The organism is Actinomyces faecalis (genome assembly GCF_013184985.2).
In the GTDB taxonomy this organism is placed as follows: Bacteria; Actinomycetota; Actinomycetes; order Actinomycetales; family Actinomycetaceae; genus Actinomyces; species Actinomyces faecalis.
Window position 1 is genome coordinate 1,669,286 of record NZ_CP063418.1, and the last position, 56,887, is coordinate 1,726,172.

At 69.3% G+C, this 56,887-nt stretch carries 50 protein-coding genes and 1 riboswitch (1 of these 51 only partly in view); of the genes, 4 read left to right on the forward strand and 46 right to left on the reverse strand.

Going from position 1 to position 56,887, the window contains the following annotated elements:
* Positions 1 to 45 precede the first annotated feature (45 nt).
* The 27 genes from tyrS to HRL51_RS07305 all read right to left on the reverse strand — a co-directional run bounded on the left by tyrS (position 46) and on the right by HRL51_RS07305 (position 27,692).
* Positions 46 to 1,320, reverse strand: a complete 1,275-nt coding sequence (gene tyrS / locus HRL51_RS07175) for a tyrosine--tRNA ligase (protein ID WP_172120838.1) — start codon at positions 1,318 to 1,320, stop codon at positions 46 to 48.
* A 126-nt stretch (positions 1,321 to 1,446) separates the two neighbouring features.
* Positions 1,447 to 2,067 carry a DNA-3-methyladenine glycosylase gene (locus HRL51_RS07180; RefSeq protein WP_244960127.1) on the reverse strand — a complete coding sequence of 207 codons (621 nt, stop codon included), beginning with the start codon at positions 2,065 to 2,067 and terminating at the stop codon, positions 1,447 to 1,449.
* Positions 2,068 to 2,113: 46 nt separating this feature from the next.
* Positions 2,114 to 3,649, reverse strand: coding sequence for an argininosuccinate lyase (argH, locus tag HRL51_RS07185; protein WP_172190991.1), 1,536 nt, complete (start codon positions 3,647 to 3,649; stop codon positions 2,114 to 2,116).
* Between the two features lie 238 nt (positions 3,650 to 3,887).
* Positions 3,888 to 5,111, reverse strand: a complete 1,224-nt coding sequence (locus HRL51_RS07190; protein ID WP_172190993.1) for an argininosuccinate synthase — start codon at positions 5,109 to 5,111, stop codon at positions 3,888 to 3,890.
* A 95-nt stretch (positions 5,112 to 5,206) separates the two neighbouring features.
* Positions 5,207 to 5,782, reverse strand: coding sequence for an arginine repressor (locus HRL51_RS07195; protein ID WP_172190995.1), 576 nt, complete (start codon positions 5,780 to 5,782; stop codon positions 5,207 to 5,209).
* Positions 5,779 to 7,023, reverse strand: a complete 1,245-nt coding sequence (locus HRL51_RS07200; protein WP_172190997.1) for an acetylornithine transaminase — start codon at positions 7,021 to 7,023, stop codon at positions 5,779 to 5,781. The genes HRL51_RS07195 and HRL51_RS07200 overlap by 4 nt, the downstream gene beginning before the upstream one ends.
* Positions 7,020 to 7,994, reverse strand: a complete 975-nt coding sequence (argB, locus tag HRL51_RS07205; RefSeq protein ID WP_244960128.1) for an acetylglutamate kinase — start codon at positions 7,992 to 7,994, stop codon at positions 7,020 to 7,022. The genes HRL51_RS07200 and argB overlap by 4 nt, the downstream gene beginning before the upstream one ends.
* Positions 7,991 to 9,190: a bifunctional glutamate N-acetyltransferase/amino-acid acetyltransferase ArgJ gene (gene argJ, locus HRL51_RS07210; RefSeq protein ID WP_172120844.1), complete on the reverse strand. Its 1,200-nt coding sequence runs from the start codon at positions 9,188 to 9,190 to the stop codon at positions 7,991 to 7,993. The genes argB and argJ overlap by 4 nt, the downstream gene beginning before the upstream one ends.
* Positions 9,187 to 10,296, reverse strand: a complete 1,110-nt coding sequence (gene argC, locus HRL51_RS07215; RefSeq protein ID WP_172190999.1) for an N-acetyl-gamma-glutamyl-phosphate reductase — start codon at positions 10,294 to 10,296, stop codon at positions 9,187 to 9,189. The genes argJ and argC overlap by 4 nt, the downstream gene beginning before the upstream one ends.
* 92 nt (positions 10,297 to 10,388) lie before the next feature.
* Positions 10,389 to 10,892: a flavodoxin domain-containing protein gene (locus HRL51_RS07220; RefSeq protein WP_172120846.1), complete on the reverse strand. Its 504-nt coding sequence runs from the start codon at positions 10,890 to 10,892 to the stop codon at positions 10,389 to 10,391.
* Positions 10,893 to 11,039: 147 nt separating this feature from the next.
* Positions 11,040 to 13,697 (reverse strand): phenylalanine--tRNA ligase subunit beta, encoded by a 2,658-nt coding sequence (pheT, locus tag HRL51_RS07225; RefSeq protein WP_172191001.1) that lies wholly within the window; start codon positions 13,695 to 13,697, stop codon positions 11,040 to 11,042.
* Between the two features lies 1 nt (position 13,698).
* Positions 13,699 to 14,784, reverse strand: a complete 1,086-nt coding sequence (gene pheS / locus HRL51_RS07230; protein WP_172191003.1) for a phenylalanine--tRNA ligase subunit alpha — start codon at positions 14,782 to 14,784, stop codon at positions 13,699 to 13,701.
* A gap of 160 nt (positions 14,785 to 14,944) precedes the next feature.
* Positions 14,945 to 15,700, reverse strand: a complete 756-nt coding sequence (locus HRL51_RS07235) for a PIG-L deacetylase family protein (RefSeq protein WP_172191005.1) — start codon at positions 15,698 to 15,700, stop codon at positions 14,945 to 14,947.
* Positions 15,693 to 17,057, reverse strand: a complete 1,365-nt coding sequence (locus HRL51_RS07240; protein WP_172191007.1) for an ABC transporter substrate-binding protein — start codon at positions 17,055 to 17,057, stop codon at positions 15,693 to 15,695. Before HRL51_RS07240 ends, HRL51_RS07235 begins: the two co-directional genes overlap by 8 nt.
* Positions 17,058 to 17,171: 114 nt before the next feature.
* Complete coding sequence (locus HRL51_RS07245; protein ID WP_235954421.1) at positions 17,172 to 18,080, reverse strand: carbohydrate ABC transporter permease; 909 nt, start codon at positions 18,078 to 18,080, stop codon at positions 17,172 to 17,174.
* A complete protein-coding gene (locus tag HRL51_RS07250) occupies positions 18,067 to 18,969 on the reverse strand; it encodes a carbohydrate ABC transporter permease (RefSeq protein WP_244960129.1) in 903 nt (300 codons plus the stop codon). The genes HRL51_RS07245 and HRL51_RS07250 overlap by 14 nt, the downstream gene beginning before the upstream one ends.
* The gene (locus HRL51_RS07255) at positions 18,966 to 19,898 is read right to left on the reverse strand and encodes a TrmH family RNA methyltransferase (RefSeq protein ID WP_413228087.1); all 933 of its coding nucleotides are present in this window, start codon (positions 19,896 to 19,898) and stop codon (positions 18,966 to 18,968) included. Before HRL51_RS07255 ends, HRL51_RS07250 begins: the two co-directional genes overlap by 4 nt.
* Positions 19,899 to 19,993: 95 nt before the next feature.
* Positions 19,994 to 20,374 (reverse strand): 50S ribosomal protein L20, encoded by a 381-nt coding sequence (gene rplT / locus HRL51_RS07260; RefSeq protein WP_172120851.1) that lies wholly within the window; start codon positions 20,372 to 20,374, stop codon positions 19,994 to 19,996.
* A gap of 27 nt (positions 20,375 to 20,401) precedes the next feature.
* Positions 20,402 to 20,596: a 50S ribosomal protein L35 gene (gene rpmI, locus HRL51_RS07265; RefSeq protein ID WP_172120852.1), complete on the reverse strand. Its 195-nt coding sequence runs from the start codon at positions 20,594 to 20,596 to the stop codon at positions 20,402 to 20,404.
* 102 nt (positions 20,597 to 20,698) lie between these two features.
* On the reverse strand, positions 20,699 to 21,331 hold the full coding sequence (gene infC / locus HRL51_RS07270) for a translation initiation factor IF-3 (protein ID WP_172120996.1): 633 nt from the start codon (positions 21,329 to 21,331) through the stop codon (positions 20,699 to 20,701).
* A gap of 294 nt (positions 21,332 to 21,625) precedes the next feature.
* Positions 21,626 to 22,336 carry an SseB family protein gene (locus HRL51_RS07275; protein ID WP_172120997.1) on the reverse strand — a complete coding sequence of 237 codons (711 nt, stop codon included), beginning with the start codon at positions 22,334 to 22,336 and terminating at the stop codon, positions 21,626 to 21,628.
* A 50-nt stretch (positions 22,337 to 22,386) separates the two neighbouring features.
* Positions 22,387 to 23,130 carry a bifunctional 1-(5-phosphoribosyl)-5-((5-phosphoribosylamino)methylideneamino)imidazole-4-carboxamide isomerase/phosphoribosylanthranilate isomerase PriA gene (priA, locus tag HRL51_RS07280; RefSeq protein WP_172191009.1) on the reverse strand — a complete coding sequence of 248 codons (744 nt, stop codon included), beginning with the start codon at positions 23,128 to 23,130 and terminating at the stop codon, positions 22,387 to 22,389.
* 43 nt (positions 23,131 to 23,173) lie between these two features.
* Entirely contained in the window at positions 23,174 to 23,821 is a 648-nt protein-coding gene (gene hisH, locus HRL51_RS07285) for an imidazole glycerol phosphate synthase subunit HisH (protein WP_172191011.1), read from the reverse strand.
* 60 nt (positions 23,822 to 23,881) lie between these two features.
* On the reverse strand, positions 23,882 to 24,580 hold the full coding sequence (locus tag HRL51_RS07290; protein ID WP_172191013.1) for a hypothetical protein: 699 nt from the start codon (positions 24,578 to 24,580) through the stop codon (positions 23,882 to 23,884).
* A complete protein-coding gene (hisB, locus tag HRL51_RS07295) occupies positions 24,580 to 25,179 on the reverse strand; it encodes an imidazoleglycerol-phosphate dehydratase HisB (RefSeq protein WP_172191015.1) in 600 nt (199 codons plus the stop codon). The genes HRL51_RS07290 and hisB overlap by 1 nt, the downstream gene beginning before the upstream one ends.
* The gene (locus HRL51_RS07300) at positions 25,176 to 26,357 is read right to left on the reverse strand and encodes a histidinol-phosphate transaminase (RefSeq protein WP_172120857.1); all 1,182 of its coding nucleotides are present in this window, start codon (positions 26,355 to 26,357) and stop codon (positions 25,176 to 25,178) included. Before HRL51_RS07300 ends, hisB begins: the two co-directional genes overlap by 4 nt.
* A gap of 138 nt (positions 26,358 to 26,495) precedes the next feature.
* Positions 26,496 to 27,692, reverse strand: a complete 1,197-nt coding sequence (locus HRL51_RS07305) for a cobalamin-independent methionine synthase II family protein (RefSeq protein WP_172191017.1) — start codon at positions 27,690 to 27,692, stop codon at positions 26,496 to 26,498.
* A 205-nt stretch (positions 27,693 to 27,897) separates the two neighbouring features.
* A riboswitch (SAM riboswitch) is annotated at positions 27,898 to 27,992 on the reverse strand.
* Positions 27,993 to 28,122: 130 nt separating this feature from the next.
* Between HRL51_RS07305 and HRL51_RS07310 the strand changes: the two genes are divergently transcribed.
* Positions 28,123 to 30,378 (forward strand): RecQ family ATP-dependent DNA helicase, encoded by a 2,256-nt coding sequence (locus tag HRL51_RS07310; RefSeq protein ID WP_172191018.1) that lies wholly within the window; start codon positions 28,123 to 28,125, stop codon positions 30,376 to 30,378.
* Positions 30,379 to 30,453: 75 nt separating this feature from the next.
* Here the strand turns inward: HRL51_RS07310 and hisD are convergent, their stop codons facing one another.
* The 16 genes from hisD to HRL51_RS07390 all read right to left on the reverse strand — a co-directional run bounded on the left by hisD (position 30,454) and on the right by HRL51_RS07390 (position 51,553).
* The gene (gene hisD / locus HRL51_RS07315) at positions 30,454 to 31,818 is read right to left on the reverse strand and encodes a histidinol dehydrogenase (RefSeq protein WP_172191020.1); all 1,365 of its coding nucleotides are present in this window, start codon (positions 31,816 to 31,818) and stop codon (positions 30,454 to 30,456) included.
* Complete coding sequence (locus HRL51_RS07320; protein WP_172191022.1) at positions 31,812 to 34,187, reverse strand: glycoside hydrolase family 3 N-terminal domain-containing protein; 2,376 nt, start codon at positions 34,185 to 34,187, stop codon at positions 31,812 to 31,814. Before HRL51_RS07320 ends, hisD begins: the two co-directional genes overlap by 7 nt.
* 94 nt (positions 34,188 to 34,281) lie before the next feature.
* Positions 34,282 to 34,842: a hypothetical protein gene (locus tag HRL51_RS07325; protein ID WP_172120862.1), complete on the reverse strand. Its 561-nt coding sequence runs from the start codon at positions 34,840 to 34,842 to the stop codon at positions 34,282 to 34,284.
* On the reverse strand, positions 34,839 to 36,110 hold the full coding sequence (locus HRL51_RS07330; RefSeq protein WP_172191024.1) for a DUF58 domain-containing protein: 1,272 nt from the start codon (positions 36,108 to 36,110) through the stop codon (positions 34,839 to 34,841). Before HRL51_RS07330 ends, HRL51_RS07325 begins: the two co-directional genes overlap by 4 nt.
* Entirely contained in the window at positions 36,107 to 37,093 is a 987-nt protein-coding gene (locus HRL51_RS07335) for an AAA family ATPase (protein WP_172120864.1), read from the reverse strand. The genes HRL51_RS07330 and HRL51_RS07335 overlap by 4 nt, the downstream gene beginning before the upstream one ends.
* Positions 37,090 to 37,563, reverse strand: a complete 474-nt coding sequence (locus tag HRL51_RS07340; protein ID WP_172120865.1) for a hypothetical protein — start codon at positions 37,561 to 37,563, stop codon at positions 37,090 to 37,092. The genes HRL51_RS07335 and HRL51_RS07340 overlap by 4 nt, the downstream gene beginning before the upstream one ends.
* Positions 37,560 to 38,306, reverse strand: a complete 747-nt coding sequence (locus HRL51_RS07345) for a DUF4129 domain-containing protein (RefSeq protein ID WP_172120866.1) — start codon at positions 38,304 to 38,306, stop codon at positions 37,560 to 37,562. The genes HRL51_RS07340 and HRL51_RS07345 overlap by 4 nt, the downstream gene beginning before the upstream one ends.
* A gap of 129 nt (positions 38,307 to 38,435) precedes the next feature.
* Positions 38,436 to 40,718, reverse strand: coding sequence for an alpha-xylosidase (gene yicI / locus HRL51_RS07350; RefSeq protein ID WP_172120867.1), 2,283 nt, complete (start codon positions 40,716 to 40,718; stop codon positions 38,436 to 38,438).
* 63 nt (positions 40,719 to 40,781) lie between these two features.
* Positions 40,782 to 41,654, reverse strand: a complete 873-nt coding sequence (locus HRL51_RS07355; RefSeq protein ID WP_172120868.1) for a carbohydrate ABC transporter permease — start codon at positions 41,652 to 41,654, stop codon at positions 40,782 to 40,784.
* Between the two features lies 1 nt (position 41,655).
* The gene (locus tag HRL51_RS07360) at positions 41,656 to 42,591 is read right to left on the reverse strand and encodes a carbohydrate ABC transporter permease (RefSeq protein WP_244960131.1); all 936 of its coding nucleotides are present in this window, start codon (positions 42,589 to 42,591) and stop codon (positions 41,656 to 41,658) included.
* Between the two features lie 108 nt (positions 42,592 to 42,699).
* Entirely contained in the window at positions 42,700 to 44,013 is a 1,314-nt protein-coding gene (locus HRL51_RS07365; RefSeq protein WP_172191026.1) for an ABC transporter substrate-binding protein, read from the reverse strand.
* A gap of 89 nt (positions 44,014 to 44,102) precedes the next feature.
* On the reverse strand, positions 44,103 to 45,119 hold the full coding sequence (locus tag HRL51_RS07370; RefSeq protein WP_235954428.1) for a LacI family DNA-binding transcriptional regulator: 1,017 nt from the start codon (positions 45,117 to 45,119) through the stop codon (positions 44,103 to 44,105).
* 207 nt (positions 45,120 to 45,326) lie between these two features.
* Positions 45,327 to 46,277 carry an alpha/beta fold hydrolase gene (locus HRL51_RS07375; protein WP_172120871.1) on the reverse strand — a complete coding sequence of 317 codons (951 nt, stop codon included), beginning with the start codon at positions 46,275 to 46,277 and terminating at the stop codon, positions 45,327 to 45,329.
* A gap of 211 nt (positions 46,278 to 46,488) precedes the next feature.
* The gene (locus tag HRL51_RS07380; protein WP_172191028.1) at positions 46,489 to 47,967 is read right to left on the reverse strand and encodes an amino acid permease; all 1,479 of its coding nucleotides are present in this window, start codon (positions 47,965 to 47,967) and stop codon (positions 46,489 to 46,491) included.
* A gap of 33 nt (positions 47,968 to 48,000) precedes the next feature.
* Positions 48,001 to 48,465: a NanQ anomerase/TabA/YiaL family protein gene (locus tag HRL51_RS07385; protein WP_172120873.1), complete on the reverse strand. Its 465-nt coding sequence runs from the start codon at positions 48,463 to 48,465 to the stop codon at positions 48,001 to 48,003.
* Position 48,466: 1 nt separating this feature from the next.
* On the reverse strand, positions 48,467 to 51,553 hold the full coding sequence (locus tag HRL51_RS07390; RefSeq protein ID WP_172120874.1) for a glycoside hydrolase family 2 TIM barrel-domain containing protein: 3,087 nt from the start codon (positions 51,551 to 51,553) through the stop codon (positions 48,467 to 48,469).
* Between the two features lie 195 nt (positions 51,554 to 51,748).
* Here HRL51_RS07390 and HRL51_RS07395 point away from each other — a divergent pair, with 195 nt between their 5' ends.
* Complete coding sequence (locus HRL51_RS07395; protein WP_172191030.1) at positions 51,749 to 52,750, forward strand: LacI family DNA-binding transcriptional regulator; 1,002 nt, start codon at positions 51,749 to 51,751, stop codon at positions 52,748 to 52,750.
* A 14-nt stretch (positions 52,751 to 52,764) separates the two neighbouring features.
* Here HRL51_RS07395 and HRL51_RS07400 read toward each other — a convergent pair whose 3' ends face one another.
* Positions 52,765 to 53,808 (reverse strand): asparaginase, encoded by a 1,044-nt coding sequence (locus HRL51_RS07400; protein WP_172191032.1) that lies wholly within the window; start codon positions 53,806 to 53,808, stop codon positions 52,765 to 52,767.
* A 24-nt stretch (positions 53,809 to 53,832) separates the two neighbouring features.
* Positions 53,833 to 54,612, reverse strand: coding sequence for a hypothetical protein (locus HRL51_RS07405; RefSeq protein WP_172191034.1), 780 nt, complete (start codon positions 54,610 to 54,612; stop codon positions 53,833 to 53,835).
* A 165-nt stretch (positions 54,613 to 54,777) separates the two neighbouring features.
* On the opposite strand from HRL51_RS07405, the gene HRL51_RS11890 reads away from it, so the two are divergent.
* Positions 54,778 to 56,379 (forward strand): xylulokinase, encoded by a 1,602-nt coding sequence (locus tag HRL51_RS11890; RefSeq protein WP_172191036.1) that lies wholly within the window; start codon positions 54,778 to 54,780, stop codon positions 56,377 to 56,379.
* Between the two features lie 27 nt (positions 56,380 to 56,406).
* Here HRL51_RS11890 and HRL51_RS07415 read toward each other — a convergent pair whose 3' ends face one another.
* Entirely contained in the window at positions 56,407 to 56,715 is a 309-nt protein-coding gene (locus HRL51_RS07415; RefSeq protein WP_172191936.1) for a hypothetical protein, read from the reverse strand.
* A gap of 134 nt (positions 56,716 to 56,849) precedes the next feature.
* On the opposite strand from HRL51_RS07415, the gene HRL51_RS07420 reads away from it, so the two are divergent.
* A protein-coding gene (locus tag HRL51_RS07420; protein WP_172120879.1) for an RNA-binding S4 domain-containing protein crosses the window boundary here: on the forward strand, positions 56,850 to 56,887 show its 5' portion. Its footprint extends 202 nt past the window's final position; the window shows 38 of its 240 coding nt (coding positions 1-38); its start codon is at positions 56,850 to 56,852; its stop codon lies off the right edge, out of view.

The window sequence follows — 56,887 nt, forward strand, 5'->3', positions numbered from 1 at the left end:
ACCCTGCGCACACAGCACGGCCACCGCCACTCCCACCCAGCCTGGTCAGGCAGACGGAACCTCCTGACGCGCAACGGCGAGGTTACGACGCCCCTTACGAACCAGGACGACGCCTCCCGCGAGCAGGTCCTCCTGGGCCACCACACGGTCCTCGTCCTCCACCTTGACGTTGTTGAGGTACGCGCCCCCACCCGCGACGGTCTTCCGTGCGGCGCTCCTCCCCTTCTCCAGCCCGGTGGCCACCAGCAGGTCGACGATCGTCGAGCGCCCGACCTCCAGCTCCGCGGCCGGCAGGTCAGCCGTGGCGGACAGGACCGTCGCCTCATCCAGGTCACCGAGCTTGCCGCGTCCCCACAGCGCCTGGGTGGCAGCCTCGGCGCTCTCCACGGCGGCCGCCCCATGAACCCAGGTGGTAACCTCGCGTGCCAGCACCTTCTGGGCCTCGCGGGCCTTGGGGCTGTCCTGCGTGACCTGCTCCAGACGCTCGATCTCCTCGCGCGGGAGGAAGGTGAAGACCTTGAGGAACCGCACGACGTCGACGTCATCCACCCGCAGCCAGAACTGGTAGAAGGCGTAGGGGCTGAGCATCTGCGGGTTGAGCCAGACCGCGCCGCCCTCGGTCTTGCCGAACTTGGTGCCGTCAGCCTTCGTGATGAGTGGGTTGGTCATCACGTGTACCGACTCCCCCTCCACCTTGTGGATGAGGTCCATGCCGCCTACCAGGTTGCCCCACTGGTCGTTGCCCCCGACCTCGAGGGTGCACCCGTAGCGGCGGAAGAGCTCGAGGTAGTCGTTCGCCTGCAGGATCTGGTAGCTGAACTCGGTGAAGGAGATTCCTTCCTCACTGGCCAGACGGCGCGCCACGATGTCCTTGGACAGCATGGTGCCCATACGGAAGTGCTTGCCCAGGTCACGCAGGAAGTCGACCGCCGTCATCTGACCGGTCCAGTCCAGGTTGTTGACGATACGAGCCGGGTTGTCCCCGTCGAAGTCCAGCAGGTTCTCCAGCTGGGCCTGCAGGCCCTGGGCCCATCCCGCCACGACCTCCTTGGTGTTGAGGCTGCGCTCGCCCTTGGCCCGCGGGTCACCGATGAGACCGGTCGCTCCGCCCACCAGTGCCAGGGGGTGGTGGCCTGCCATCTGAAGGTGACGCATGACCTTGACCGCGACGAGGTGACCGTGGTGGAGGCTCGGCGCGGTGGGATCGAAACCGCAGTAGAAGGTGACGCTGCCCTTGGTGAGCGCCTCTCGCAGCGCGTCGATGTCGGTGTGCTGGGCGATCAGGCCCCGCCACTGCAGCTCATCGAGGATGTCGGTCACGATCGCGAACCTTCCAGGTCTTGTTCGAACACGGTCTCGCCCCTGCTCGGGTACGGTGCTGGGCCTGCCAGGTCTCAGCCCCGCTAGTCTGCCATGCCGTTTACCTTCCAGCCGCGCACGTCCGTCTCAGGAACGATGACGGGGCCGCGCCGGCCGGTAGGGCGAGACGCTCGGCTCGCCGTCCAGCCAGAAGCGCCACGGGAAGCGCTCCGCATCGCCGCCAGGACCACTGACCCCGGTACGCGGCCCCTGACGCAGGGCCTGCGGCGAGACGCCTCCCGGCCGTGCCAGCGCAAGCGAGAACCTGCTACCACACGGTCCCAGCCGTGCGCCGTCGTCGCCACGCCCCAGTCCCAGCGCCTGGGCAAGTCGTGCCGGGCCACGCGCTAGGTCACGGTCCTGCCGGGCCGCAGGGCGCCGGGAACGAGCCAGCTCATGGCCCTGGACGACCTCACCGGCACGCAGCAGCACCGCGCGACTGAGGCCCTGCGGCCCGCACACAAGGTTGACGCAGTAGTGCATGCCGTAGGTGAAGTAGACGTAGACCGCTCCGGCTGCCTCGAACATGGTCGCGTTACGCTGGGTCCTACCGCGATAGGCGTGGGATCCAGGGTCGGTCTCGCCCCGGTAGGCCTCGACCTCGGTCAGCCTCACGGCGACCGTCCCCTGCTGCGAGCGGACCGTGAGCACAGTCCCGAGCAGCTGCGGGGCGACGAGGACGCAGTCCTGCTCCAGCAGGTTCCTCACAGACGACGGCGTGATGACCCTGCTGCTGCTCGTCTCCCCCACCTGCTCAGGCCTCGTCGCCGGTCTCCTCGCTCTCCCACCGCCCCGAGCCCAGCGGCCCTGCCGGTCCGTCCAGGAGAGAGCCTTCCCAGGCAAAGACGCGGAGCTCTGCGCTGTGCTCGATCGCCCGCGCCAGCTGCTCGACGACCCGCACGGGGGCGGTCCCGCCGTGCCCGGACCGTGCCGCGACCGAGCCCTCGGCAGAGAGCACCTGACGCACCGCCGGCGTCAGACGCTCGTCGATGCGGGCGAAGTCGTCGTCCGACAGGTCCCACAGCTCGATGCCCCGCTCCTCGCACTCACGCACGCAGGCGCCCGAGATCTCGTGGGCCTGGCGGAAGGGTACCCCCTGCGTGACCAGCCACTCCGCCACGTCTGTGGCCAGGGAGAAGCCCTGGGGCGCCAGCTCGGCCATCCGGTCGTAGTGGAGGGTCATGGTCTCCACCATGCCGCTGACCGCGGGCAGGAGGACGGCCAGGGTGTCCACAGCGTCGAAGACCGGCTCCTTGTCCTCCTGCAGGTCGCGGTCATAGGCCAGTGGCAGGGCCTTGAGCGTGGCCAGCAGGCCCGTGAGGTCACCGATGAGCCGACCGGCCTTGCCTCGGGCCAGCTCAGCGACGTCCGGGTTCTTCTTCTGCGGCATGATCGAGGAGCCGGTGGAGTAGGAGTCGTCCAGGGTGACGAAGCCGAACTCCTTGGTGTTCCAGATGATGACCTCCTCGCTCAGGCGGGAGACGTCCACGGCCGTCATCGCCAGGACGAAGGAGAGCTCGGCGACGACGTCACGAGCTGCCGTACCGTCGATGGAGTTCTCCGCCGAGGAGTCAAAGCCGAGGTCAGCCGCTACGGCATCGGGATCCATCCCCAGGGTGTTGCCCGCCAGCGCCCCGGAGCCGTAGGGGCTGACGGCAGCGCGTGCGTCCCAGTCCTCCAGACGCTCGACGTCGCGCATCAGCGGCCAGGCGTGAGCCAGCAGCTGGTGGGCGACGAGAACCGGCTGCGCGTGCTGCATGTGGGTACGCCCCGGCATGATGGCCTCGCCTGCACGCGCTGCCTGGTTGACCAGGGCGTCGACGACGTCGAGCACGAGGCCGGCCACGTGCCGGGCCTGGTCACGCAGGTACATCCGGATGAGGGTCGCGATCTGGTCGTTACGCGAGCGGCCGGCGCGCAGGCGGCCGCCCAGGTCCTCCCCCGCGCGCTCCATGAGACCGCGCTCCAGAGCGGTGTGGACGTCCTCGTCCTCAGGGACGGGAGCGAAGGTGCCGGCGACGACGTCCTCCTCCAGCTGGTCCAGGGCGGCGAGCGTGCCAGCCAGCTGGGCCTCGTCCAGGAGCCCGGCGCTGGCCAGCGCGCGGGCGTGGGCACGCGATCCAGCGATGTCGTAGCGTGCCAGCCGCCAGTCAAAGTGGGTGGACACACTCAGCGCTGCCAGGGCCTGGGCCGGCCCACCGGAGAATCGCCCACCCCACAGGCTGATGCCTCCCGGGCTCGTCGAGGATGCGGCCGGTGCCGCGGGACCTGGCGTCGTCTGACTCGTCATAGGCCCATTGTGGGCCATCGGCACGGCTCGGGGCGACACCGCCCGGCCTCGACGCACCGGCCGCTCGTCGCAGCGGAGCGTCTCTCTCCTCGTCGTGGTCCTGGCCCACGGGTCTGCTTACCGAGAGCCTGAGGTCCTCAGCGCGTGACGACGGCGGTCGGTCGCCTCCAGACGAGAAGGTGACCGACCGCCGTCGTCCTGCGGCGCAGCAGTGTCCGCAAGCAGTCTCGGAGGGGCCTCAGAAGCCCACGCCGTTGCCCAGGCGCACGTCGCGCGCGGCCGCGAGCTTGGACTGCATGCCGTAGATCTCGATGAATCCGCGCGAGGAGGACTGGTCGAAGGTGTCGCCGGTCTCGTAGGTGGCGAGGTTGAAGTCGTACAGGCCGGTGTCGGTCTGACGACCGTTGACCACCGCGCGTCCGCCGTGCAGCACCATGCGGATGTCGCCGGTGACGTACTTCTGGGTGTCCTCGATGAAGGCGTCCATGGACCTCTTCAGCGGCGAGTACCACTGGGCCTCGTAGACGAGCTCGCCCCAGGTCTGCTCCATCTGCCTCTTGTAGCGGCGCTGCATACGCTCCAGGGTCACCGACTCCAGCGCCTGGTGCGCCTCGATGAGGGCCACCGCGCCGGGAGCCTCGTAGATCTCGCGCGACTTGATGCCCACCAGACGGTCCTCCACCATGTCGATACGACCCACTCCCTGGGCGCCGGCACGGCGGTTGAGCTCCTGGATCGCCTGGAGCGGGGTCACGGGCTTGCCGTCGACAGCGGTGGGAACACCCTGCTCGAAGTGGATGACGACCTCGTCAGGCAGCGGCGGGTAGGTCGGGTCGTCGGTGTAGACGTAGACGTCCTTGGTCGGGGCGTTCCACAGGTCCTCCAAGAAACCGGTCTCGATGGCGCGGCCCCACACGTTCTGGTCGATGGAGAAGGGGTTGTGCTTCGTGGTCTCGATCGGCAGGTTGTGCTTCTCGGCGTAGTCGATCGCCACGTCACGGGTCAGTGCGAGGTCACGGACCGGAGAGATGCAGTCCATGTCCGGGGCCATGGAGGTGATGGCGACCTCGAAGCGGACCTGGTCGTTGCCCTTGCCGGTGCAGCCGTGAGCCACGGTGGTGGCTCCGAACTGCCGGGCCGCCTTGACCAGGTGCTTGGCGATGACCGGGCGGGAGATCGCTGAGACCAGCGGGTACCTGCCCTCGTACAGGGCGTTGGCCTTGAGGGCCGGCATGCAGTACTCGTTGGCGAACTCGTCGCGAGCGTCCGCCACGTAGGCCTCCACGGCTCCGCAGTCCAGCGCACGCTGGCGGATGACCTCCAGGTCCTCACCGCCCTGGCCGACGTCGACGGCCACGGTGATGACCTCTCGGCCCGTCTGCTCGCCGATCCAGCCGATGGCGACGGAGGTGTCCAGCCCGCCGGAGTAGGCCAGGACCACGCGGTCCTTGGATGCGCTCATAGGTGTTGTTCCTTCATCGTGTTGGTACCGCAGGTACGTCCTGGGCAAGGGTGTCCATGGTGGTAGGGGGGGGAGCAGTGGCGCAGGCAGCACCCTCAGGCTCGTGAGGCAGGATCGGCCAGGGAGAGCAGGTGGCTGCCCACCTGCGTGGCCACCTCCTCGCTCCGAGTGATGACGAGGACGGTGTCGTCCCCTGCGATGCAGCCCAGGACCCCGGGCAGCATGGCGTCGTCGACGGCGGAGGCCAGCAGCTGCGCGGCGCCGGCCGGGGTTCGCAGCACCAGCTGCTGCCCAGCCCACTCGGCAGTGACCAGCAGGTCCGCGCACCAGCGTGCCAGGCGGGAGGTGGTGTGGTCCGCCAGGGTGTCAGCCCCGCCGTCTCCTGGCACCTCGGTACGGCCTGCCTGGACCTGGCCCGGCGCCCCCGCCTCCGGGATGGAGTAGACCTGGGAGCCTCCTGCGCCTCGGACCTTGGTCGCCCTCAGCTCAACCAGGTCGCGTGAGAGCGTCGCCTGGGTCGTGGTGACCCCGAGCTGCGCCAGTGCCTGACGCAGCTCGGCCTGGGAGCGGATCCGCTCCTTGACCAGGATCTGGGTGATGAGCGCGTGGCGCGCCGCCTTGGTCTGGGGGGCGGAGGACTGCGTCGGGCTGTCAGGGCTCTGGAGGCTCATGCGGCACCTGCCTGGGTCAGACGGCCGGCAAGCACCTGACCGAGCGTCTTCGTGAAGGAGTCGGCCTGCGCGTCACTCAGGACGAAAGGGGGTGCCAGCCGCAGGGTGTGCGGACGAGGCGCGTTGACGATGAAACCGGCCTCCAGCAGCTGGGAGGCGATCTCACCGGCGGGGCCGACGGCGTCGACCAGACCCACGCCGCGCAGCAGGCCGCGGCCACGGACCTCGCTCACGCCGTCGAGCGTGGACAGCTCCGCCGCCCACCGGTCTCCGAGCTCCCTCACCCGCGTCAGCAGGTCCTGGGAGCGGATCGTGTCGATGACAGCCAGCGCGGCGGCACAGGCCACCGGGTTGCCTCCGAAGGTCGTGCCGTGCTGGCCGGGCTGCAGAAGAGCCGCAGCCTGCCCGGTCGCGACGACGGCGCCGATCGGGACTCCCCCGCCCAGGCCCTTGGCCAGGGTGACGACGTCGGGAACCACCCCGGGTGCCAGGAGGTGGTGAGCCATCCACTCACCGCTTCGGCCCATACCGGTCTGGACCTCGTCGACGATCAGCAGCGCACCCGCGGCGCTGGTGAGCTCGCGCGCGGCCTGGAGGTATCCCTCGGGGATCTCACGCACCCCGGCCTCGCCCTGGACGGGCTCGATGACGAGCGCGGCGACGTCCGGGCCCATCGCCTCAGCCAGCGCCTCGACGTCGCCTGCCGGGACGAAGTGGACGCCCCCGGGAAGGGGCTCGAAGGGCTCACGGTAAGCAGCCTTGTGAGTCAGTGCGAGCGCCCCCATGGTGCGGCCGTGGAAGGACTGCTCCAGGGCGAGTACCCGCGGGCGGGCGCTCCCGCCGTGGCGGCGGGCGATCTTGAAGGCTGCCTCGTTGGCCTCGGCACCAGAGTTGGCAAGAAAGACACGGGTCTCCTCAGCCGCCCGCGTAGGGAAGACGATGCCCGCCAGCTCCTCGGCCAGGCGTACCTGAGCGGGAGAGGTGAAGATGTTGGACACGTGGCCCAACGTGGACAGCTGCTCGCTGACCGCGCTGACGACCGCGGGGTGGGCGTGCCCCAGGCAGTTGACAGCGATACCGGCCAGCAGGTCGGTGTACACCTTGCCGTCCGCGTCGGTGACCTGGGCACCGACGCCGTGGACAAGCACGCGCTGGGGAGTGCCAAAGGTGTTCATGACCGCGCCGGTGTAGCGCTGGGTCCAGTCCTGCTGGGTCACCGTGGGCTCCTGCACCTGGCTCATAGCGACAGCCCTCCCTTGGTACGCGAGACGGCGGAGTGCTCGGGACAGACGACGGTTCCTACGCCGTCGTCCGTGACGATCTCCAGGAGCATCGAGTGCGGCTGGCGGCCGTCGACGACGTGGGCCTGCCCCACGCCTCCGCGCACGGCCCTCAGACAGGCCTCCATCTTGGGGATCATCCCCGACTCCAGCTCGGGCAGAAGCGCCTCCAGCGCGTCCACACCGATGCGTGAGACCAGGGAGGATCGGTCCGGCCAGGCCGAGTACAGGCCCTCGACGTCAGTGAGCATGAGGAGCTTCTGGGCTCCCAGGGCGATCGCGATCGCCGCTGCCGCCGTGTCTGCGTTGACGTTGAGGACGGTGGTGGGATCCGTCACCAGCGGGGCGACCGAGGAGATGACCGGGATGCGCCCCTGGTCCAGCAGCTCGGTGACCGGCCCCGGGTCCACCTCGACGACGTCACCCACCAGCCCCACGTCCACGGCCTCACCGTCAACGGTGGCCAGGCGCTGACGCGCCCGCAGCAGGCCACCGTCCTCGCCGGAGATTCCCACGGCGTCGGAGTCGACCTCGTTGAGCAGGGAGACCAGCTCGCGCTGGACCGATCCGGTGAGCACCATGCGCACCACGTCCATGACCTCAGGCGTGGTCACCCGCAGGCCGCCACGGAACTCGGACTCGATCCCCAGACGCTCAAGCATGGCGTTGATCTGGGGCCCGCCACCGTGGACGACCACGGGGCGCAGGCCCACCTGGTGCAGGAAGAGGATGTCCTGGGCGAAGGCGCGCTTGAGGCTGTCGTCCACCATGGCGTTGCCGCCGTACTTGATGACGATCGTGGCCCCACGGTAGGCACGCAGCCAGGGCACGGCCTCCAGCAGGACCAAGGCCTTGTGGGTCGGTGTCAGGGAGTCGAGTGCTGATGCGGCGGCCGAGGCCGCGGGATCCTGGGACGGTTGGGAGGAGGTCATGTCGTGTAGTCCGCGTTGATGGTGACGTATCCGTGGGTGAGGTCATTGGTCCACACCGTCGCCTGGGCCGTGCCGGCGTTCAGGGCGATGTCGATGCGGGTCTCGCGTGGGGTCATGTCCACCAGTGAGCGGTCCTCGCCCAGCCTGCCGTGGCGAAAGATCGTGACGCCGTTGATGGTGACGTCGACCTCGTCAGGGTCGAAGGGGCAGACGTCCTCAGGCACGGTGCCCAGCTGGGACAGGACACGACCCCAGTTCGGGTCCGCTCCCGCCACCGCGCACCTGAGCAGGTTGGAGGAGGACACGGTCCGGGCCGCAGCCTCGGCGGCTGCCTCGCTGACGGCTCCGGTGACCGTGATCGCGATGTCGTGGGTGGCGCCCTCGGCGTCGGCCACGAGGCGTCGTCCGAGCCGGCCCAGGACCTCGGCGACGGCGTCGTCGAGCTCCTCCTGGCTCGGCAGCGCGCCCGAGGCCCCGGAGGCCAGGAGCAGGACGGTGTCGTTGGTGGACATACACCCGTCGGAGCTGATGCGGTTGACCGTGCGAGCGGCTGCCTGGGACAGGGCACGCTGGGCCTGCCCAGCCTGGACGACGGCGTCCGTGGTCATCACGCACAGCATCGTCGCCAGCCCTGGGGCCAGCATGCCCACGCCCTTGATCATGCCTCCCACGCTCCACGTCACGCCCTCGGTGGTGCGAGTGACCGCGTCCTCCTTGGAGACCGTGTCCGTGGTCATGATCGCCGTCGCGGCGTCATGACCGGCTGCGGGCGTCGCGGCCAGGGCCCGCGCCGCGCTGCCTGCGCCCTCCAGCAGCCTGTCCATGTCCAGCGGCTGGCCGATGACACCGGTGGAGCACACCAGGACCTCGCGGGCGCCCACCTCCTGGCCCGGGCCTGCGGTGCTCAGCAGGTAGGCGACCTGCTGAGCCGTGGCGGCGGCGTCGGCAGCCCCGCGCTCTCCCGTGCAGGCGTTAGCGCTTCCGGAGTTGAGGATGACGGCACGGGCACGGCCGTCGGCCACCGCCCGACGTGACCAGGTCACGGGCGCGGCGACCACCCGGTTGGAGGTGAAGACTCCGGCTGCCACGTCCAGCGGCCCGTCGTTGACCACGAGGGCGAGGTCGGGCCTGCCCGAGGCCTTGAGGCCGGCGCGCACGCCCGAGGCCCGGAATCCCTTGGCTGCGGTGACGCTCACGGTGCGACTCCTTCGACGACGACGCCAGTGGTCTGGCTGAGTCCCAGCGCCAGGTTGAGGGACTGCACGGCAGCGCTGGCCGTGCCCTTCCCGAGGTTGTCGATCGCGCACACCATCGTGGCCACGCCTGCGGCCCGGTCATAGGTGACCTGGACCGTGGCCAGGCCTGAGCCGAGGACGGCGCCGGTGGTGGGCCAGGTCCCCTCAGGCAGCAGGTGGATGAGAGCCTCTCCCTCGCCAGGAGCCCCATAGGCCTCCTGCCAGGCGGAGCGCAACACCTCCTGCGGGTGTTCACAGTCCAGGATGGCCTGCGTCACGGGGGCCGTGACCGTCGCCAGGACGCCGCGGCTCATCGGCACCAGGACCGGGGTGAAGGACAGCCGGGTCGAGCCAGCCGGCGCACCTGCCACCTCAAGGTTCTGGATGATCTCGGGGATGTGGCGGTGGGTGCCGCCGACAGCGTAGGGCTGTGCCGACCCCAGGGCCTCCGCCGCAGTCAGGTGCGGCTTGAGGGACTTTCCCGCTCCCGAGTAGCCCACGGCCAGGACCGCGGTGAGCTGGGAGGTGTCGATGAGCCCGGCGGCCACGCCTGGCTGGGCGGCCAGTGTCACGGCCGTGACGTTGCAGCCGGGAACGGCCACGCGCGCGGTGGCAGCCAGCTCGGCGCGCTGCGCCGCCGCGACGGTCTCACCGGTGTGGAGCAGCTCTGGCATGCCGTAGGTCCAGGAGCCAGCGTACTCGGTGCCGTAGAAGGCGTGCCAGGCGGCAGCGTCGGTCAGGCGGTGGTCCGCCCCGCAGTCGATGAGCAGCGTACGGGTACCGCGCTCGGCGTCCAGCGCCTCGATCTGGGCGGTGATCGCGCCGGAGGCGCCGTGGGGCAGCGCGAGGAAGACGACGTCGTGCTCGGCCAGGCGTGCGGCCTCGGTCGGCTCGACCACGCGCTGCGCGAGGGAGAGGAGGTGGGGGTGGTGCTCGCCCAGGAGCGTCCCGGCGGAGGAGGCGGCGGTCAGGGCGCCAATCTCAGTCTCGGGATGGGCGGCCAGGAGGCGAAGAACCTCTCCGCCGGCATATCCCGTCGCCCCGGCAACGGCTGCTGTCCACGTCATACAGAAACCATACGTTGCGATGCATACAAATACAAAGGCGACGGGAGGTTCAGCTCCCGTCGCCTTCCTCACACACCCGCCGGCGTACGGTGTCAGGCTTTGCCCTCGCCAGCCTTCAGGCTCGTCACGATCTCATCCGCCCACTGGCGCACGGCGTCGAAGTCGCGGTAGTCACCCTCGCTGGCACCACCCATGCGCGCGATCGTGCGCTCGCGAAGGGAGAGCTGAGCCGGGTCGAAACGGCCGGCGAAGGTCTTGTGGTCCTCAGGATCGATCGCCAGCAGCACCGGCCCGATCCGGTGCGGATCGGAGATCTCCCCCTGGAGCAGCCCGGACAAGCCCACAGAGAAGGCCCACACCGGGTGGCCCTTCAGCTCCTGACGGAAGCGCGTGGTGAAGTCCACGGCCTCAGGGGTCCAGTGCGTCATGTAGACAGCGCTTCCCAGGATGAAGGCGTCATAGTCGGACACGTCCGTGACGTCCTCAGGCTTGGCGAGGTCAACCACGAGGTCCGCCTCGCGCAGTCGCTCAGCAATAACCTCAGCCACGCTGTCAGTGGCGCCGTGACGGGAAGAGCATGTCAGGAGGATCTTCATACCTCCAGTATGGCGCGACCTGCCGGTTCAGGAGGCTTCAGGAGACCCTCAGACGCCAGCCGTGAGCACTTGCACACCGGCCTGGCGTGCCTGACCAGGCACGCCAGGCCGGTGGCTGAGGACTCTCGTCCGCTCGGGTCAGGTGGCTCAGGCGGAGCGCAGCTCGGCTCCCAGCCGCTTGGCGGCGCGCTTGACCACACGCTGACGCACGGAGGCGGTCTCCTCGGCGGTCAGGGTGTGGTCTCCACGAAGGCGCAGGGAGAAGGCCAGGGACTTGCGGTCCCGCCCCAGCTGCTCGCCGCGGAAGACGTCGAACAGGCGCACCTCCTCGGCCAGGTCACCGGCAGCCTCACGGATGACGGCCTCGACCTGGGCCGCGGTCACGGCCTCATCGACGACCAGGGCGATGTCCTCCTTGGCCGGGGGGAAGGTGGAGACGGCCGTGACCTGCAGTACACCTGCTGCCTCAGCCGCCTCCAGCAGCGGCTCCAGATCGATCTCGACGGCGCAGGAGCGAGCAGGCAGGCCCAGCTCCTTGACGGTGCGCGGGTGCAGCTCGCCAGCGTGAGCCACGACGGCACCGGGGAGGAGGTCCTTGCCCTTGCGGGTCGAGGCCAGGCGGACCTCCGCGGTCCGCCCCGGGTGCCAGGGAGCGTACGGCTGCTGTGGTGCACTGACCTCGACCGCCACGCCCAGCGTCGCCGCAACGGTGCGCACGACCTCGACGGCGTCGGCCCAGTCCCAGGCACGCGCCGCGCCCAGGACCCCGGCCCGCTCGCGCTCGCCGGCCAGCACCGCGCCCACGTGGGTGGGCTGGTCGGGGATACCGGCCTCCAGCGCAGCCAGCTCGTCGTCGGTGGGGCGGCGGTCCACGCCCACGACAGGCGCCGGTACCGTGCCCGCCGGCAGCGTGACGGTGCCGACCTCGTAGACAGCGACGTCGTTGAGCCCGCGCGAGACGTTGCGTCGGGCTACGTCAATGAGCGAGTCGAGCACGCTGGTACGCATGAGCGGGGCGTCCTCGGCCAGCGGGTTGGCCAGGCGCATCGCCTGCCGTCGCGGGTCGTCCTGGGCGATGCCCAGGCGGTCGTGGACGTCACCGATGAAGGGGTAGGACAGGACCTGGGTCAGTCCCGCCTCCGCCAGGGCCGCCACGACCTGCCGGCGGGCGCGCTGCCGCGGGGTCAGGCCGGTGCCGGCGGGGGCGGTGGGGACGATGACGGGGATGCTGTCATAGCCGTCCAGACGGGCGATCTCCTCAGCGAAGTGCGCAGCGCCCACCAGGTCCGGGCGCCAGGTCGGCGGGGTGACGGCGAGCAGCTCGTGGCCGGCGTCGTCAGTGCCGGCAGCCTCGACCGTGCAGCCGATCATCGTCAGCAGCTCGATGACCCTCTCGGTGCCGTAGCAGACCCCGGTCAGGCGCTGCGCGGCGTCGGCGCGGATGACGATCGGCTCGGGGGGCACGGTGCGGTCCACGTCGGTGGCGACCGGCTCGGCGGTGCCGCCGCCGTACTTGACCAGCAGGTCGACGGCGCGCTGGGCCGCCACCGGGGCCAGCGCGGTGTCCACACCACGCTCGTTGCGCTTGGAGGACTCGGTGGGCAGCTTGTGCCGGCGGGCTGAGCGGGCGACCGAGACGGAGTCGAAGTGTGCGGCCTCGATGAGCACGTCCGTCGTCCCGGCGTCCACCTCGGCAGCCGCTCCTCCGAAGACCCCGGCGAGCACCAGGGGACGCGAGCCCGCGCCCTGCGGCGAGTCGGCGATGACGAGGTCCTGCGGGTCCAGCTCGCGAGTGACCTCGTCAAGGAAGGTCAGGCTCTCCCCCGCCTCGGCACGGCGCACGACGATCGGGGCGTGCACCTTGGCCAGGTCGAAGGCGTGCAGCGGCTGGCCCAGGTCCAGCATGACGTAGTTGGTCACGTCCACCGCCAGGCTGATCGGGCGCATCCCGGCGGCGGTCAGGCGGTCGCGCATCCACTGCGGGCTCGGGGCGCTGGGGTCGATGCCACGCACCACGCGGGCCACGTAGCGGTCGGCCCCGGGCCGTCCGTGGATCGGGCGGGGGTCCTGGCGGATCTCGACGGCGAAGCCGTCCTGCCCTGCCTGCGCCACGCCGTGGGGGTACAGGCCCGGGTTGGTCCCGTCCGCGGGGTCCGTGAAGGCGGCTCCGGTGGAGTGGGAGTACTCGCGGGCCACCCCACGCATGGAGAAGCAGTAGCCGCGGTCCGGGGTGATGTTGATCTCCAGGACCTCCTCACCCAGACCGAGCAGCGGGATCGCGTCCGTTCCCGGCTCCGGCAGCTCCTCGCCGTCGTGCCCGTGGGCAGCCAACCACTCATCGAGCACGATGATGCCCGAGTGGTCCTCACCGATCCCCAGCTCGCGGGCCGAGCAGATCATGCCGTCCGAAATGTGGCCATAGGTCTTGCGGGCAGCGATGGCGAAGTCACCAGGCAGGACGGCCCCGGGCAGGGAGACGACGACACTGTCCCCCACCTCGAAGTTGTGCGCCCCGCACACGATGCCGCGGCTGGGCAGCTCCGAGGGCTCCTTACCGGTACCGGGAGCGTCGTTGTGCTGCGGTCCTACGTCCACGCGGCAGTAGTTGATGACCTTGCCGTTGGACTGCTCCTTGGCCTGGCGCGTGAGGACCCTGCCGACGACGAGAGGGCCGGTGACCGACGGCGGGACGATGCGCTCCTCCTCCAGCCCCACCTTGACCAGGTCAGCCGCCAGCCGGGCCGCAGTGGTGCCGGAGGGAACGTCCGCGTGCTCGCGAAGCCACTCGATCGGGACGTAGGGCATGTCAGTTCCCCTTTCCGGTGGTACCGAACTGCTGGGAGAAACGGGTGTCTCCCTCGACGATGTCGTGCATGTCTGCGATGCCGTGGCGCAGCATGAGCGTGCGCTCCAGCCCCATGCCGAAGGCGAAGCCTGTGTAGACCTCGGGGTCGATCCCGCAGGCGACGAGCACGTTGGGGTTGACCATGCCGCAGCCTCCCCACTCGATCCATCCCGGTCCGCCCTTCTTCTGCGGGAACCACAGGTCCATCTCCGCGCTGGGCTCGGTGAAGGGGAAGAAGGAGGGGCGCAGGCGGGTGCGGGCCTCAGGTCCGAACATCGCCCGGGCGAAGTGGTCCAGCGTGCCCTTCAGGTGCGCCATGGTCAGGCCCTTGTCGACCGCCAGTCCCTCGACCTGGTGGAAGACCGGGGTGTGGGTGGCGTCGAGCTCGTCGGAGCGGAAGACCTTGCCCGGGCAGGCCACGTACAGCGGCGGCTCCTGGGCGAGCATGACGTGGGCCTGGACCGGGGAGGTGTGGGTGCGCAGGACGAGGTTGGCCTTCTCCCCCTCGCCGGCTCCTACCGAGGGACCGTCGACGTAGAAGGTGTCCTGCATCTGGCGGGCCGGGTGGTCCGCGTCGAAGTTGAGCGCGTCGAAGTCGAACCACTCGTGCTCGGTCTCCGGCCCCTCCGCGATCGACCAGCCCATGGAGATGAAGAAGTCGGAGACCTCGTCCATGAGCACGTCCAGAGGATGGCGGGCGCCACGAGCCACCCGTGCGGTGGGAACAGTGACGTCAACAGCCTCAGTCGCGAGCATCTGCTCCTCGGCCTCAGCCTCCAGCACCTCCTGACGCTCAGCCAGAGCCTTGTGAAGCCTGCCCCGAGCGGCGCCCAGGAGCCTGCCCGCCGTCGGCTTGTCCGCCTTGTCCAGGGCTCCGATGCCGCGATTGGTGCGGGCCAGGACGGAGGAGTCCCCCGTGTAGGCCAGGCGCACCTCCTTGAGGGCAGGGAGGTCACCGGCTGCGGCGACCGCCGCCAGCCCTTCCTCCACGAGCGCGTTGATGCCTGCCTCGTCCAGGGGCGAGAGCGCCCCGGGTGCGTCAGTCATGGGGTGTGTGCCTTCCAGCTGGGACATAGCTTCCTGCCCCGACCGCGCAGGAGCGCGTGACCGAGCAGGAAGTGCTTCAGTGTCCCAGGGTAGTCGTCACCCCTAGGCCTCCAAACTCCGGTCCACGGGATGTGCCGCACTCGGCAGGCGGCCTGCCCGGCTAGTGCAGCACCCAGCGGAAGAAGGGCTCGGCCAGAGCCGGCTGCTCTAAGCCCGTACAAGCCCCGTCAGCGGGCCCGGTCGTCGCGGCGCCGGCGCCCCCTGCAGCAGCGGCCGCACGACGCACGTAGCCCTCGACGCCGTCCAGGTCCCGGAACTGACTGACATGGCTACGCACCGCCGCGACCTTGGCCTCCAGGTCGTCCGGCTCGACCACCACCAGGTGGTTGGTCTCCTTGTGTCCCTGGAACCACACCTCATCCACCTCATGCGGCTCCAGGCCTGCCGCAGCGAGCTCGCGGTAGTCGAAGCGGTTGCCGCTGGCTGGGTAGGCGGCGTCGACGACGGCACGTCCCACCGCACGATGGTCCGGGTGGCTGGCCGCTACCGAGGCGAAGTTGTACTCCGGGGACATCGAGAGCACCAGAGAGGGCCGCCAGCGGCGGATCGCCGCCACGACCTCTCGTACCAGCCCGCTTCCCTCAGCCACGTGCCCGTCAGCGAAGCCGTTGAGGAAGACCACCTCGCTGACCCCCAGGTAGGCCGCCGCAGCCTGCTGCTCGAGGCGACGTACCTGAGAGATCTGCTCCTGGCCCTCGGCCTCGTAGCCGCCGGCGTCCCCCGAGGTAGCCACGAGGAGGCTGATCTCAGCCCCTTCCCGCACGAGACGGTGGATCGTGGCTCCTGCTCCCACGTCAGCGTCGTCGGGGTGGGCATAGACGCCCAGGACCCGACGGTGCCCCAGGCGCTCAGCCATGGATCGCGGCGTTGCCCGCGTCCTGCGCAGCCTTGACGCCCTCAGCAACGTCGAGACGACCCAGGAAGACCTCCTTGAGAGACTCTCCCGTAGCCTCCATGCCTGCCTGGATCTTGGCACCGAAGGGGCCGGGAAGGGCGGTGTCGTCGATCTCCATCATGGCGGAGACGTCGACGCCCGCATCCTTCCAGTAGGTGCTCCAGGTGTCCTGCGCGCCGGTGTTACCGGGCAGGCCCACGCCGGTCCTGCCCAGCACACCGGAGCCCTCGGCACTGCCCAGCCACGCCAGCAGCCTGGTGACAGCCTCAGCCTGCTTGGAGTCGGCGCTGCCGGCGGCTGCCGTGTAGTTCGACACGCCTCCACGTCCCTGGGGCCCCTGCGGCAGGCTCACGATGCCCCACTCGAAGGAGGCTCCGTCCTTGATGTTGGCCAGGTTGTACGCACCGGACTGGAACAGCGCCATCTTGCCCTGGATGAACTGGTCGCGGGAGAAGTCGCCGTTGTCGTTGGTGTCCGCGGCCGAGGGCGCCACGTGGGAGGAGTTGATGAGGTCGACGAGGTAGCCGAAGGCCTGCACGCCCGCCTGCGAGGCGAAGGTGAACTGGCCCTCGGCGTCCTGGTAGGTCGCTCCGTTGGCACCGAGGTAGGGCAGGTAGATCGCCTGCAGGTCAAGAGCAGCGTTGTAGCCGAACTGGACGATGTTCGAGGCGTCAAAGTCCGCCTCAGCCGGAGTCCTTCCCGCAGTGTCCAGGGTGAGCCTGGTCGTGATCTCGCGCAGCGTGTCTGAGGAGGCCGTCGGGTCCCAGGCCAGGGAGGCCAGGTCCTCGACACTGACCCCGGCAGCGTCCAGCAGCGACTTGTTGTAGTAGACGGCGATGTTCGGGTCGGCCAGAGCCGGCACGCCCCACGCCTTCCCCTGCGAGGAGTACTGGGCGACGGCGGCCTGTGACCAGCCCTCGCGCTCTGAGGCGGGCACGGCCTCGTCGATGTTGACGAGCTTGCCTGCGGCGGCGTAGTCGACGAAGTTCGAGGAGTTGGTCCAGAACACGTCCGGGGCCGAGCCCGAGGCGATGTCGTTGCGCAGGTTGGTCCAGTAGTCCGCCCAGGCCACCTGCTCGATCTTGACCGAGATGCCGGTATCGGCAGTGAAGCCCTTGAGCGCCTCCTCGTAGGCAGCAGCAGCCTGCTCGTCCCACAGGCGGAAGGTGATCTCACCGGCCGAGCCAGCGCCTGAGCCGGAGTCGTCAGAGGAAGCGGACCCGCAGGCAGCCAGCACGCTCAGGCCGACGGCGGTGGCTGCGGTGACGCCCGAGACCTTGAGCAGGTCACGGCGAGAGAGCGCTGGGCGACGGGACATGGGATACCTCCAGGTGCTCGTACCCTGCCTGGACGTGGGTGTCAGGCAGGTGCGACGTGAACTGTAGCGCAGCCCACCCCGGCCGTCCCCGTCCGTCCGCCACACGATCCTGGGCTACTTCAGGCCGCTGAGCGTGATCGAGGCGACGATCTGCTTCTGGAAGACCACGAACAGGATGATGAGAGGGACCAGAGCGATCGTCGTCGCGGCCATGACATAGGTCCAGTTCGCGTTGTGCTGCGACTGCATGGCCGCGGTCGCCACCGTGATGACCTTGGGCTCCTGGCTGGCGATGATGCGCGGCCACATGAAGGAGTTCCACTGGCTGACCACCGTGATCAGCGTGAGGGTCGCCAGGATCGGGCCAGACATCGGAAGGACGATCCTGGTCAGGATGCGTACCTGTCCGGCGCCGTCGATCTTGGCCGCGTCAATGATCTCCTGCGGGATCGAGCGGAAGGACTCGCGCAGCAGGAAGACGGCGTAGGGCGAGGCGAACATGAAGGGGATGACGATGCCCCAGAAGGTGTTGTTCATCCCGGCCTTGGCCATCATGAGGTAGAGCGGGATGACGAGTACCGAGGCAGGAATCATCATGGTGGACAGGAAGAGCCAGAAGACCAGGTCCCGCCCGGGGAAGCGCAGCCTGGCGAAGGCGTAGGCGGCCATCACCGAGGACGTCACCTGCCCCACCACCATGACGGCCACCATCAGCACGGTGGTCCAGATGGCGCTGGCGAAGTCGATGCGTCCGGTCAGCACCGCCGTGAAGGACTCCAGGGTCCAGGGGCTCGGCAGGGCGAGAGGCGAGTGGGAGGCGAAGTCCTTGGGAGACTTGAAGGCGGTGATGAAGGAGAAGACGAAAGGCAGCACCATGACGGCCGCCGCCAGGGTCAGCCCCAGGTAGATCCCAGCCGTTCCCAGGACGCCGGGGCTGTCGATACGGCCACCGGCACGGCTCGCCCCGCGCCTGGTGGCGGCGCGGGCGCGCCGGACCGGGATGGGGGTCTCAGACGTACTCATAGGTGGTCCTCGTGCGGAAGTAGAGGTTCTGGGCGACCGTGACCGCCAGGAGGATGAGCATCATGACCAGGGCCATGACCGAGGCCTTGCCCACGTCCCAGCTGACGAAGGCCTGCTCATAGATCTCATAGGCCAGGACCTTGGTGGCACCCGCCGGCCCGCCGGAGGTCAGGGCGTAGACGTGGTCGAAGATGTTGAAGGCCGCGATGACGCTGGTCACTGAGACGAAGAAGAATGTCGGACGCAGCATGGGTACCTTGATCCGCCAGAAGACCTGGCGTGCGGAGGCGCCGTCGACGTAGGCCGCCTCGATGAGCTCACGTGGCACCGCCAGCAGGCCGGCGATGAAGAACAACGAGGTGTACCCGACGTTGTTCCACAGGACCACGAAGGCGACGGCAGGAAGCGCCCAGGTCGGCGAGACCAGGATCTCCAGCCTCGTCCCGGCCACCGCACTGAGCAGCCCGCCGGTAGGCGCGAAGATCCACGACCACACCACTCCTAGGGCCAGCGGCGAGGAGATCCAGGGAATGACGATGAGGGTGCGGAAGAGCGTCGTACCACGCACGCCCTTGGTCAGCATGTTGGCCAGGAACAGCCCCAGCAGGATCTGCGCCGGCACCACGAGGGCGACCAGCCCCAGGGTCACTCGCAGCGACCGGAGGAAGGAGGCGTCGGTCAGGACCTGGCGGACCTGGTCAAGGCCGACGTAGCGCGGCGGAGCGATGAGGTCCCACTGGTGGACGGTGAGCCAGAGGATCACTCCGACCGGCACGACCATGAAGAGCACCACACCCAGCACCGAGGGCGTCAGGAACAGGTAGCCGGTCACGGCCTCACGCACACGGCGCGCACGGCTGGCACGGCGACGGGACACGGTCACGGTCACCTGACCTCCTCAGCACCCGTCTGGTGGGCACGGGCCGAGGCGAAGAGGCAGACCGTGGCGGCCGAGGCGACGTTCAGGGACTCAGCCTTGCCGTACAGGGGGATGGAGACGACGGCGTCGGCGTGGGACAGCGCCTGCTCGCTGAGGCCTCGCGCCTCGTTCCCCAGCCACCAGGCCGTGGGACGAGCCAGCAGGTCGTCAGCCTCGAACAGGTTGTGGTCTCCCCCGCCGTCGGCAGCCAGGACCGTCAGACCCGCCTGGTGCAGGCAGGCAGCGAGCTCGGCCAGGTCCAGGCCGGCCAGCACAGGAAGGTGGAAGAGGCTGCCAGCCGTTGCGCGCACGACCTTGGGGTTGGTGGGGTCCACGCTGCCGCGTGCCAGCAGGACGGCGTCGGCTCCGGCAGCATCGGCGGCGCGGATGATGGTGCCGGCGTTGCCCGGGTCCTGCGCCTCGGTGAGCACCACGACCAGGCGGGCACCTGCCAGGACGTCGGCAAGGGCATGAGGAGCCTGTTCCCGCGTGCCGGAGGGAGCAGCGGGACTGCCGACAGCCTGCGTGCCGACTACTGCCAGCAGCCCTTGGGCATCCGTGCTCATGGCGGCCATGACCTGAGGCGTGACGAGGTGGGTGTAGGTGCCACCGGTCCTGGCCTCGGTCACGATCGCCTCGTGACGCCGTGCAGCCTCCTGGGTGGCGTAGAGGTCCAGGACCGCCGAGCCTGCGTAACGCACGGCCTCGCGCACCGCCTGCGGGCCCTCGACGAGGAAGCGGCCGTGCTTCGTGCGCGCGGAGCGACGCGCCAGGCCGGCCACCCGGCTCACTCGTGTCGCAGCCGGGTTGTCCATGACATCAGGTCCTGGCTGCCTTCCGTCAGGCCGGTTCATCGCGATACCGGGGCGCCAGGTACTCGTGTCTGCCCGCTTGCTCATGGGAGGGAGCCTACGCGAGACGGCGCCGTCTCCATGTCATGGAGACGGCGCCGTCTCGTGGCGCGGAACCCGGCTGGCTCTCAGCCGGGCCCGAGTCAGGCCTTGGGGGCGTTGACGTCAGCCGGCAGCGCCTTCTTGGCGACCTCGACCAGCGCCTTGAAACCGGCCGGCTCGTTGACGGCCAGCTCGGCCAGCATGCGGCGGTCGATCTCGACGCCCGCCAGGCCCAGGCCCTGGATGAACCGGTTGTAGGTCAGGCCCTCAGCGCGGGCAGCGGCGTTGATGCGCTGGATCCACAGACGACGGAAGTCGCCCTTGCGCGCACGGCGGTCACGGAAGGCGTAGACGCCGGAGTGGGTGACCTGCTCCTTGGCCTTGCGGTAGAGGCGAGAGCGCTGGCCGCGGTAGCCCGAGGCCTTCTCGAGGACGGTACGACGCTTCTTCTGGGCGTTGACAGCCCGCTTCACACGTGCCATGTGATGACTCCTTTACGTGGTGGGCTCTCAGCGACCGAGCAGCTTCTTGACCTGACGCAGGTTGCTGGGGTCAACAACCTGGTCCTGAGACAGCTTGCGCTTACGACGCGAGGACTTGACCTCGAGCAGGTGGCGCTTGTTGGCCTGCTCGCGCATCAGCTTGCCGCTGCCGGTCACCCGGAAACGCTTCTTGGCACCGGAGTGCGTCTTGTTCTTCGGCATTGTTGGATTCCTCTTCTCGGCCACCAGACGAGCGCCTGGGGCTGCGGACCCCACGCGGTCTGCCGGTGGGGTGGGTGGCGGTCTGTTACTGAGCCCAGGCCCTCAGGCCTGCTCCTGGGTGGCCTCTGCCTCGGGGGCAGCCGAGGCCTTGGCGGCGTTCTTCTCCGCCCGCCGGGTGGCCCGGGCCTCCTCGCGGCGACGGCGCTGGTCGGACTTGACCTCAGCCTTCTTGCGCGTGGGAGCCAGGACCATCACCATCTGGCGGCCGTCCTGACGCGGGTGGGACTCGACGGTCCCCAGCTCGCCCGCCTCCTCGGCCACGCGCTGGAGCAGACGAATTCCCAGCTCGGGCCGGGACTGCTCACGCCCGCGGAAGCGGACGACGCACTTGACCTTGTCCCCGCCCTTGAGGAACCGCTCGACGTGCCCCATCTTGGTGGCGTAGTCGTGCTGGTCGATCTTGGGCCGGAACTGGACTTCCTTGAGCTGCGTGTTCGCCTGGTTGCGCCGGGCGTCACGAGCCTTCATGGCCGACTCGTACTTGAACTTGCCGTAGTCCATGAGCTTGCACACCGGAGGGCGTGCGTCGGGTGCGACCTCGACGAGGTCGAGACCGGCCTCCTCGGCCAGGCGCAGGGCGTCCTCGACGCGGACGACGCCGACCTGCTCGCCGCCGGGGCCGACGAGGCGCACCTCGGGGACGCGGATCCGTTCGTTGATACGGGGCTCGCTGATGACAGTTCCTCACTCTTGGTGACGGTCAGCCGCCGCGACGAGAAAAAGGCCCTCGCCGCAGATCGCGCACGAAGGCCCATCACGTACCTCAGGGGTACGGTACGCGACAGCACGCCACGCACCGCGAGGAAGTCCTCGCATGAACCCGGTCCCCGTGAGGGACCCAGGTGGGATCACTCCGCTTGCGAGCCGGAGTCGGACCCCGGCCGGTCGGTGCCCCACACTACCAGGCGAGCCAGACCGGGCCTACGCCTCAGCCCCGAGCCTCCTCGTGAGACTGCACACGCTTCAGGCTCAGGCCGGGACCGGGCACAGCTCGACGGTGTCGATGAGCTCGCCCCAGGCAGGGTTGACCATGATCAGCTGGCAGGTCTCCAGGGCGGCGGCCGCCGCCGACATGCCGCCGGAGGCGTCGACCCGGATGAAGACCCGCAGCTCAGCCTCCTGGCCGGGCTCGAAGGCCACGCCCGTCACCCCTGGCACTCCCATGAGGTGGGCGGTCACCTCCTGCTGGACCGGCTCGTTGCGCCAGGAGGGGACCCAGTCCTCTCCCCCGGCCAGCGCGAGCACCGCAGGGCGCGGCAGACGCAGGTCCCGGCTGCCCGGGTCCAGGACCCACAGCTGGTCGGTGTCGTGCGCCGCCACCTGTGCTGCTCTGCGCGGTTCGATCGGCACGGGGCGCACGTCCTGGCGCCAGGCCTGCATCGCCTCCATGCTCGTGAACACCGGCAGGGCGATGTGCCCGTCAGGCAGGTCCACGGCAAGGGTCGCGGCGTCCTGCGCCGCGTCGCTCGTGTGCGGCTCGCTCTGGCTGCGCGCGTGCGCCGCCACCGGGACGATGACCCGGCTGCCGGCGAGCACCTGCCACAGGTGGTCAAGGTAGAGGTGGCGAGGCTGGTCAGCGGCCTCCAGCGCCTCCAGCACCGCCGGGTCGACGGCGCCGTCGTCGTCGGAGAAGGGCGTGGGGGCGGCCAGCAGCCGTTCCATCTTGGCCCGGGCAGCCATCGCGGCCCTCACCTGGACGTCGTCGGTCCCCTCGACCTGCCGTTCCTGGCTCACGCGACCACCTCTGACACAGCTGCCCCGCCCGCTACCGCCAGGGCCTGGGGCAGGGTGAAGTTGCCGTTGTACAGGGCCTTGCCCACGATGGCGGAGTCGACGCCCTCAGGAACCAGCCTGGCCAGCGCGGCAACGTCCTCCAGGCTGGAGATGCCGCCTGAGGCGACCACGGGTGCGCTGGTACGCGCTGCCACCTGCCGCAGCAGCTGCGTGTTCGGTCCGGTCAGAGTCCCGTCCTTGGTCACGTCCGTCACCACGTAGCGTGAGCAACCGGCCTCGTCGAGACGGTCGAGGGTCTCCCACAGGTCTCCGCCCTCCTTGGTCCAGCCGCGTGCCGCCAGGGTGGTACCACGCACGTCCAGGCCGACGGCGACCTTCTCGCCGTGCTCAGCGATGACACGAGCCGTCCAGTCAGGGTCCTCCAGCGCGGCGGTGCCGAGATTGACCCGTGCGGCACCAGCCTGCAGCGCACGATCCAGGGAGGCGTCGTCGCGGATACCTCCGGACAGCTCGACCTTGATACCGACCTCGCCGACGATCCGGGCCAGGAGCTCGGCGTTGGAGCCCCGTCCGAAGGCCGCGTCCAGATCGACCAGGTGGATCCACTCGGCTCCAGCCTCGACCCAGTCGCGGGCGGCGTCGACCGGGCTGCCGTAGTCGGTCTCGGAGCCGGCCTCTCCCTGAAGCAGGCGGACGGCCTTGCCGTCAGCGACGTCGACAGCGGGCAGGAGCGTGAGCATGGCAGGTCCCTTCCAAGGAGTCTGGACGAAAGGTGGTCGCGGGTCAGAGGGTGGCGAGCCAGTTGCGCAGAAGCTGGGCACCGGCGTCGCCTGACTTCTCGGGGTGGAACTGGGTCGCTGACAGAGCCCCGTTCTCCACCGCCGCGAGAAAGTCCTCGCCGTGGGTGGCCCAGGTGGCCTGCGGCGGGCGGGTCGGACCAGGGCCGAGAAGGCTCGCCGGATCGGTCTTCGCCGCGTAGGAGTGGACGAAGTAGAAGCGCTCGTGCGCCACGCCGTCGAAGAGCCGAGAGCCCTGCGGCGCCCGGACCTCGGACCAGCCCATGTGTGGTACCACCGGCGCCTCCAGACGGCAGACGGTCCCCGGCCACTGCCCCAGGCCCGCGGTCGCCGCCTGGTCGTCAGCGTGCTCGGTCGAGGACTCGAACAGCACCTGCATCCCCACGCAGATCCCCAGCACCGGCCGTCCCCCCGCCAGACGACGGTCAATGAGTCGCGGCGCGTCAACGGCAGCCAGCTGGCTCATGACGGAGGCGAAGGCGCCGACACCAGGGACGACCAGGCCCTGGGCCGCCTCGACGGCGGCGGCGTCGGCAGTGAACTCGACCTGGGCGCCCACGCGCTCCAGGGCGCGCACGGCGGATCGGACGTTGCCGCTGCCGTAGGACAGGACGACGACGGTGGGCTTGCGCATGCCCACAGCCTAACGGCCCGGGCCGGTGCTTCTCACGCCCGTCCTGTCACCGTCCGTTCCTCAGGACCGTCCGCCGCCGCGCAGGCCCCGTCCGAGCCACCTCATGGCACGTGAGGGACGTACGTCGGCCGAGCGGACCGCTCCCTTGACGTCCTCAGCCCGCGTCAGCCCGAGCAGGACGTCCTCGACGACCTGGTCCACCGCCGACAGCAGCAGACCGGCACTGGCCTCCTCACCCGCCGTGCCGTTGGCGTACCGGCGAGCCGTGATGGTGCCGGACAGCCCGGACTCGATACCCACGTCGGTGGCCAGGTCAGCGGTCAGCAGGACGACGCCGGCACGCGACAGCCGCGACAGGGCCCCCGCCAGCTCCGCAGCCTCAGCAGGCTCGGTCTCAGCGCCGCCCAGCAGCTCCGAGACGTCCCACTCGGCGTGGGCCGAGACAAACTCCTTGACGGCGAAGGCTCCCGAGCGCGCCGGGACGACGGTGCAGTCCAGGTCACTCATGGAGCACAGGGCCGCCAGCGCGTCGGCACTGGCCAAGGGGGTCAGGACGACAGCGACCTTCACCGCCCGGCCGGCAGCGGTGACGTCCTCGGCGTCGAGCGCGGAGGCGTCGTCAGGCACGGCCGGGAGCCCTGCCTCGTCCTGCTCGGGCACCGGATCGGGCGCGTCCAGGTCCAGCCCCTCCGTAAGGGCGGCGAACTCGGCGTCGACGTCCTTGCCCGAGGAGTCCTCCGGCACAGGGCGCTCGCTCATCACAGGGCCCCCTTGGTCGAGGGGACGCCCTCCACCCGCGGGTCGGGCTCCACGGCCCGGCGCAGCGCACGCGCCAGCGCCTTGAACTCGGCCTCCGCGACGTGGTGCGGGTCCCGCCCGGCCAGCACGCGCACGTGGAGGCAGATCCCGGCGTGGTAGGCGATGGCCTCGAAGACGTGACGCACCATGGATCCGGTGAAGTGGCCGCCGATGAGGTGGTGAACAAAGGCCTCGGACTCGCCCTCGTGGACGAGGTAGGGCCGTCCGGACACGTCCACCACGGCGTGGGCCAGCGCCTCGTCCAGAGGGACCGTAGCGTCACCGAAACGGCCGATCCCGCACTTGTCCCCCAGTGCCTGCCTCAGCGCCTCCCCGATGCAGATCGCCGTGTCCTCCACGGTGTGGTGGACGTCGATGTCAGTGTCCCCGCTGGCGCGCACGGTCAGGTCGATCAGCGAGTGCTTGCCCAGCGCCGTGAGCATGTGGTCGTAGAAGGGGACCGTCGTGGAGATGTCCGTGCGTCCGCTGCCGTCGAGGTCGAGCTCGACGACGACGGTGGACTCGCTGGTAGTCCGCTCAATGCGGGCGGTACGGCTCATGAGTGGATCTCCTTGGGTGTCTGCGCGGCGTCAGGCCGCGGAAGGTCAGCCGTCACTGCGAGAAGGCTACGGCGGAAGGCCTCCATCTCCTCCGGCGTGCCGATGCACACCCGAAGGTACCCCGCCGGCCCGACGACGCGGATGAGGACGCCGCGCTCCAGCAGGCCTGAGAAGACGGCGTCGCGGTCAGCGAAGGGGCCGAAGAGGACGAAGTTGGAGTCGGAGTCGAAGGCCGTCCACCCCTGCTCACGCAGCCAGCCCACGAGGCGGTCGCGGTCAGCACGCATCGAGGCGACCTGGCTCATGAGCTCCTCGCGGTGGGCCAGCGCCGCCATGGCCGCAGCCTGGGTCACAGCCGAGAGGTGGTAGGGCAGGCGGACGACTCGCAGGAGGTCGACGAGCTCACGAGTCGCAGCCAGGTAGCCCAGCCGCAGTCCCGCCATACCGAAGGCCTTGGACATGGTGCGGCACACCGCCAGGTGCGGGTAGGCCTCGCCGTCCTCCTCGACCAGGAGCTCCAGGGCACTGGGTACTCCTGGGCGACGGAACTCGCCGTAGGCCTCGTCCACGACGACGACGCAGTCGGTCGCGCTGCCGTCCGCCGCGACCGGCCCGTTGCCGCGAGCGGCCCGGAGCACCTGGCGCACGTCGTCGAGCGGCAGTGCGGTACCGGTGGGGTTGTTCGGGCTGGCCAGCAGGATGACCGCGGGGTGGTGAGCCGCAACCGCCTCGCGGACGGCCTCGACGTCAAGGGTGAAGTCCTCAGCACGTGCCGCGGCGACGTACTGCGTCAGGGTGTCTCGGGCGTACTCGGGGTACATGGAGTAGGTCGGTGTGAAGGACAGGCACACCCGCCCCGGCCCGCCGAGGGCCTGAAGGAGGTGGAGCATGACCTCGTTGGAGCCGTTGGCCGCCCAGACCTGCTCCCAGGGCACGCGCACCCCGGACTCGACCGCCAGGTAGTCGGCCAGCGCCTGGCGCAGCGCCGGGAAGTCGCGGTCGGGATAGCGGTTGAGCCCGGTGGCCACCTGGGCGACGGCGGCAGCGACGTCCTGCACGACCTCCGGCGAGGGGGCATAGGGGTTCTCGTTGACGTTGAGGCGGACAGGTACGTCCAGCTCAGGAGCGCCGTAGGGAGTCTCGCCCTCAAGGCCGGGTCGCAGAGGAAGTGTGCTCACGTGCCGCAGTCTATGAGCAGGCACGGCCCGCGTGCGGATCTGTCCACGCCCAGCCCGGGACCGGCTACTGACTGAGCGGCCGGTAGGAAGGCGGGACCAGTCACGCGTCCTGGGCCGACGTCGTCGCCGGCCAGGACCTCACAGGCGCTCTGAGGCCAGCCGCGCCCCCTCGGTCAGCGAGGCGAGCTTGGCCCAGGCGATGTGGGAGTGGATACGGCCACCCAGACCGCAGTCGGTCGAGGCCACGACCCGCTCGGCCCCCACCAGCTCGGCGAAGCGCGTGATGCGGTCTGCCACGAGCTCAGGGTGCTCCACGACGTTCGTCGCGTGGGAGACGACTCCCGGGATGAGGTACTTGCCCTCGGGGAGCTCAGTGTCCTTCCAGATCTTCCACTCGTGCTCGTGGCGGGCGTTAGCGGCCTCGAAGGTGAGCCCGTTGGCGTTGACCCTGAGGGCCAGGTCCACCACGTGGCGGAGCTCCAGGTCCGTGGAGTGCGGACCGTGCCACGACCCCCAGCACACGTGGTAGCGCACGAGGTCGGGGTCGATCCCCTCCAGGGCGTGGTTGAGGGCCTCGATCCGTACGGCGGAGAACCGGCGGTAGTCCTCGACAGCGGGCTCGACCTTGAACTGGTCCCAGGACTCGGCCAGGTCAGGAGCGTCGATCTGGACGGTGAGACCGGCGTCGGTAATGGCCTTGTACTCCTCGCGCAGCGCGTTGGCCCACGCCCACACGGCAGCCTCGTCGTCCTCGTAGTAGTAGTTGCCCACACGTGCCGCCGCAGCCGGGCTGATAGAGGCCACGAAGCCCTCGGACAACGGCTTCCCCGCCTTGCCCAGCGCCTCCTTGAGGGAGGTGATGTCACGGGCGACGACCTCCTGGCCCGTGTAGGACAGCTCGCCGGTCAGTGCAGGGAAGGACCACGGGCGACGGGTCGCCAGGTGGATACCTGAGGTCGGGTCGGAGTAGGCGTCGGCGAAGGCCACCCAGTCGCGGCGGTCGGTCATCGCGTCCAGCTCCAGCTTCCCGGCCGGGGTCGGCCTGCGCTCGGGAAGCTCGTCGAGCAGCTCCAGGCCGGAGAAGCGCGTAAAGGAGTAGGACCACCAGGCGCCGTAGTCGACCTTCTCGGTCATGGCGTGGCCGTACTCGCCGTCATTGACGATCGTGATGCCCAGCTCAGCCTGCCTGGCGACGACGGCGTCAGTCTCAGAGCGGACGACCGCGGCCAGGTCGGCGTCGGACAGGGCGCCGGTGGCGTGGTCGGCGTTGGCCTTGAGCAGGGTGTCGGTGCGGGGCAGGGAACCGACGTGGGTGGTGCGGATGGAAGTGGTCATGAGTGGTCCTGTCATTCCTGCGGCGAGGTGCCGCGGCGGTCATGGGGATAAGGACCGGAACCGGCCTGGCCGGCTGGGGGCTGAGACGTCCGGGCGCCTCAGCGGGGCATGACCACCCCTGCCACGCGCTCCGGCGTGAGCAGGGGAGCCTCCGTCCTGACGGCGCAGCAGGAGATGCTGCATCGGCTGGTGGTCATCAGGTGTCCTTCCATCGGTCCTGGCAGGAGCACCGGGTCCGGCTCGGCCGGTCGGTTGCTGCGGCGTCGACGAGCCAGGTCTCTCAGCCGCTCGGGATGGTTGTAGCCCACAGCATACACACGGGGCTCCGCGCTGCCCGCAACACCATCCGCCAGGCGAGACGTCCAGAGTCTGAGAGCTCCTGGCTGCAACGCGCTCCGTTCATGTCGGACCCGGTCGCTACGGTGAGTCCATGAGCACCTCACCACTGCGCGAGCGCGCCGAGACGATCCTCCAGATGCTGGTCGGCAGGCCGGGTGCCAGCCTGCGTGAGGACCAGTGGACGGCTGTCCACGCCCTGGTGGCGCAGCGCCGTCGTGCCCTCGTGGTCCAGCGCACCGGGTGGGGAAAGTCCGCCGTCTACTTCGTGGCCACCGCGCTCCTGCGTGAGGGCTGGGGCGGCTGGGAGCCAGGAACGCCGCCACCGCGTGCACGCGCGCAGGGCTGTCCGGCGCACCCAGGCGTTGGGGCCACCGTCATCATCTCCCCGCTCCTGGCGCTGATGCGTGACCAGGTCGCTGCCGCGCAGCGAGCCGGGATCCGGGCCGCCACGATCAACTCGGCCAACGCCACCAGCTGGAGGCAGGTCGAGGAGCAGGTCGCCTCAGGCGAGGTCGACGTCCTCCTCGTCTCCCCCGAGCGCCTCAGCAACCCGGTCTTCCGCGAGGAGGTCCTGCCCCACCTGGCGGGTGGCACGGGCCTGGTCGTCATCGACGAGGCGCACTGCATCTCGGACTGGGGACACGACTTCCGCCCCGACTACCGACGTATCCGCTCCCTGCTGGCTGACCTAGCACCTCGCACGCCCGTCCTGGCCACCACGGCCACGGCCAACGAGCGCGTGACCCGTGACGTCGCGGAGCAGCTGGGCGCGGGCGAGGACACGTCCGCCTCACGCCAGCCCGTCCTGGTCCTGCGTGGCAGCCTGGACCGCCCCTCCTTGTACCTGGGGGCCTCGCGGCTGGAGGACGACGCCTCCCGTCTGGCCTGGCTGACGAGCTACCTGCGTACCACGCCCGGCTGCGGCATCGTCTACTGCCTCACCGTCGCGGCCGCGGTCGAGGTCACCGAGCAGCTGCGCCAGGCCGGGCTGAAGGTGGCTGCCTACACCGGCGGGACCGACCCTGCCGAGCGTGAGAGGCTGGAGAGCGACCTCAAGGCCAACCAGGTCAAGGCGCTGGTCGCCACGAGTGCGCTCGGCATGGGCTTCGACAAGCCGGACCTCGCCTTCATCGTCCACCTCGGAGCCCCCAGCTCTCCCGTGGCCTACTACCAGCAGGTCGGACGCGGGGGACGCGGCGTCGAGCGCGCCGAGGTGGTCCTGCTGCCGGGCAAGCAGGACCAGGCGATCTGGGACTGGTTCGGCTCCCAGGCCTTCCCGCCCGAGCAGGAGGTGCGTCAGGTGCTCGCTGCCCTGGAGGAGGCGCACAGCCAGGGCCACGGCCCGTTGAGCACGGCCGTGCTGGAGACCTCCACCAGCCTGCGGCGTACGCGGCTGGAGTCGATGCTCAAGGTCCTTGACGTCGACGGCGCCGTACGACGGGTCAGGGGCGGATGGGTCTGGACGGGACGGCCGTGGGCCTACGACGCTGCACGCTACGAGCGCGTGGCCGCCGCCCGCGCCAAGGAGCAGGATCTCATGGTCGTCTACGAGGCCCTCCAGGCTCCGCAGTGCCGGATGGCCTTCCTGCGCCAGACGCTGGACGACCCGACCCTGGAGCCAGGCTGGCGCTGCGGACGCTGCGACCTGTGCGGCGGGCTGTCCCTGGCCGCTCGTGCCCCGGAGCAGGAGGTCGAGGCCGCCCGACGCGCGATGGCGCAGGTGGGTACCGTCATCGAGCCCCGGCGCCAGTGGCCCACGGGCATGGACCGGCTGGGCCTGGCCGGCCTGCGCGGCAGGATCACGGAGGAGGACCGCGCCGGTAGCGGTCTGGCGGTCGGGCGCCTGGACGGACTCGGGGTCTCGACGACGCTACGTGACCTGCTTGACTCCGCCACGGACGGCGAGGTCCCGCCCAGCCTGCGGCCAGCAGTAGTGGACGTCGCACAGCGGCTGGGCAGCCTGATCGAGTCCGAGGACGAGGACCTGGCGGAGGGCAGCGTCTCACCGCTGATGGTCGTCGTCATCGACTCACGGACCCGCCCTGCCCTCGTGCGCCAGCTCGGCAACGCCGTCGCGCGCACCCTGACCGCACAGCCCCTTGGAGTCGTCAACGTGATCGGCGAGCGCGCGCGTCACGACGTCGGCTCCGCCTTCCGCCTGGCAGCGGTCGCCCGGTCGCTCACGCTCCAGGACTGGGGCCGTGACACCCTGGCGAGACTGCACGGTGCCCGGGTCGTGCTGGTTGACGACTGGACCGACTCCGGGTGGACCCTGACCGTCGCCACGCGGCTCCTGCGCCAGGCCGGCGCCGTCTCGGTCCGTCCCTTCGTCCTGGCCCAGCGCTAGGTGCCCTGTGCCTGTCACCCACGCGGTGCACCGGCCCGTGCCACGTCATGAGACGCGACGACTGGGTCTGACGGCTCAGGGTCGGTAGGCGCGACGGGCTCGTGCCGCCTCCCCGTGAGCGGGCAGGTCCTCTGAGTCTGCCAGGGCCGCGAGCGGGTCCGTCATCGCCTCCAGGGCAGCGGCGTCATACTCGATGACCTGGACGGGCTTGATATACGCCATGACGCTCAGGCCCGCCGCGAACCGCGCCGTGCCACCGGTGGGCAGGACGTGGTTGGACCCGGCCAGGTAGTCCCCCAGCGGTACCGGGGAGCAGGGCCCGACGAAGATCGCTCCGGCGTTGCGGATCCGGCGAGCGACGGCCGCGGCGTCACGGGTCTGGATCTCCAGGTGCTCGGCGGCGTAGGCGTCCGCTACCGCAACGCCCTGGTCGAGGTCACGCACGAGCACGACGCCGGACTGTCGGCCGGTCAGCGCCGTGCGGCAGCGTTGTGCGTGCTTGGTCGCCTCCACGCGCCGCTCCAGCGCGGCCTCGACCGCGTCGGCCAGCTCGGGGCTGTCCGTGATGAGGACGCTGCCGGCGTTGGGATCGTGCTCTGCCTGGGAGAGCAGGTCCGCGGCCACCAGCTCGGGGTCCGCGCAGGCGTCGGCCAGCACGGCGATCTCCGTGGGACCAGCCTCAGCGTCGATGCCGACGACCCCGCGCACGGCTCGCTTGGCCGCCGCGACAAAGATGTTGCCCGGACCGGTGACGACGTCGACCGGTTCGCACAGCACCTGGCCGCTTCCGCCCCAGGCCGCGACGTCAGCCTCGTCCGTCCCGTTCTCACAGTCCGCTCCGTAGGCGAGCATCGCGATGGCCTGAGCGCCTCCGACGGCGTAGACCTCCTCCACGCCCAGGAGCGCACAGGCCGCCAGGATCGTGGGGTGAGGAAGACCGCCGAACTCGGCCTGGGGCGGGGAGGTCAGCGCGACCTGCTCCACGCCGGCGACCTGCGCCGCTACCACGTTCATCACGACGCTGGAGGGGTAGACAGCCAGGCCACCGGGCACGTAAAGGCCCACGCGGCGCACCGGGATCCAGCGCTGGGTGACCGTGCCTCCCGCGACGACCTGGGTGACCGCCTCGCTAGGCAGCTGAGCGGTGTGACCCGCGCGGTTGTGGGCGATAGAGAGCTCCAGGGCCTCACGCACCGCCGGGTCCAGACCAGCCAGCGCCTGGGTGAGCGCCTCACGCGGCACTCGCAGGTGCTCGGGACACACACGGTCGAAGCGCTCAGCCGCATCACGCAGGGCTGCCGCACCGCGCTCACGCACGTCCGCGATCGTGGGAGCCACCGCGTCCAGCGCGCCAGCCACGTCCAGGACGGCGCGAGGCAGGGCCTCGGCCAGCTCACGTGCGGTCAGGTCACTCTCACGCAGGTCGATGCGGTTCAACATGGGCCCAGGGTAGCGGCGTCCTGGCCGGCGACGGCGTAGCGTCCCACACGCTCGTCGTCGATCACTCCCTGCCAGTCCATACCGAAGCCGAGTCGATAGACGTGGCCGGCCCCGTCCTGGTAGGCCGCGTAGTCGAACGGACGGTCCTCGTCATGGCACTCGACCACCTCCATCGAGGCCGGCAGCGTCAGGGGCAGTAGTCCGTGCGGGGTCGTACGCCCGCGCAGCAGCTCCCAGACCACCTCCTGCTGGACGCCGAAGTCGATGACGATCGCGTCCGCCAGCGGCTCCACCTCGGCCATCACCACCGGGTTGTGCATCCGCAGGACCACGACCACCGGCCGCCGGCCCATGATCTGGCGGGCCTGGCGCACCAGCTCCAGGTCACCGGCGTTCGCCACCTGCGCCCGCTTGCCCCGCACCGAGCGGTCCGGGCAGGACACCTCGCGGAAGTCGCCGGCTGCCAGGGAACGCGCCCTGGCGGCGTTGGCCGTGTAGGGCCCCCACTGCAGGGAGATCGGCAGGTAGCCGTTGCCCCCGGCCTCACGATCGGCCACGGAGTAGCTCTCGCACAGCGGGGACTCGATGAAGACGACGGCTGCCTGGGCGTCAGCCGGGTCCTCGACCCGTTCGAAGGCGACCGCACTGGATCGGTAGGGATCGATGTCGCGGGCGGGCTCCGGACAACGCATGAAGCCCAGGTGCTCCTCGACGTGGCGGCTCGGAACCCACACCCGGGTCGAGGGCTGCGTCAGCGGCAGGACCGGGACGCCCTCGGCGTCGGCGTTCTTGAGCATGACGAGGCTGTCACGCTGAGCCTCCAGCCCGGCCTGGACGAAGACCTGGCACCCCACTGTCGCGGTCGAGGCGGCCGGGTCGAGGTAGGGGTTCTCAAACAGGCCCGTGCGGAAGAGGACCCGTAGCAGACGCACCGCCGAGGCCTCGAAACGGGCCCGAGCAGCCGCCTCACCGTCACGCTCAGCCAGGATCCGGTAGGCCTCCAGGACCGGAGCGACCTCACTGTTGCCACCAAACTGGTCCACGCCGTTGTCGATCGCCAGGGCGTGACGCTCAGCGACGCTGAGATCCTCGACCCCGTAGCAGCGCTGACCGAAATTGCTCATCTCCGGGTCCGGATCAGCCGTGATGCCCCAGTCGGTGCACACGACGCCGTCGAAGCCCTCACCCTCACGCAGCATGTCGTGGACGATGACGCGGTGGTAGGAGTTCGCACGTGGCTCCCCGTCGCTCCCGGTGTTGAGCACCCGGCCGTCAGGAGCGCGGTAGCCCGAGGAGATGGTGTAGTAAGGCATGACGGCGCTCGCGGTCCCCGTCGGGCCGTCGAGGTCGAAGGCGCCACGGGTGAAGGGGAGCAGGTGCTCCGCCTCGTTGCCTCCCGGGTAGACGGCGAACTTGCCGAAGCCGTAGTGCGCGTCGCGCCCGGCCTCCCCTGACCCGCCGCCCGGCCAGTGCTTGACCATCGTGGCCACCGATGCCTGCCCCCAGCCGGTGTCGGCGTAGGAGGGCTCACGCACCGGGAGCCCGAAGGCTGCTCCCTCCTGCTCGTCAGGGGACGCCGTGGTCTGCATGGCGTCGCACACAGCGCGGGCGTAGTCCGTCACCAGTGCTGAGCTCGGTCCCCAGGTGTCCCGCAGCCGCATCCACCGCGGGTCGGTGCCCAGGTCGACCTGAGGACCGAGCGCCGTCGTGATCCCCAGTGCCCGGTACTCCTGGGAGATGATCTCGCCGTACTGGCGTGCGCGCTGCGGGTCAAGCAGCGCCGCCATCCCCATGCCCTCAGGCCAGCGTGAGACGTCGACGGCGCTGGTCGCGAACTCGGCTCCCGTAGCCTCTCCCGCACCGTGGCGCGGATCGGTGGTGATGGAGACCGGAACGCCCAGCGGGGTGGACTCAGCCAGGGCCTGCAAGGCGTTGTTCCAGCGTGCCGCCGTGTCGGCCGACTCCAGGGTGATGGCCAGGACGTGGCGGATGTGGTCGCGGGTAAGCATGCGGGTCTGCTGGTCGGTCAGGGACCATGGTGCCAGCCCGGTCTCGGCAAGAGCGCGTCCGCCGTAGGTGCCGGGGAAGGGGCCGTGGCCCGGGCTGGGGACGGCCTGGTGGGGTGAGTAGAGCATGAGGCCGGCGATCTGCTCGGTGCTCAGCCGCCCTGCCAGGTCCGCGGCACGCTCGCTCGCGCTCAGGCGCCAGTCCTCGTAGGGCAGCAGCTCGCCGGTGCGAGCCAGGTCCTTGAACAGGTGCCCGTCCGCCTCGATGACCGGTGCGTCACAGGTGCCGATAGTGGGCCCGCCGTCCTGGTGATGAAAGGTCGGGACCTTCTGACTGGCGGTAGCGGCGTCCTGGCTCGTCACGGCGTCCTCCTCAGCGTCTGCGCTGGTCAGCGTCCCCGACGCCACCGGCGCCGACCCGCGCGAGCTCGCCTGCCGCGCTGGCGGGGCTTAGTCGTTAGCTCCTGGCCGAGCCCGGCTGCCTGCCGGCCGTCCAGGCGCCTGCAGCCAGGACCGCGAGCGCGGCCACCACCGCTGCCGGAGGCACCGACCCGCGAGGTAGGACGGCCAGTCCGGCCCACACCGCCGTCGTCGCTCCGGCTACCACCAGCCCACGCAGCGCAGCGCGCCTGACCACCGACCACGGCAGGCGGGCGCGTGGCGGCGCCGAGGAGGCCAGCACGAGGCAGGTGTGGTCGGTGACGAGCGCGAGCGCCACGAGCACGGTGGTCCACGAGGAGACGTCACGGTCACCGAAGAACCAGGCCAGGACCATGACCGCCAGGCTCAGCAGGCTCCCCTCCTCCGGAGCGACTGCCGTCCACAGCGCGACCACCGCCAGGACCGCCATCAGCAGCGGGAAGGTCCCGGCCACCGCAGCCGCGCCCAGCAGCACGAGCACTGAGACCCCACGCACCACAGCCTGTGAGGGAGACAGGACCCTCGGCACACGGGCCAGTACCCAGCGGACGGGCCCAGGGCGACGCCCGCGCCCGGCGGCGCGGCCCCGCGCGCTCACGCGCCGCTCCTGGGACGCGACATCGCTGTCAGCGCGGTGTCCAGCGTGCCCGGGCCCCGCCAGGACACGACGGCGACCCCCCGGTGCGCCAGGGCAGCGACAGCGCGCTCCCGCTCCAGCTCGAGCACCTGGCGGGCGGCGTGCTCGACGCTGCTGAGCCCTCCCGGGTCGGACAGGTCCGGAGCGGTGTCGACGACGAGGACGTCCAGCCCGGAGGCAGCCTGCTGAGCCGCCAGCTCGACCACCTGCGTCTCGGTCAGCGGGCTGAGGACCACCACGAGGCTTCCCGGCGGGGTGGACAGACGCGGGCGGCGTGAGGCGGGGGTACGGTCTGATCCCGGGCGTAGGCGTCCTAGGGTGCCCAGGACCCGCAGGTAGTGGCGACGCCCGTGTCCTACCGGCACCGGCGTCGTCACCGCCCCCATCACCCGCAGCCCGATTCTGTCCCCGGTGCGCAGGCACCAGGCTGCGACCGACGAGGCGGCGTGAACCGTCCGGCTCAGGCTGCCCTCGTCCTGCTCCGAGGCCGCAGGGACGTCCGCGAAGGCGTCGACGACGAGGAGGACCTGGGTGTCGGCCTGAGCATAGGTCGTGCGCACGTGGAGCCGCCCTGTGCGCACCGAGGTCGGCCAGTGCACGAGACGAGGTCGGTCACCGGGCTGGAAGAGGCGGATGTCGTTGAACTCCGAGCCCTCCCCTGCGTGCCGTGCACCGTGGAGCCCGAGCATCCGCGAGGGGCGTGGTACCGGGGCGTCGGAGGCGAACGCCCCGGGCGCTGGCGCGACGGTCAGCTCGATGGGGCGGCGGGCGAGCCAGCGGCTGTCAAAGGCACCCCACACGCTGCGCAGGTGATGCTCGCCGTCACCGACCCGCGCCGGCCCCCAGCGCACGGGCTGGACGAGGAACGAGCCCTCGTCCGCGCCGCCGCGTACCAGTGCCGCCCGCGCCTGCGGCCGCAGACGCAGACCGTGCGTGGCGCCGAGGTCGTGGCCCACGGTCTCAGCGCCATGAGCGTCACTGGTGCGTACGCGTACCGTCACCGCCTGGCCCTCGACCAGGTCAGCACCCTGCCCCTGGACCTGGGTCACCGGACGGCTGCACGGACGGCACGCTTGTCCCCAGCAGGCAATGAGAAGGAACGGGGTCGCCAGCACCGCCAGGTCAGGCCGGTGCCCGACGACGGCGAGCAGCGCCAGGCCGAGACCTCCGACGAGGGCACGTAGGTGGAGCGCCGTGGGCCTCCACGCCCCGGTACCCTGCTGCGTCACTGGCCGGCCCCGGGTACAGGAGTAGTCGCCAGGACCTGGGTGACGACGTCTCGTCCACTGATCGAGCTCATCCACAGCTCGGGCCGGATGGACAGGCGGTGAGCCAGGGCCGCGACCGCCACGTGCTTGACGTCCTCGGGCGTGACGTAGTCACGGCCGCGGACCACGGCCAGGCCGCGAGCGGCGGTGACGAGCGCGAGTGAGCCGCGGGGCGAGGCCCCCACGGACACCGCCTCGTGCTCACGAGTGGCCGAGGCCAGCGCCACGCAGTAGCGGCCGACCGACTCCTCGACCTCGACGTCCTCCACCGCCAGCTGGGCTGCCCGCAGGCTGGCGGCGTCGGTGACCTGGGGCACGACCTGCTCCTCCTGCCGGCGCCCGAGCCGGCGAGCAAGGACCTCCCACTCCTGGTCGGCGCTGGGGTAGCCGAAGGACAGGCGCAGCAGGAAGCGGTCAAGCTGGGCCTCAGGGAGCTGGTAGGTCCCCTCGTACTCCACCGGGTTCGCGGTAGCGATGACGTGGAAGGGCTGGGGCAGCGGGAAGGTCGTGCCCTCAACCGTCACCTGCCGCTCCTGCATCGCCTCCAGGAGAGCCGCCTGGGTCTTGGGAGGGGTCCGATTGACCTCGTCGGCCAGCAGCAGGCCGGTGAACAGCGGTCCGGCACGGAAGCTGAACTCACCGCGCTTCTGGTCGAACAGGAAGGAACCAGTCAGGTCCGAGGGCAGGAGGTCGGGGGTGAACTGGGCGCGCGTGAAGTCCAGCCCGAGGGCCTGGGCGAAGGAGCGGGCCGTCAGGGTCTTGCCCAGCCCCGGGTAGTCCTCCAGAAGGACGTGACCTCCGGCCAGCACACCGGCCAGGATAAGCTCCAGCTCCTCGGGGTTGCCGACGACGGCACGGGTCACCGAGCTCAGGACCTCCCCGGCCAGGGCGGAGACCTGCGCAGCAGAAAGCGCCTGGGGCGTCGTCGAGTCGCTCGTGGTCATAGGGACTGGATCCTCTCGATCAGGCGGATAAGGTCGCGGTCGGTACGGGGAGCAGGGGTGGTGCCACTCACCAGGTCCCACAGGTCCTCTCCCAGAAGGGCACGGGCACGGCGCGGATCGTCCTCGACGTCAACCGCGTGCCTCTCACGCAGGCGGTCGCGCGTGAGCTGAGCAAGATGCGGACGCACGCCGCTGTCCCAGCCCCGTGACGAGGTCGCGTCGCGCAGGAGCCAGGTCAGCGTCGACAGGCGCCGGTCCGTGGGCACCAGTGGTGGTGCCGCAGGCTCGGTCACTGGGAAGGCGGGCGGACTGGGGTCGACGCGTGTCAGGAGCGCGGTGCCCAGGAGGACAAGCGGGACCGCGAGCGCGATGACAGGGTGAAAACGGACACCGATGAGGCCAAGTGCCCACAAGGCGGCCCAGCCCACGAGGGTGGCGGCGAGGGCTGCACGGAGGCTGAGAGTCCTCATCGCTGCCTCACCTCGCTGCGCGCCGCCTCGTCAGGCTCCGGCACCGGCCTGCCGCTCAGGCCGAGAGCAGCATGAACCTGCTCCAGGTCCCAGCGGGCCTGGTCTCGCGCGTCCTCGGCCAGCTCGTGGGAGGAGAATCGAGCCTCACGGTAGAGGGCGGCGAGGTCCCGGATCGCTGTGGCCGGCACCTCTCGCTGTGCCAGGACACGGAGGACCAGCTCCGCGGAGGTCTCGTGGGGTCGTGTCCCCACACCCGCCTCGGTGACGTCTCGTTCCAGCTGCATCCAGGCTGCCACGATGGCGTTGGCCGGGCTTCCGTGCTGGAGCGCCGTCACCTGCCGCGCGGCCTGGCTCGGGCTCAGGAGGGCGAGGTCCGGACCGAGGCCCTCGGCCTGCACGTCAACGGGAACCGGCCGGAGGCGTCGCAGGCGTACGAGGAGGAAGCGCACAAGTCGCCAGATCGCCAGGCAGGCAAGCACGCCGGCAACGAGCACAGCCATGACGACCAGGGCCTCGACCCACCACGACGTCCCGGTACCGTGCGGCAGGTCTGGTGGGGTCGCGGGCTGGAGGGGCGGGACTGTGGCCGTGGGTGCTGAGGCAGGCTGCGGCCTCGTGGATGCTGAGCCGGTCACCACCAGCGGCGCGGTGTCCGTTGAGGCCCATGCCACCAGGACCACGGCGAGGACGCCGGCGCACAGGACTAACCGACGCCACGTCGTCGTGGAGGCCCCTGGTTCCATCCTCGCTCCTGTCACTCAAGCGTCAATTTTAGAAGCATCCCGAGTGTGTGCGGGTGCGACCGAATGAGTATCTGAAAGCTCTTCATTCGGTCGCACCCGCACACGCTCGGCCCCTGTCTCAGCCCAGCTTCAGCTCAGGGTGAGCTCCACAGTCGTCTCGCCCTCGCCGTCAACCCGCTGGCCACCGCTCACCAACGACCAGGCGCCGTCCAGGCCCTTCGCCGTGGCACGCAGGAGCTCGCCCTGCCGCACCACCCGGATCGAGGCCTCCTCGAAGCCGTCGTGAGCCGGCACCGTGACCACGCGCTCAGCGCCCTCAGCCAGCGCCTCGACCCGGACGGTCAGGCCCTCGCGCCAGTCCTCCTCCGGTCGGGTGATGCTGCCTGCCAGCGGCAGCGCAGCACCCTGGCGCACGTACAGCGGCAGGGTCTCCACGCCGTGGGTCTCGTGGACCCACCGCGGGCCCTGGACGCTCTGGCCGGTCCAGTAGGAGGTCCACGTGCCCTCGGGCAGGTAGACGTCCACCTCGCCCTCGGCGTCCATGACCGGGGCGACCAGGAGGTCGGAGCCGAGCATGTACTGCGTGTCCACGTCCCAGGCCCCGCGGTCCTGCGGGAACTCCAGGAACATCGAGCGCATCATCGGCGTCCCGGTCTCGTGGGCCTCACGGGCAGCGGCATAGAGATAGGGCATAAGCCCCAGGCGCAGGTTGATGAAGCGACGCGCCACGTCCACCGACTCCTCGTCGAAGGCCCACGGCACTCGCACCGAGCTCGAGCCGTGCAGGCGGGCGTGGGAGGACAGCAGGCCGAAGGCCAGCCAGCGCTTGAACACGCCCGGGTCCGGGGTGCCCTCGAAGCCACCGATGTCGTGGCTCCAGTAGCCGAACCCCGAGCTGGTCAGCGACAGCCCGCCGCGCAGGGTCTCCCCCATCGACGCGTAGGTCGACTCGTTGTCCCCGCCCCAGTGGACCGGGAGCTGCTGCCCACCAGCGGTGGCCGAGCGGGCGAAGAGGACGGCCTCGCCCTCACCACGTACCTCGGTCAGCAGGTCGAAGACCGTGCGGTTGTACAGGTGGGTGTAGTAGTTGTGCATCCGCTCGGGGTCCGATCCGTCGTGCCAGGCGATGTCACGGACGGGAATGCGTTCGCCGAAGTCGGTCTTGAAGCAGTCCACCCCCGTCTCCAGCAGCCCGGCGAGCCTGGAGCGGTACCAGGCCACGGCGTCGGGGTTGGTGAAGTCCACCAGCGCCATACCGGCCTGCCACAGGTCTGTCTGCCAGACGTCCCCGCTCGTGGTGCGCACGAGGTAGCCCTTGGCCGCTCCCTCGGCGAACAGCGTCGAGCGCTGGGCGATGTAGGGGTTGATCCACACGCAGATCTTCAGGCCCTTGGCCTTCATGCGCTCCAGCATCCCTGCCGGGTCCGGGAAGGTGGCTGGGTCCCACTCGAAGTCAGACCAGTGGAAGCCTCGCATCCAGAAGCAGTCGAAGTGGAAGACGCTCAGCGGCAGGTCACGCTCGGCCATGCCGTCCACGAAGCCGGTCACGGTCTGCTCGTCGTAGGAGGTCGTGAAGGAGGTCGTCAGCCACAGGCCGAAGGACCAGGTCGGCACCATCGGGGCCCTGCCGGTCAGGGCCGTGTAGCGGCGCAGCACCTCCTGAGGGGTGGGGCCGTCGATGACGTAGTAGGTCAGGGACTCTCCCTCGACGGAGAACTGGGTCCGGGTGGTCAGCTCACTGCCCACCTCGAAGGAGACCCCGCCCGTGTTGTCCACGAAGACGCCGTAGCCGGCGGTGGTGAGGTAGAAGGGGACGTTCTTGTAGGCCTGCTCGGAGGCGGTACCGCCGTCCTCGTTCCAGATGTCGATGCTCTGGCCGTTCTTGGTCAGGGCCCCGAAACGCTCGCCCAGGCCGTAGACCCGCTCCCCGGGTCGCAGGCTCAGCTGCTCACGCATGTAGGTCTGTCCGTCCGGGGCCACGACGTGTGCCACGGCCCGGGGCGGCGAGCTCGTCAGGTCCTTGCCGGCGTGGGTGAAGCGGGCGGTCCAGTCCTGCCCCTCCTCCAGGTGGACGGCCAGGTCCCCGGCACGCAGGGTCAGTCCCTCTCCCTCGGTCTCGACGACGCCGGGGTATCCCGGCTCGCTGGTGACCTCGAAGTGGGGGCCAGGGTCACGTCGGCCGGCGTGGTTGACGAGCGAGACCTTGATGACGCCGTCGGCCACGGCGGTGAAGGTGGCCGTCAGCAGGGGGTTGTTGAGCGTGTCGCCGCGGCCGGTGACAGGCCGGACCGGGGCGTAGGCACGCAGCGCGACGGCGCCGTCGTCCGTGGTCCGGCCCAGGTCGAGCAGGCCCCGAGCCTTCTCGACCTGGTAGCCCTCGCGGTCGAGCCAGTATCCGTTGGAGAACTTCATGAGGTGTCCTTGGTGTCAGTGTGAGAGCGACGCTCAGGGGCGTCAGGGAGGTGAGGAGCCGTCCTACTTCACTGCGCCGGCGGTCACGCCTCGGGTGAGGGTGCGCTGGAAGAAGAGGAAGAACAGGAAGGTCGGGATGAGGGAGACCAGCGCGCCGGCGTTGAGGGTAGGTACGTCGAGCATGCGGTCGCCCTGGAGGCTGGACAGCGCGATGGGCACCGTCTGAGTGTCGTTGGAGGTCAGCATGACCAGCGGGATGAAGAACTCGTTCCACGTCCAGATGAAGAAGAAGATCATGAGCACGCTCATCGTGGGGCGCACGATGGGGTAGACGACCTTCCACAGGATCTCCCAGCGGCTGGCGCCGTCGAGCTCGGCGGCCTCCAGCAGGGCGCGTGGGAAGGTGCCCAGCACCGAGGACAGCAGGTAGGTGCCGAAGGCGGACTGGATGACGGTGAAGATGATGACGATCGACCACGGGTCGTCCGTCAGCCCCACCTTCTGCGCCATCATGAACAGCGGGTAGATGAGCCCCTCCTGCGGCAGCATGTTGGCGATCATGAACAGGGCGACGATCCACGCCCGCCCCTTGACCCGGCCCACGCCGATCGCGTAGGCGTTGAACAGCGACAGGAAGGCACCAGCCACGGCGACCAGCGCCGAGGTCCAGATGGAGTTCCACAGCTTGACCGGGAAGCTGACCCGCTCCCAGAAGTAGGCCAGGCCGTCGGTGTAGAAGCTGGTGGGCAGGGACAGCGGGCTGCCTCCTGAGTAGTCGGCCGGGGACTTGAAGGCGTTCATCACCATGAGGATGAAGGGCGCGACCATGAGCAGGGCGAGCACGCCGACGACGGCGAGGACCACCCAGCGGGCGGCCCCACGGTGGAAGCGGTCCTTCTTCCTGGCCGGAACGGCCTGGGCAGTGGTGGCGCTCATGTCAGCGGCCCTCCTCTTCACGGCGTGCGCTGCGGTTCTGGAAGAACTGGATGACGCCGGCGATGACGATGATGACAAGGGTCAGGACGGTCGAGATCGCGGCACCGTAGCCGACCTTCGACTTGTCGAAGAAGCTGAGGTACGAGTAGTAGCTGGGCACCAGCGTCGAGGACTCCGGGCCTCCTCTGGTCAGGACGTAGACCGGTGCGAAGACCTTGAGCGCGGCAATGGTGCAGGTCAGCACGATGACGAAGGTCTCGGGCTTGATCTGCGGGATCGTGATGGCCCGGAAGCGTGCCAGCCAGCCCGCGCCGTCGAGCTCGGCGGCCTCGTAGAGCTCAGGGTCCACACGCTGGAGCGCGGACATGAAGATGACCGTCGGGTAGCCGATCTGGATCCAGATGAGGACGAGCATGACCGACGGCAGCGCGGTGGAGGTCGAGCCGAGCCAGTTGGGCGGGTTGTCGATCCCGATGCCGCGCAGGATGGTGTTCAGCGCACCGGTCTGGGAGTTCAGGATCCAGTTCCACACGATACCGGCCACGGAGACCGGCAGGATCTGGGGGAGGTAGTACATCGCCCGGAGCGTCGTGGCCACCGAGGAGCTGAAGTGCTTGCCGACGTAGTCGAAGAGCACCGAGGCCAGGAACAGGCCGATGAGCGTGGGGATGACGACCATCGCCACGATCATGTACATGGAGTTGCCGAAGGAGGCCCAGAACTTCTCGTCGGCCAGCAACGCCTTGTAGTTGTCCAGCCCGATGAAGCGCATCGGGGCCATGCCTCCCTTCCACTTGTGCAGGGAGTACCAGATGTTCATCGCCAGCGGGAAGACGATGATCACCGCGAAGGAGACCGCCCCCGGGACGAGGTAGAGCAGGTAGGGCAGGCTGCGGCGCCTGGGCCTGTGGGTCATGGTCGTGCGAGGTGTGGGCACTGGATGCTTCTTCCGTGAGATCCGGGCTCGGCAGGACAGAGGGGACGACGGCGCAGCGCGGCTCACGCTCGGCGCGCTGCGCCGTCGTCACGTAGCAGGGTCAGGCGCTTACTCCTCGCCCACGCCCATCTCGCTCCTGCCCTCCTCATAGGCTGCCTTGAGGTCAGCGAGCACGTCCTCAGGGCTCTTCGAGCCGTTGATGAGGGACTGCATCGCCGAGGTGATCTGGTCGTAGAAGCCGGCGACCGGCCAGTCAGGGTAGAAGGCCAGGCCGTCCTCGTCCAGGATGGTCTGGAAGTTCTCGGTCAGGACGCGGGTCTTGTCGTCCTCGATGGCCGAGGCCTCACCGGCAACCGGCAGACCACCCTTCTGCCCCAGGATCTCCTGGACCTCGTCGGACAGGGTGATGTCGATGAAGTCGTAGGCCAGCTCCTTGTTCCTGGCGTTGGTGGGCACGACCCACAGGTTGCCGGAGGAGCCGATGGACAGCGTCGAGCCCGGGAAGAGGAACTGGTCCCAGGTGAAGCCCGTGATGTCAGCGACCATGCGGCCGAACCACCACGAGCCGGAGACGAACATCGGGTAGGAGCCGGCGATGAAGGAGGCGCCGGCGTCCTCAGCGGTCAGGCCCGCCGAGTCAGCAGCCACGTAGCCCTTGCCGATCCACTCCACGAGCCTGGCGGTACCGGCCTTGACCGGGTCCGCGCTCCAGTCGACGTCGCCCTTGAACAGCTGGTAGGCGTCGACGAAGGAGCGGTCGGCCTGGGACAGGATGAGCTGGTACCACAGCTGGCCCATCGGGTACTCCGAGCCGGCCTCAGCCAGCGGGACCTGGCCACGGGCGACGAAGGCGTCGCAGACGGCCTCGAGCTCCTCCAGCGTGGTCGGCACGGCCAGGCCCGCCTCGTCGAACATGTTCTTGTTGTAGTAGACGAAGACGTACTCGCCGTAGTTGGGCACCCCGTACCAGTCGCCGTCGCCCATGAGGCCGTCCTCGGTGTAGCGCGCGGTGGTCTGGATCGAGGCGGGGAGCCTGGCGTCCCAGCCGCGCTCGGTGGCCTGGTCGGTCAGGACCTCGATCAGCCCCTGGGAGGCGAGCTGGCCAGAGGTGGAGTTGCCCTTGTTGTACTCCATGATGTCCGGCACGTCGTTGCCGGTGAGCACGATCTTGGCGTTCTTCTGCAGCTGCTCGAAGGTCTGGTCCTCGGTCTTGACCGTGACGTCAGGGTGCTTCTCCTGGAAGATCTCGATGGCCCGGGCCCAGGCCTGTCCCATCGCGGAGTCGTCGGACTCGTAGTCCCAGATGACGAAGGTCTTGGAGCCCTCGCCGGAGTCCGAGCCGCCGCACGCGGTCAGGCCGAGCAGACCGGCGCCCGCCAGGCTCGTCATGGCCAGGGTGCTGAAGGTCCTGCGGTTGATCATGATCATTACCTCTGCGTTGAGTTGCCGTTACTAGGATCGGTTGTCCCGTCCCGCGCCGGTGCTGGCGCAGGGAGGTGCGTGGGCGCCGGCTAGGGCGCGGGAACCGGGCCGATGGTCTCGCCGGCGACCAGTGCGCAACGCACCAGCCGCTGGCAGTCGGCGGGGGCGATCTGGCCGTCCAGGAGCGCCACGAGCGCCTGGGCGGCGCAGGACCCCATCTCCTCCCCCGGTCCGTGGGAGGTGGTCAGAGGCGGGTAGGTCATGGCGGACAGCGTCCGGGAGGACACCGCACCGACGACGGAGACGTCACCGGGCACGTCCAGACCCATCTCGTGGAAGCCGGCGAGCAGGCCGACAGTGGCCATGTCGTTGAGGACGACGAGCGCCGTAGGCCGGTTCTCCTGGAACCACAGGCTGCGGGCCAGGCGTCGGCCGGCCACCGGGCTCGCGTCACAGGAGACGGTGGCCGGGGCAAGGCCCAGGCGCTCCATGGCGGAGCGGTAGATCGTACGGGAGCGGACCGCCGGACCGTAGCCGGTGGCGACCTGGCTGTCCGGGCGCCCCACGAAGGCGATGCGCTCGTGCCCCAGCTCGTGCAGGCGCCGCACCGCTGAGCCGATCTCCTCCTCGAAGTCGATGTCCACGTAGGCGTAGTCAGAGGGGTCCTCGGTGCGTCCCACCAGGACGAAGGGAATCTGACCCTCCTGCAGGGCACGCACCCGAGGGTCGTCGACGGCGACCTCGACCAGCAGCACGCCGTCCGCCTTGCCCTGACGCACGATCGTGGTGAGCTCCGCCCCGCCGCGGTCCCGGCTCACAGGCCACACCGCCAGGTGGTAGCCGAGCTCGGCGGCGGCGCGCTGTGCGCCGCGCACGATGCCGAAGACCGTCTCCCCCATCGCGGTGTCGAACTCAGGAAAGCTCATCGCCAGGGTGTAGGAGCGGCGGCGCACCAGGCCTCGCGCCATGGCGTTGGGCTCGTAGTCCAGCTCCTCCATCGCCTGGCGGATGCGCTCGGCAGTCGCCCGCGCGACGGGGCGGGCCCCTGACAGGGCGTAGGAGACGGTCGAGACCGCGACGTTGGCGCGCCTGGCGACGTCCTGCATCGTGGACACCGCGCCCACCTCCTTGGGAGCCCCAGAACCGAAGCGCTTCGTCGAAGCGCTTCGACAAGGATGGGAGGCGCCCCCGGACGCAGACAAGCGCATCGGGCGATCATCGAATAATTTCGATGATCGCCCGATGCGCTCGGGACGTGCCTACCTCAGCCGGCGACACAGACCGGCCGTGAAGAACCGTCGTGCCCGTTGACGCTATGCCGCCTTGTCGATGCAGCGCTCGACGAAGGCGATGATCTCCGCCTCGACCTCGTCCCGGGTCGCTGGCTCGTTGTGCACCTCGTGGCGCATCCCGGTGTAGACGCGCGTACGCACGTCATGGAACCCTGCGTCCCACAGGGAGTTGGCCACGACGTAGGCCCCGTGCCCGAAGTCGGCGACCGGGTCCTGGTCGCCAGCCAGCAGCAGGACCGGCAGCTCACGACTCATCGGCTCCATCCAGCCCTCGGCGTTGGCACGGTCGTAGAGCTCGATGAAGGAGCGGCCGAAGCGCAGGGTCATGGGCGCCCCGAAGTTGTTGTAGGGGTCGACGGCGTGGTCTGCCACGACCTGGGGGTCCGAGGCCACCCAGTCAGTCGGTCCGGCGCCCTCACCGAAGCGGTCGAGGAAGCCCTCGAACATTGCCAAGGCGATGTTGTCTGAGTCCAGGGCCTCTCCCCCGCGCTGCGCGATCGCGGCGTCCAGGGCACCGCGCAGCTGCGGGTTGCGCATGCCCTTCATCGCCGCCGCGACACCGCACAGAGCCAGACCGGCTAGGCCGTCAGGGTGCGTGGAGGCCAGTGAGCGAGCAATCATCGAGCCCCAGGAGTGGCCAAAGACCACGTAGGGCAGGTCCGGGTGACGCTCGGTGACGATCTGGCGCAGCTGCTGCTCGTCCTCGACGACGACCGTGGCGCCGTCCTCGCCCGCGTCCTGCCAGACACCGGAGAGCATCGCCGTACGACCGTGGCCGGCGTGGTCGTCAGCGGCGACGACGAAGCCCGCGTCCAGCAGGGCGGTGATGAGGTGGGTGTAACGACGAGAGTGCTCCCCCAGGCCGTGGATGATCTGGACGACCGCGCGCGGTGGCGTGGTCGGCTCATAGATCCAGGCCTGGATCTCGTCGCGGCCGTTGGCCGAGGTGAACGGTGTCTCGTGCAGTGCCATGACTGACCTCTCCATCAGACGATCCAGCAGGTATGTCTCACATTACATCGCATAGGCAGCGCACACCCTCCAGACAGCATGGCAACCTGCTCAGACATCCTGACGGTCATGAGCCGTGACTGCCCCCGGGAAGCACGGAGTGACGGGCGCACGCCAACGACGTGAGCCGGCGTGCGCCCCTCACCTCAGCATCGCTGCCGTCGGGGCCGGCTCATGAGGACGACGAGGGGCTGATCATCCGGGCCGCTGTGGGCGTGAGCTCACGTGAAGCCGCCTCCGGGTCCTCGGCACGGAGCCTCCTGATGTACCGGGCGTAGATGATCCAGGCCCCGCCGATAAAGACGACGACACCGCCGATGTTGTAGACGAGAGTGATCCAGGCGTCCTGTCCGTAGGGCAACGTTCCGGTGACGAAGACGAAGCTGAAGACCACCATCATGAATCCGGCCATCGTCATACCAAGCTGACGCGACCCGACCCGGAACTGGCGGGGGACGTCATCGTAGTTCTTACGGAAGAAGAAGTAGGCGAGGTAGATGAACAGTGGCGGGATCAGCGCCGTCGCAGCAGTCATGTTGATGACGATCTGGAGGAGACCGTCGATCGAGTCAGACCCGAGCGCAGGGATGATGAGGATCGGGACGACAATCAGGAACTGGACCCAGGCCGCCCGCCAGGGAATTCCCTGGTCATTGAGCTCGACCACCTTGCCGCCGAAGACGCCGTCGGGAATCTCAGAGAAGAAGATCTTGACCGGGGTCGCGGTCCACATGAGCAAGGACCCCAGCGTCGCAGCCAGCATGACGAAACCAATGACCCGGTTGGCCACGGCCGAGCCGATGCCGAAGTGCGACGCCAGTCCTCCCATGGTCTGGAAGATGCCGTTGGAGTAGGTCAGCTCCCCGGCAGGGACGAAGACGGTCATCAACGCCGAGGCAACGGCGTAGAGCAGACCGATCAGGAGGCCGGCGCAGATGATCGTGCGGATGAAGGTCTTGACCCCTCCTCGGATGTCGTTGATGTAGACGCCAACGGACTCAGCACCGCCTACTCCCTGGATGATCCACGCCAAGGTCCCGAAGAACGCCCACGTCGTGGCGAAGGAGGACGTGTCTGGAGCCATGGCCTTGACAGTGATCGGCGTTGCCGGCTCCAGGCCTCCCAGCAGAGCACCCAGGGTGAGGATGACGAATGCGAGCGACATTCCCATCATGAGGGTGGCGCCGACGTTCGTCACCTTACCGATCCAGGTGGCACCCTTGGTCGACACCCACGTCGCCACGGCGAAGACCGCGATCGAGATCACCGTGATGGCAGTCTGGGAGAAGACCTTCTCCTGACCCCAGAAGGCGTAGGAGGCGTAGACCAGGATGATGGGCAGCAGCGAGGCGAAGTAGAAGAGGTTGACGAACCAGTAGGAGAACGCACCCAGAAATGCCCAGCGACCGCCCAGCGAGGTCTTGACCCACTGGTAGTCACCTGACTCAGCGTTCTTGTTGAGCGCCACCAGCTCAGCGATGATGAGGGTATAGGGCAGGAAGTAGAGCAGGGTCGCGAAGAAGAAGGATGGCGCGGAGGCCAGGCCGATCGAGACCGAGTTGTTGACGACGTTGCGGAAGTTGAAGACCGCCGCCACGGTCATGGTCAGGAGCGCGTACGTCCCCACGCGCCCACGTCGTGATGAGGTCATGACTTGTCCTTCAGAGTCTGGGATGGATGGGGGTTACTTGTTGTGGAAGCTTCGGCCTTCGACGCTCACGTGCGCCAGGACGCCCGAGCCGCCAGGCGCAGGGCGTAGGCAGGTAGCCTCATCGGCGTCAAAGAAGACAATCTGCCCGGCACCCAGACAGACCTCCTCGGCCGTCCCCGGGGCGCCGACCTGGGGGTAGTGGATCGGTTGCCGGTCGCTGAGGTCCGAGTAGGCTCCAGCGGCACGCCCACCGACTACCCGGTCAACGACGATCGTTCCCTTGCTGCAGTAGACGACTCGCGTGTAACGCTTCCTGAGCACCGGCGCGGTCTCGGCGTCACGCTGGTCGACGTTCCTCCAGGTCAGGGAGTCACCGACTGAGTAGGTCACTCCGTGCTCCAGCCGCCCGGACACTGCGATCGCCTCGAAGGTCCGGTCCCACTTCTTGGCTCCCTCCAGAGCGTCCTGCGCTGCGGACAGGGTGTGGAACAGTCGCATCTCAGTCCTCCTCGCAGGTCGAGATCGTCAGTGAGTGTGAGAAACGGCGCCAGCGGACGCGGTAGCTCTCCAGGACCTCGGACCCCCATGAGTTCGATCCGAGCCCGAGGAGCTCAAAGTCGACGTTGAGCTCCGTCGTGCTGCGCGGGTGCAGCTCATCGAGATGCCTGGCTCGCTCGAGCTGGGCGTCGGCGTAGGGCAGGGCGCGGAAGCTCACAGGCACGTCACCCGCTGTCACCCTGAGTCCCCGACCAGTGCGGTCAGTGAGGGTCAGCTGCTCGACACCACTGCGGTTGCCCATGTGCTGGGGCACGACGTAGGGGGTCACCAGGTCAGGCACGTTGCTCCGATACTCTCCGAACAGTGACGCGCAGACGGAGTCCGGGTAGTTCTCCCCCGGCCCCTGCCCGAGGTAGTGCACCTGGTCAAGCTGACCGGGCAGCTCCATGCGCAGTCCGATACGGGGAACGATGTCGTCGTAGGACCCGAACGGGTCACCAGCCACGTCCAGCCTGATGAGCCCCCGTGCGTCCAGGTGCCACTGGTAGCAGCAACGCATCCCGAAGTCCTGCGTGGGCGGGGCGATGGTCGACTCAACGTCGACGACGACCTCATCCCTCTCACGCCGCCACGACACCCGACGCGTTGACTCCTGCAGCAGGTGCATCAGGCGGGGCGCCCACAGCTCCTCGTGCTCCTGCGAGTGGTTGTCGACCAGGGCGTGCCAGAAGGCCAGCCGAGGCCCCTGGACCAGCACCTGCGTGCCGTCTGCCTCCAGGCCGGTCAGCGTTCCGGAGACCAGGTCAAAGGTGGCCTGCTGTGCTCCCTGCCGGATGACGAGACCGCCGTCCGTCTCTCGCACGACCGGGACGTGGCAGGCAGCTGCCTGAGCACGTCCTTGCGGCGGAGCTGGCGCGTCGAGGAGGAACTCGTCCTGACCCACACAGTGATGGGCAGGCAGGGCTCCAGCATCCTTGCTAGTCAGTGCCCGTACCCTCAGGCGCGCCTGCGGCTTGCGTCCTCCGTCCAGAGGCGCAGCCTCCTGGAGCGCGGCACGCGCCTGGTCAACCAGCTCCCCCACCGCGAGGTCGCAGGAGCGTCCCGGTGCCAGCGGCGGGCAGGACCTACGCGCACGCGCCACGACCTGACCGCCGACCAGCGCCTCGATCTCCACCACCATGTCCGTCAACGGCTCAAACCACCTGCGTGAGGTGACCCGCACCTGGCTGTCACTCATCTCGAAGGCCGCTGGCGCGATGACAGCCGCGTACTCCCTCAGGCCCGGGCTGGGCTCGCGCCATGGGAAGACCAGGCCGTCGATACAGAAATTCCCGTTATTGGGTTCATCACCAAAGTCACCGCCGTAGCGATAGGCCGGCGAGCCGTCGGGACCAGGGACCTGGATGCCGTGGTCAATCCACTCCCAGACGAAGTGGCCCTGGATGTGGTCCCACCGGTTGAACACCGCCTGGTACTCGCTCAGCCCTCCAGGGCCGTTGCCCATCGCGTGCCCGTACTCGCACAGGATCCGCGGCTTGGGGTGGGGGTACTCACCGAACTCATTCATCTGGGAGACCCGCGAGTACATCGTCGAGATGACATCGACCGTCTCAGCGTTGCGATCTTCCTCGTAGTGGACAGGACGCACCGGATCGAGCTGCTTGCACCTGCGGTACATGGCACGGATGTTGCAGCCGTAGCCGGACTCGTTTCCCAGCGACCACATGATGACCGACGCGTGGTTACGCTGAGCCAGGACGTGACGCTCAATACGGTCGACATAGGCCCGTTCCCAGCGGGGGTCGTCGGTCAGACGGGACAAGTCCCCTACCGTGGCAAATCCGTGGCTCTCAAGATCGGTCTCCGCCATGACCAAGAGCCCCAGCCGGTCGCACAGCGCGTAGAAACGCGGGTCGTTGGGGTAGTGAGAGGTACGGACCGCGTTGATGTGATGAGCTTTCATCATCATCAGGTCCTGCTCCATGAGGTCGACGCTGACCGCACGCCCCCGACGGGGATCATGGTCATGACGGTTGACGCCATGCATCTTGAAGTAGCTCCCGTTAAGAAGCAGACGCCCCTGGCTGACGCGGATGTCACGGAACCCGAGCGGATGGACCACCGTCTCCCGTCCCTGTCCTGGTCCTTGTCCTTGGTCATGGATCGTCATGACCAGTGAGTAGAGCCTGGGAGACTCGGGGTTCCACCAGGTCACCGCGTCAAGACGCCGGTTGACCAGGCACCGCCCTTCATCGTCAAAGTCCTGTCTTCCGCTCGCCAGGACGTCTTCGCCTACCTCCGCCTGGGGATCGACGACGCTCCAGCTCAGCACCTGCCCCTCACCAGGACGGTTGAGAACGACCTCAAGGCCGAGGCACGCCTGACCGTCCTCCTCCCTCATGGTGGTGAGGTGGAAGTCGTGCAGGTACGTGGCCGGTCGCGTCAGCAGCGCGACCTCACGGAAGATGCCTGAGGCCCACCACATGTCCTGGTCCTCCAGGTACGTGCCGTCGCTGTACTGGCAGACCACGACCGTGAGCAGGTTGACCCCGTCATGAAGCGCCGACGTCACGTCGAACTCGGCAGTCAGACGTGACCCCTTGGTGAAGCCGACGCACTCGCCGTTGACATACACCTGCGCGTAGGACTCAATCCCCTCGAAGCGCAGGATGTAGCAGCTGGACGGATCTGTCTGCCCCAGGACGACCTCACGCTGGTACACACCGGTCGGGTTGTCCGCGGGCACGAAGGGCGGGTCCACCGGGAAGGGGTAGCCCTCGTCGGTGTACTGAAGCCTGCCGTAACCGTCAAACTGCCACAGGTGGGGAACGTCGACCGTCTCGAAGTCATCCACGGGCTGGCTCTTGACCGACTCCGGGACCCGTAGCGGGTTGTCGTACAACCTGAAACGCCACTGTCCACTGAGATCGGCGTACCCCGCCTCACGACGACGGTCCACACCGAGCCTGTCGGAACGGGCTGCTCGACAGGCCTCGTCAAGGCTCCGGAAGGGCACGAAGTGTGCGTGCGCTGGCAGACGGCCAGCAGATAGGACAGCAGGATTCTCCCACTGGTGCTGAGTACTCATCGACACGTCCTTGTCATCATTGACGACCGAACAGAAACCGGTCTCCATGTGGCAGGACACATCATGCTCAGGCGGAAACCGGTTGTCAAGGAGGTGGAGACTCACACCTGGTCGATCGTCGACTCCCGCCTGCCAAACCATGAGAATGTGCCCCGGTCGCGCTGTAACGTGAACCCAGAGCGGGAGAGGACGAACGTGAGTAGACGAGCCACGATCCGAGATGTGGCAGAGGCGGCGGGAGTGTCCAAGGCGACTGTCTCTCGCGTCCTGGCAGGCAACTATCCGGTCTCGCAAGAGACCGCTGACCGCGTCCACCACGCGGTCCAGCGGCTGAGCTACACCGCCTCCTCGCGCGCCCGCTCCCTGGCCACAGGACGCTCCAACGCCGTGGCGGTCGTCGTCTCAGAGCCCCTCGACACCTTCTTCGCCGACCCGACCTTCGCACGCATCGTCCAGGGGGTCTCCGACTTCCTCAGCCACACCGAGGTCGTCCCCGTCCTGCTGACGACAACGACGAAGGTCGAGCAGCGCAAGGCGCTGCGGCTCATCACGAACCAGACAGTCGACGCGGTCATCCACCTGTCACCCTGGTCCGACGAAGGACTGCTCGACAGCCTGCTCAACCAGCAGGTCCCCGTCGTGGTCTGTGGTCAGGACGAGCGCTTCGAGCGACGCGGACGCTTCTCCTTCGTCTACTCCGACGACCGCCTTGGTGCCGCTCAGGCAGCCCGTCACCTCAGAGAGCGGGGAGCTCAGTCACCCGTCGCGATTCTCGGTGTACCAGGTCAACCAGCCGCATCGGACCGGCTGGAGGGCTACCGCCAGGTCTTCCCAGGCCTAGAGGACCACCGGACCGCTTGGGGCGGGTGGTCTGAGGCAGACGGTGCCAGCGCGATGCAGGACTTCCTGCGTTCCGGGATCACCTTCGACGCCGTCATGGCCGCCTCGGACCGGATCGCCCGCGGCGCGTTGTCGGTTCTGTCCCGTGCAGGTCGGCAGGTCCCAGCAGACGTCCTCGTCGTCGGCTACGACGATCACCCCAGTGCTACCGAGCTCAGTCCGCACCTGTCGACCGTCTCCCAGCCCATGCACGCCCAGGGAGAGACTGCCTGCCGCCTCGCGCAGGAGATGGTGGAGGGGCGCCCGCCACGCACCGTCGTGCTACCGACCACGCTCCACGTGCGTGAGACAAGCTGACACCAAGGCGCCTGCTACACCAGCGCCAGCACCCCTCCCACCGGCTCGCCCCACCCCAGCACAGGCCCAGGCAGCGCGTCCCGCAGCCGCTCACTCAGGTCTTCCTCGACCCCGAGGGCGCGCAGTGCCGGCAGCATCGCCGGGACCCTGGCACGTGAGGCGCCGTCAGCGATCTTGACCGCCAGGCAGGCTCCTCCCGCAAGCCCCATGACGTAGACGCCCTCGGCCCCGTCCTTGGCGACGGCGCCCGGCAGGGCCTTCATCAGGGCAGTGACGTCACGCCCCTTCCCGCCGACGAGCCCGGGCCAGGCGCTCATGGCCTGCGCCACCGCGTGCTCCGGCGTCCCCTCTGGGGCGCCGGCGAGGCGGCCATAGGCTCTGGCCAGTCCGACGAGCGGTAGGGGGTAGACCTCGGCGCCGCAGCCGTCACGAGTGACGGTGCCCGGATCAATCTGGCAGCCGGTGAGCTCCTCGACGCTGGCGCGAAGGAGGACAGCAACCGGGTGGTCGTGATCCAGGTAGCCTGCGGGGTCCCAGCCGCAGGCGACAGCGGTAGCCAGCATTGCGGCGTGCTTTCCCGAGCAGTTCTGGTGCAGCCGGTCAGGACCCGCCCCTGAGGCCGTCAGGGCACGACGTTCCGGGACGCCGATCGGCATCCCCGGGGTGTGACGCAGGTCGGCCGGCTCCAGGCCGTAGCGACGCAGGATCGAGATGACGACCTCCAGGTGCTCCGGGCCGCCGGAGTGGCTGGCGCACGCAAGCGCCAGCTGACGGGGTTCCAGCTCCAGGCCCGCCCGCAGCATGCCGACGGCGAAGAGAGGCTTGAGGGCCGAACGAGCGAGGACGGGGTTCGTGACGTCCCCTGCCTCCAGCACCGTCTGCCCCTGCCCTGACAGGGCGACCAGGCAGCCGTGGTGGACTGACTCCACCACGGGATGCTCGGCGTCCCCGCCACGGGTCACCGCGACCAGGGGGACCACCCCTGTGGCCTCCAGGCCCCGGAACGCAGGAGGCAGCACCGGCACCTGTGCATACGATCGGCTCTCAGCAGATGTCATCCACTCATTGTGTCCGCCTGGCTCTCATCGCACCACCGCGTTGTCCCAGGTGCCTCGACGCAGGTTCAGGACGAGGACCGGACCGGTGTCACCTGCCCGCTCGAGGGCGAGTCGCAGGTCCTGCTGAGTCTCCTCCACCGACACGAGCCCGGCACCGGCATCCGTGTGCTCGATGCGCAGCGCTGCGACGCCCCACGAGTCCGTCACCGTCTCGACGACGAACCGCGTCTCCAGCACGGGCCGCAGACGGACCAGGTCAGCGCCTGCTCCATAGACCAGGGTGCAGACCCTGGCTGCGGACATCACACCAGCCTGATCGTCCGCGCTCGCCACCGCGTCCAGGCCGCAGCCGTCGCCCGGTCCTCCCAGGACGACGAGCTGGACAAAGACGGTGCGCTGAGCGGCGCGAGGCGGTGCGCTCCCCAGCCGTCGTGGAGCCGGGGTCCTGCACGCGTCTGCGCCTGCGTCCTGCGCGCACACGGCCTCGTCCCAGGAGCCGGCGTAGGCGTAGGCCGTCACGCCCCGAGCCACGAGCGCCTGTGCCAGCCTCCCCAGGCACTCGTCCTCGAGGTCCTCCGCCTCCCACAAGACTGTCCAGGCCCTGCCCGGCAGCGGCGTCTGGAGGGCGAATCCCTCCTCACGCGCGAGACCGGTGACCTCGTGCACCTGATCCTCAGGCCAGACGCGTACCAGCGCCGCGTTGGCCCCTATCCGTGTGACCAGCGCACAGCAGCGCAGCCTCTCGAGAGCGGTCCTCGCGGCCGCAGGGAGGGTATCCAGGACCCCGGTGCTTCCTGTGCTCACGCCTGTGTTCATGGTCACGAGGCTACGTCGGGGGTGTGACAGCAATTCCTGCGCGAGTGAACGTTCACATTGACCGGCCGTCACGTCTACACTCGGTGACAGACAGACCTCGCCTCGCCGATGTCCTCTCCCCTCACCGCACCGACCAGCAACGGAGCCTCTCGGATGTCTCAGACCGCCACCACTTCCACCGTCTCCTCGAGCTCCGTGGACCTGTCTCGTACCGCGTTGGGTATCGAGCTTGGTTCGACCCGTATCAAGGCAGTGCTGATCGATCCTGCTGGCACGGTCCTGGCATCCGGGGCCCATGACTGGCAGAGCTCGCTGGTGGAGGGGGTGTGGACCTACTCCCTGGAGGAGATCGTCACCGGCCTGCAGTCCGCCTACGCCGACCTGGCCAAGGACCTGGAGCGCACCCACGGACTGCCCCTGACCACCACCGGCGCCATCGGCGTCTCCGGCATGATGCACGGCTACATCCCCCTGGACGCCGACGGCCACCTCCTGACCGCCTTCCGCACCTGGCGCAACACCATCACCGCCGACTCCGCCGCCACCCTGTCCGACCTGTTCGGCCTCAACATCCCCCAGCGCTGGACCGTCTCCCACCTCCACCGCGCCGTCACCACCGGCGAGGAGCACGTCACCCGCATCGACAAGGTCACCACCCTGGCCGGCTACATCCACTGGCGCCTGACCGGCCACCACGTCCTCGGCGTCGGCGAGGCCTCCGGCGTCTTCCCCATCGCCCCCGACGGCACCTCCTTCGACCCCACCATGCTCACCGCCTTCGACCAGGCCGTCACCGTCCCGTGGTCACTGGCCCACGTCCTGCCCGCCGTCGCCCTCGCGGGCCAGGACGCCGGCACCCTCACCCCCGACGGCGCCGCCCTGCTCGACCCCACCGGCACCCTCCAGCCAGGCGTCCCCCTGTGCCCCCCGGAGGGAGACGCCGGCACCGGCATGGTCGCCACCGGCGCCCTGCGCCCCCGCACCGGCAACGTCTCAGCCGGCACCAGCGCCTTCGCCATGATCGTCCTGGACAAGCCCCTACGCACCCTCATCCCCGAGATCGACCTCGTGTCCACCCCCACCGGCCACCCCGTCGCCATGGCCCACGCCAACAACTGCACCTCCGACCTCAACGCCTGGGTCGAGGTCTTCTCCCAGTTCGCCACCGCCCTGGGCCACCCCGTCGACCGCGGCCCCCTGTTCGACCTCCTCCTGACCGCCGCCGACACCACCACCATGGACCAGGCCGGCACCATGTCCTACAACTTCCTGTCCGGCGACGCCCTGGTCGGTCTGAACGAAGGACGCCCCCTGACCATGCGCCGCCCCGACGCCGCCTTCGGCCTGGCCGGCCTCATGCGCTCCCACCTGTTCGCCCTGTTCGCCTCCATGGCCCACGGTGTCCAGATCCTGCGACGCACCACCGACGTCTCCATCGACACCATGCACGCCCACGGCGGCATCTTCAAGACACCCCGCATCCCCCAACAGGTCCTCGCCGCCGCCTTCGACACCCCCGTCACCGTCTCCACCACCGCCTCCGAAGGCGGGGCCTGGGGCATGGCACTCCTCGCCGGCTACAGCCAGTGGGCCACCGACACCCCGCTCGAGGACTGGATCGACACCATCACCAGCACCGACGACCAGGCCCTCGCCCTCCAGGCCACCCCGGAACAAGTCACCGAGTACCAGCACTACCTCGACCACTTCGTCAACGGACTACCCCTGCAAAAGACCGCCGTCGAGGTCTTCTGAGCAGGTACGCGCGCCAGGAAGGCCGGCTCAGGACCAGTACCTCCAGCAGGCCTCGCGCTGGGGCGGCGCCCAGGACCTGTCAGGTGTGGACACCTCACCGCTGGTCGCCGAGACGACCAGCGCCGCCAGGTCCGGCTCGCCCCGCTCGGCGCAGTCGTGGGCGAGCATGTGCAGCAACGGCCCCATGTGCCGGGGAAGAACCAGCCCACCGATGGACCGGCTGAGCTCGCCGTAGGTGATGACCTCGCCGTGGCCCGCGACCTCCACCAGGACCTCGCGGGCCCGCGCTGTCGCCTCAGCCAGCCGCGGGGTGAGGGTGTGGTTCCGCTCCCCCACCGGGTAGCGCTGGCCGACGACGAGTGCGAGCCTGGCCTGAGCACCTGCCGTGGCGCTGGTGCGAGGACTGGGGCGGGGCGTCGACTCGTGGGTCACGGTCCCATCGTGCCTCACGCACCTGTCACACTGTGCCCATGAGCAAGCAGCAGTACCTGACCGTTCCTGTACGCGG

What these genes read in the sequence shown, in the direction of transcription:
- argH (WP_172190991.1), bottom strand. Translation starts at nt 3,649, where the DNA reads ATGACGAGTCAGACGACGCCAGGTCCCGCGGCACCGGCCGCATCCTCG.
- HRL51_RS07190 (WP_172190993.1), bottom strand. Translation starts at nt 5,111, where the DNA reads ATGAGCGCATCCAAGGACCGCGTGGTCCTGGCCTACTCCGGCGGGCTG.
- HRL51_RS07195 (WP_172190995.1), bottom strand. Translation starts at nt 5,782, where the DNA reads ATGAGCCTCCAGAGCCCTGACAGCCCGACGCAGTCCTCCGCCCCCCAG.
- HRL51_RS07200 (WP_172190997.1), bottom strand. Translation starts at nt 7,023, where the DNA reads ATGAGCCAGGTGCAGGAGCCCACGGTGACCCAGCAGGACTGGACCCAG.
- argB (WP_244960128.1), bottom strand. Translation starts at nt 7,994, where the DNA reads ATGACCTCCTCCCAACCGTCCCAGGATCCCGCGGCCTCGGCCGCCGCA.
- argC (WP_172190999.1), bottom strand. Translation starts at nt 10,296, where the DNA reads ATGACGTGGACAGCAGCCGTTGCCGGGGCGACGGGATATGCCGGCGGA.
- HRL51_RS07220 (WP_172120846.1), bottom strand. Translation starts at nt 10,892, where the DNA reads ATGAAGATCCTCCTGACATGCTCTTCCCGTCACGGCGCCACTGACAGC.
- pheT (WP_172191001.1), bottom strand. Translation starts at nt 13,697, where the DNA reads ATGCCCTACGTCCCGATCGAGTGGCTTCGCGAGCACGCGGACGTTCCC.
- pheS (WP_172191003.1), bottom strand. Translation starts at nt 14,784, where the DNA reads ATGACTGACGCACCCGGGGCGCTCTCGCCCCTGGACGAGGCAGGCATC.
- HRL51_RS07235 (WP_172191005.1), bottom strand. Translation starts at nt 15,700, where the DNA reads ATGGCTGAGCGCCTGGGGCACCGTCGGGTCCTGGGCGTCTATGCCCAC.
- HRL51_RS07240 (WP_172191007.1), bottom strand. Translation starts at nt 17,057, where the DNA reads ATGTCCCGTCGCCCAGCGCTCTCTCGCCGTGACCTGCTCAAGGTCTCG.
- HRL51_RS07245 (WP_235954421.1), bottom strand. Translation starts at nt 18,080, where the DNA reads ATGAGTACGTCTGAGACCCCCATCCCGGTCCGGCGCGCCCGCGCCGCC.
- HRL51_RS07255 (WP_413228087.1), bottom strand. Translation starts at nt 19,898, where the DNA reads ATGAGCAAGCGGGCAGACACGAGTACCTGGCGCCCCGGTATCGCGATG.
- rplT (WP_172120851.1), bottom strand. Translation starts at nt 20,374, where the DNA reads ATGGCACGTGTGAAGCGGGCTGTCAACGCCCAGAAGAAGCGTCGTACC.
- rpmI (WP_172120852.1), bottom strand. Translation starts at nt 20,596, where the DNA reads ATGCCGAAGAACAAGACGCACTCCGGTGCCAAGAAGCGTTTCCGGGTG.
- HRL51_RS07275 (WP_172120997.1), bottom strand. Translation starts at nt 22,336, where the DNA reads ATGGCTGCCCGGGCCAAGATGGAACGGCTGCTGGCCGCCCCCACGCCC.
- priA (WP_172191009.1), bottom strand. Translation starts at nt 23,130, where the DNA reads ATGCTCACGCTCCTGCCCGCTGTCGACGTCGCTGACGGCAAGGCCGTC.
- hisH (WP_172191011.1), bottom strand. Translation starts at nt 23,821, where the DNA reads ATGCGCAAGCCCACCGTCGTCGTCCTGTCCTACGGCAGCGGCAACGTC.
- HRL51_RS07290 (WP_172191013.1), bottom strand. Translation starts at nt 24,580, where the DNA reads ATGAGCGAGCGCCCTGTGCCGGAGGACTCCTCGGGCAAGGACGTCGAC.
- hisB (WP_172191015.1), bottom strand. Translation starts at nt 25,179, where the DNA reads ATGAGCCGTACCGCCCGCATTGAGCGGACTACCAGCGAGTCCACCGTC.
- HRL51_RS07305 (WP_172191017.1), bottom strand. Translation starts at nt 27,692, where the DNA reads ATGACCACTTCCATCCGCACCACCCACGTCGGTTCCCTGCCCCGCACC.
- HRL51_RS07310 (WP_172191018.1), top strand. Translation starts at nt 28,123, where the DNA reads ATGAGCACCTCACCACTGCGCGAGCGCGCCGAGACGATCCTCCAGATG.
- hisD (WP_172191020.1), bottom strand. Translation starts at nt 31,818, where the DNA reads ATGTTGAACCGCATCGACCTGCGTGAGAGTGACCTGACCGCACGTGAG.
- HRL51_RS07335 (WP_172120864.1), bottom strand. Translation starts at nt 37,093, where the DNA reads ATGACCACGAGCGACTCGACGACGCCCCAGGCGCTTTCTGCTGCGCAG.
- HRL51_RS07340 (WP_172120865.1), bottom strand. Translation starts at nt 37,563, where the DNA reads ATGAGGACTCTCAGCCTCCGTGCAGCCCTCGCCGCCACCCTCGTGGGC.
- HRL51_RS07345 (WP_172120866.1), bottom strand. Translation starts at nt 38,306, where the DNA reads ATGGAACCAGGGGCCTCCACGACGACGTGGCGTCGGTTAGTCCTGTGC.
- yicI (WP_172120867.1), bottom strand. Translation starts at nt 40,718, where the DNA reads ATGAAGTTCTCCAACGGATACTGGCTCGACCGCGAGGGCTACCAGGTC.
- HRL51_RS07355 (WP_172120868.1), bottom strand. Translation starts at nt 41,654, where the DNA reads ATGAGCGCCACCACTGCCCAGGCCGTTCCGGCCAGGAAGAAGGACCGC.
- HRL51_RS07365 (WP_172191026.1), bottom strand. Translation starts at nt 44,013, where the DNA reads ATGATCAACCGCAGGACCTTCAGCACCCTGGCCATGACGAGCCTGGCG.
- HRL51_RS07370 (WP_235954428.1), bottom strand. Translation starts at nt 45,119, where the DNA reads ATGCAGGACGTCGCCAGGCGCGCCAACGTCGCGGTCTCGACCGTCTCC.
- HRL51_RS07375 (WP_172120871.1), bottom strand. Translation starts at nt 46,277, where the DNA reads ATGGCACTGCACGAGACACCGTTCACCTCGGCCAACGGCCGCGACGAG.
- HRL51_RS07380 (WP_172191028.1), bottom strand. Translation starts at nt 47,967, where the DNA reads ATGACCTCATCACGACGTGGGCGCGTGGGGACGTACGCGCTCCTGACC.
- HRL51_RS07385 (WP_172120873.1), bottom strand. Translation starts at nt 48,465, where the DNA reads ATGCGACTGTTCCACACCCTGTCCGCAGCGCAGGACGCTCTGGAGGGA.
- HRL51_RS07390 (WP_172120874.1), bottom strand. Translation starts at nt 51,553, where the DNA reads ATGAGTACTCAGCACCAGTGGGAGAATCCTGCTGTCCTATCTGCTGGC.
- HRL51_RS07400 (WP_172191032.1), bottom strand. Translation starts at nt 53,808, where the DNA reads ATGACATCTGCTGAGAGCCGATCGTATGCACAGGTGCCGGTGCTGCCT.
- HRL51_RS11890 (WP_172191036.1), top strand. Translation starts at nt 54,778, where the DNA reads ATGTCTCAGACCGCCACCACTTCCACCGTCTCCTCGAGCTCCGTGGAC.